Here is a 53,085-nt window from a genome sequence, read left to right on the forward strand (position 1 = left end):
CCAGAGCGGTCAGCACGGTGGGAAGCAGCCAGCGGGGCGCACGATTCACGGATCCGAGCTTATTCGCCCGGACGGGACGCTCGAACCGGCCGCCGGCTCCAGGAGCGCGCGGGCGAGCGCGCCGAGCTGACGTCGCGGCTGGACGCGGCGGCCCGCGCCGACCGCGTCGTCCCGCTGATCCGCAACCTGACCGACCGCACGCACCGCGCGAAGGCCGCGCGGGACCGCGCGGGCCTCGCCCGGTCCCGGGTCGCGGTCCTCGCCGGGCCCGGCGCGGCCGAGGACGTCCTGGCCAAGGCCGAGCGCTCGCGGCGCGACGACATCGCCGCGCTGGACGCCAGGCGCGACACGGCCCGGCGGCTCGAGCAGATCACCGGCGAGCGGCGCGAGCTGGCCGCGGAGCGCGACCGGCTGGAGCCGCGGGAGGCCGCGCTCGCCGCGGCGCTGGACGAGCTGCCCGGCGTGGTGGAGGAGCGGCGGGCGGCCGTCGAGGACGCGCGCATCGCGGCGGCGGGCCGGCCGGGTGCCGAGGCCGCCGTCGAGGACGCCCGGCGCCGCCTCGGCGACGCGGAGCGCCGCGACCGGCTGGCCGCCGGGCTGGCCGAGGCCGAGGACGGGCGGCGGCAGGCGGTCGACGCGGCGCAGGAGGCCCGCGACCGGCTGCAGGAGCTGCGGCAGGCGCGGCTGGAGGGCATGGCCGCGACGCTCGCGGCCGACCTGGCGCCGGGGGAGCCGTGCCGGGTGTGCGGGTCGGCGGACCATCCCGCGCCCGCCACCGCGCTCGGTCTCGTCCCCGGCGAGGAGGACGAGGAGCGCGCCCAGGCGGCCTACGAGCAGGCGCAGGTCCGGCGCGACGACGCGTCCGCGCGGGTCGAGTCGCTGCGCGCCCAGCGCGACGCGGCGCTGGAGAGCGTCGGCGAGACGCCGGCCGCCGACCTGGCCGCCGACCTCGACGCGGCCGGGGAGGCGCTGGCCGCCGCCGAGGCCGCGGCGGCCGAGGCCGACCGCGTGGAGGCGCTGCTGCACCAGGCCGAGCGCGAGCTGGACCAGGCCCGCGACGGGCACGCCGAGATCGTGCGGCGGCTCACCGCCGCCCGCGCGCGCGACGAGGAGCTCGCCGGGCAGCAGGAGCGGATGCGGGCCGAGCTGGACGAGGCGCGCGGCGACGACCCGTCGCTGGAGGCCCGGGTCCGGCGGCTGGCCGCCGAGGCGGACGCGCTCGGCGAGGCCGTCCGGGCCATGCAGGACGCCGACCGCGCCGCCGAGGAGCTGGCCGCGGCCCGCGCCGAGGCCAGAGCGGCCGCCACCAACGAGGGCTTCCGCACCCCCGACGAGGTCACCGCCGCCGTGCTGGCCGACGAGGAGCAGGGGCGGCTGCGCGACCGGGTGCGCTGGTTCGACGACCAGGAGGCGACGGTCCGCGCCGAGCTCGGGGACCGGGAGCTGGCCGCCGCGGCGGCCGCGCCGGAGCCCGACCTGGCCGCGCTGGCCGCCGCCGTCGAGGACGCCGAGGCGGCGCACGCCGAGGCCGCCTCCGCCGCCGCGGCCGCGCGCCGCCGCTGCGAGCGGCTGGCCGAGCTGCGCAGCGCCCTGGGCGCCGCGGTCCGCGACTGGCGCCCGGCCGCCGAACGGCACCGGGTCGCCGCGCGGCTCGCGGGCCTGACCTCCGGCAAGTCCACGGACAACGCGCGCGGCATGTCGCTGTCGGCGTACGTGCTGGCGGCCCGGCTGGAGCAGGTCGTCGCGGCGGCCAACGAGCGGCTCGACCGCATGTCGGCGGGCCGCTACGAGCTGGAGCACACCACCGACAAGGCCGCCGGCGACCGGTCCAAGAGCGGCGGCGGGCTCGGCCTGCGCGTCGTGGACGGCTGGACGGGCGTGCGCCGCGAGCCGGTCACGCTGTCGGGCGGCGAGTCGTTCATCACCTCGCTCGCGCTGGCGCTGGGCCTGGCCGACGTGGTCACCGCCGAGGCCGGCGGCACCGAGATCGGCACGCTGTTCGTCGACGAGGGCTTCGGCACCCTGGACGAGGAGACCCTCGACGAGGTCATGGACGTCCTGGACGGGCTGCGCGACGGGGGCCGCGCGGTCGGCATCGTCAGCCATGTCGCCGAGCTGCGCACCCGGATCCCGGCGCAGCTGCGCATCACCAAGCGCCGCACCGGATCGACCGCCGCGATCGCCCTCTGACCTTCCCGGTCCCGGTCCCGGTCAGAGGGCGGCGGGTTCACGGCTTGCGGCCGACGCCTCCCAGGAGCCAGCCGGTGGCGGGCTCGTGCGGCCGGTCGGGCCGCCAGTCCGGCGCGTACACCAGGCCGGGCTCGGCCAGCTCCAGTCCCTCGAAGCAGCTCGCGACGAACGCGCGCGGCCGCAGCGTGATCACCACTCCGTACCGCTCGACGAGCTCGTCCCGGATCCGCGACTCCTCAGGGGTGAGGTTCTCGTCGGTGAGGTCGCTCAGCGCCAGCAGGCTGCCGGGCGCCATCGCGTCCCGGAACGCGCGGACGGTCGCGGCGGGGTCCTCCTCGTCCGTCAGGTGGCTGAGCACCGCGCACATCAGCACCCCGACCGGACGGTCGAAGTCGATCAGGTCGAGGATTTCGGGATGTTTCAGGATGCCGTGCGGATCGCGGGCGTCGGCGCGCACGGCGGTCGCCGCGCGCACCGAGTGCAGCAGCGCCTGGTAATGCACGACGGCGACCGGGTCGTTGTCGATGTAGACGACGGGGGCGTCCGGGGCGACGCCGTGCACGACCTGGTGCACGTTGCCGTTGCCGGGCAGGCCGCAGCCGACGTCGACGAACTGCCGGACGCCCTCGTCGAGGAGGTGCCGCAGCGCCCGGCGCATGAACTTGCGGTTCTCGCGGGGGAGCAGGCGGGCGGCGGGGAGCGATTCGAACGCTCGCAGGGCGACGTCCCGATCGGGGGTGTAGTTGTCCTTGCCGCCGATCGAGAAGTCGTAGATGCGGGAGCTGGCGGGGCCGTCGAGGCCGTGGAGGTCGTTGACCACGCGCAACATCCTGGCATCGGAGCGCGACGAAATCAGTACTCTGCGCACGGCGTTTCCGGGGAATTTAACCCGGTGCGCCCGCCCCGCTCCCGGCCGCGGTCAGCGCAGCCCGCGGAAGAACGCGCGGACGTCGCCGGCCAGCAGGTCCGGCCGCTCCATCGCCAGGAAGTGGCCGCCCTCGCCCGCCTCGTTCCAGTGCACGATGGCGTGGTCGCGCTCGGCCCAGCGGCGGACGGTGACGTCGTGCGCGGAGACAAGCACGCCGGTCGGGACGGTCCCGCGCGGCGGCTCCCACCCGCTCCCGCCCGCGCCCCAGCCCTCGCCGGACCCCGCGCCGGTCTCCTCGGCCGACTCATCGCCGGACTCCGCGCCCCAGCCGGCCGCGGAGATCTCCTCGTAGTAGATCTGCGCGGCGGACCCGGCGGTCCCGGTCAGCCAGTACACCGACACCTCGGTCAGGATCCGGTCGCGGTCGATGCTCTCCTCCGGCAGCCCCTCCTCGGGCATCGTCAGCTCCTTGAACTTCTCCACCATCCAGGCGAGCTGGCCCACGGGCGAGTCGTGCAGGCCGTACGCGACGGTCTGCGGACGCTTGGAGTTGCACTGGAGGTAGCCGTCGTTGAAGTCCTGCATCCGGTCCCAGCGGGCCTGCTCGACCTCGGACAGCCCCTCGGTCTCGCCCTCGGCGCCCATCGGGAACGTGATCAGCGCGTTCAGGTGGACGCCGGTGACGCGCCCGGGGTCCAGCTCGCCGATCTTGGGCCCGACCCAGGCGCCGGTGTCGTAGCCGTGGACGCCGTACCGGCCGTACCCGAGGCGGGACATCAGCCCCGCCATGACCCCGGCCATCCGCGCGGCGCCCATCCCGGGCCCGGCCAGCGGCGTGGAGAAGCCGAAGCCCGGCAGCGACGGGATCACCAGGTGGAACGCGTCGGCCGGGTCGCCGCCGTGCGCGCGGGGGTCCGACAGCGGGCCGATGACGTCGAGGAAGTCCACCACCCCGCCGGGCCAGCCGTGCAGCAGGATCAGCGGCGCGGCGCCGGGTTCGGGCGAGCGCACGTGCAGGAAGTGGACGTTCTGCCCGTCGATCTCGGTGGTGAACTGCGGGTGGGCGTTGAGCGCCGCCTCGTGCGCCCGCCAGTCGTAGCGGGTGCGCCAGTACTCGGCCAGCTCCTTCAGGTAGCCCACGGGGACGCCGCGGCTCCAGCCGACGCCGGGCAGCTCGTCCGGCCAGCGGGTGCCGGCCAGCCGGGCGCGCAGATCGTCCAGCCGGGACTGCGGGATCTCGATGCGGAACGGGCGGATGCCCTGTGCGGTTTCGATCATGGGCGGGACGTTAGGAAGCCCTTAGGACGATCCGGGTCCTAAGCCGCTGGCATTCTCTATCCCATGCTGGAGACCTCCGCCAGGCTGCTCAGACTGCTGTCGCTGCTGCAGACCCACCGCGAGCGGTCCGGCGCCGAACTCGCCGGACGGCTGGGCGTCACGACCCGTACCGTCCGCCGGGACGTGGAGCGCCTGCGCGGGCTGGGCTACCCGGTGCACGCCGTCCAGGGGACGGCGGGGTACCGGCTGGGCGCGGGCGCCGCGCTGCCGCCGCTGCTGCTCGACGACGACGAGGCGGTCGCCGTCGCGGTGGGGCTGCGGTCGGCGGCCGGCGGCGCGGTCACCGGGATCGAGGAGACCTCGCTGCGCGCGCTGGCCAAGCTGGAGAAGGTCCTGCCGTCCCGGCTGCGGCACCGGGTGAACACGTTCCAGGCGGCGACCGTGCGGGTCGGCGCGTCCGGGCCCGCCGTCGGCCCCGACACGCTGATGACGATCGCCGACGCCTGCCGCCGGCACGAGCGGCTGCGGTTCGACTACACGGACCTGCACGGCGCGGAGAGCGTCCGTTCCGTCGAGCCGCACAGCCTGGTCAGCTTCGGCCGGTACTGGTACCTCGTCGCCTGGGACCCGGCCCGGGACGGCTGGCGGACGTTCCGGGTGGACCGGCTGCGGCCGCGCACGCCGTCCGGGCCGCGGTTCACGCCCCGGCCGCCGCCGGACGGCGACATCGCCACGTACCTGACGTACCGGCTGTCGTCGCGGAGCTGGCCGGTCCGGGCGACCGTCGCCCTGCACGAGCCCGCCGAGGCGGTGGCCGGCCGCGTGTGGCCGGGCATGGGCGTCGTCGAGGCCGTCGACGACCGCGGCTGCCTGATGCACACCGGCGCCGACACCCCGTGGGCGCTGGTCTGGATGATCACGTCGGTGGACGCCGACTTCACCCTCGTCAGCGGCCCGCCGGAGCTCTACCAGGCCCTGCGCGACCAGGCGGCGCGCTGCCTGAACGCGGTGGACGGCCGGACCGGCCCGCCGGACCGGGGTCAGCGGTCGCCGGTCTGGTAGACGTCGGGGATGCCGTCGTGGTCGAGGTCGGCGGTCTCCTCCTCGTGGATGCGGCGGTACACCCGGTCGCGCGCCCGCAGCACCACCGCGGCCAGCGCGCTCGCGGTCAGCGAGCCGGCCAGTACGGCGATCTTGACATGGTCCTCGGCCGGGGTGCCGGTGCCGAACGCCAGCTCGCCGATCAGCAGCGAGACCGTGAACCCGATGCCGGCCAGCATCGACAGTCCCAGGACGTCCACCCAGGCCAGCCCGCCGTCCAGCCGGGCGCGGCCGAACCGGCCGACCAGCCAGGTGGCGGCCATGATGCCCAGCGGCTTGCCGAGCACCAGCCCGGCGATGATGCCCAGCGCGATCGGGTCGGACAGGGCCGTGCCCAGGCCGTCCAGGCCGCCGAACGTGACGCCCGCCGAGAGCAGCGCGAACAGCGGGACCGCGACCCCGGCCGACAGCGGGCGGAAGCGGTGCTCGAAGTGCTCGGCCAGCCCGGGGCCCGCCTCGGGGCCGCCCGCCTTCTGGCTGCGGACGACGGGGACCGCGAAGCCCAGCAGCACCCCGGCCACGGTGGCGTGCACGCCCGACTCGTGGACCAGGACCCAGGTCGCGGCCGCCAGCGGCAGCAGCAGCCACCAGGACCGCACCCGGCGCTGCACCAGCAGGGTGAACAGCGCCAGCGGGACCAGCGCGGCGAGCAGGGCCGTGACCTTGAGGGCCTCGGTGTAGAAGACCGCGATGATCGAGATGGCGATGAGGTCGTCGGCGACCGCGAGCGTCAGCAGGAAGGTGCGGAGCGCGGCGGGCAGGAAGCGGCCGATGACCGCCAGCACCGCCAGCGCGAACGCGATGTCGGTCGCGGACGGGATCGCCCAGCCCTTCGCGGCGCCGTCCGTGCCCGCGGTGACCAGCAGGTAGAGCAGCGCGGGGACGAGGACGCCGCCGAACGCGGCCGCGACCGGCACCGCCGCCCGCCGCGGGTCGCGCAGGTCCCCGGCCACGAACTCGCGCTTGAGCTCCAGCCCGGCCACGAAGAAGAAGATCGCCAGCAGGCCGTCCGCGGCCCAGGTCCCGAGGGTGAGGTCCAGGTGCCAGGCGGCGGGCCCGATGGAGAACGAGCGGAGCGCGTCGTACGAGCCGGACCAGGGGGAGTTGGCCCACACCAGCGCGATGACGGCGCCGGCCAGCAGCAGCGCGCCGCCGATGGTCTCCTGCCGCAGGATCGCCGCGATCCGGCTCGCCTCCGGCCAGGACCCCCGGCCGAAGAGCACCCTCCTGCGATTGGGCGTGCCAAGTCCCGAACCCACCGGGTCCCCCCAAAAGTCGACGTAAAGGACAAACAATCGCCGACCAGACTTCCCGGCACACCAGGGACCACCTTACGTGAAGTGCCGGCCGCCGTCCGACCCCGGGGCCCGCGCCGTCCCCGCCGCCGGGTGACCCCGGCCACTCCGGCCCCTTCCCCGATCACGGCGAGAAACCCACTTCATCTGCGGTGATATGCACCGGGATATCGCTGCGCCCGCGATATCGGTCTTGGACGCGCGGCCGGGACAGTGGTGTCCTGTGGGCAGTTCGGCACGACAGGGGGGACGGCATGCGCAGACCGCACGCCATCATCGTGGCCGTCGCGGCGTTCGCCGTGCTGGCCGCGGCGGGGATCGTCTGGTTCCTGCGCTCGGGGGACGGCCCGCGGGACACCGGTGAGGAATTCCTGGCGGCCTGGCAGCGCGGCGACACCGCCGCCATGCGCGCCCTGACCGCGGGCGCGCCCGCCGACTTCGAGCAGCGCGTCACCCGGCTGCGCGACGACCTCGGGGCCGTACGGCAGCGGTTCTCGGTCGGCTCGGTCGGCGATCCGAAGGACGGCCGCGCGGGCGGATCGTTCCGCGCCGAGTACACGCTGGCGGGGAACCGCACCTGGGCGTACGACGGGACGATGCCGTTCGTGGAGCGCGACGGCGAGTGGAAGGTGTCGTGGTCGCCGCGGCTGCTCCACCCGTCCCTCGCCGAGGGGCAGCGGCTGCGCGCCAGCCGGTCCTGGCCCGACCGCGCCGCCGTCCAGGCCGCCGACGGCACCGACCTGCGCGGCTCCTCGTCCGGCTCGGTGGCGCAGCTGGCCGGCCCGACCGGCGCCGCCTCCGCCGAGGCCGCGAAGAAGCTCGGCGCGCCGTACCGGCAGGGCGACCCGGTGGGCACCGACGGGCTGCAGAAGCAGTACGAGAAGCGGCTGGCGGGCACGCCCGCGATGGCCGTGCAGATCGTCGACGCCGAGGGCAACCCGGTGAAGACGCTCCAGCGGTTCGGGGGAGCCGAGGGGCAGCCGCTGAAGACGACCCTCGACCTCAAGGTCCAGGAGGCGGCCGGGGAGGCGCTCGGCGACGTGGACAAGCCCGCCTCGATGGTCGCGGTCCGGCCGTCCACCGGCGAGATCCTCGCGGTGGCCAACAAGCCCGGCGGCTACAACCGCGCGCTGATGGGCCGCTACCCGCCCGGCTCGACGTTCAAGGTCGTCACCGCCGCCGCGCTGGTGGCGGGCGGCCTCGGCGTGACGACCCCGGTCGGCTGCCCCGCCACCACGACCATCGGCGGGCGCACGTTCAAGAACTCCGGGAACGAGGCGTTCGGGACCGTGCCGTTCCGCGAGGCGTTCGCGCACTCGTGCAACACCACGATGGCCGACCAGACCGTGCAGCGCCTCGACCAGAAGCGGCTGGCGCAGGTGGCGGGCCAGTTCGGCTTCAACGCGCCGATCATCGCCGGGCTGCCGGCGGTGCGGGCCTCGTTCCCCGACACCAGGGACGACACGGCGCTGGCGTCGGCGTCGTTCGGCCAGGGGGAGGTGCTCACCAGCCCGCTGAACATGGCGAGCGTCGCCGCCGCGGCCGCCTCCGGCACCTGGCGCTCGCCGCGCCTGGTGGACGCCGCGCTCGCGTCCCAGGCCGTGGACGCCGGCGGCCGGAGGCCGGAGGCGCCCAAGCGGCTGGAGCCGGCCGTGCACAAGGCGCTGCGGAGCCTGATGCCGGCCGTCGTCAGCGAGGGCACCGCCGCCGGCGTCGACTTCCCGTCCGGCACGGCCGGGAAGACCGGCACGGCCGAGTTCGGCACCGCCGAGCCCGGCCAGGACCCGCCCACGCACGCCTGGTTCATCGGCTACCGCGGCGACCTGGCCTTCGCCGTGATCGTCGAGGACGGCGGCACCGGCGCCGGCGCGGCCGCCCCCGTCGCGGCCCGCTTCCTGCGCTCGCTCTGACCGGCGGGCGATTACGCCGATGGCAGCCCGGCCGGGGCCGGTGATCGTGAGGGGGACCCGACCGATCCGGCGAAGGGACCGCGGCGATGCTCATCTCCTCCACGCGGGCCCGGCTCCTCCTGGCCGCCGTCCTGGCCGCCGGGGTGGTGCACGGGCCCGCCACCGGCCACGCGCGGGCGGCGGAGCCCCCGTCCGTGGCGCCCCCGTCAGTGGAGCCCCCGTCCGTGGAGGGCCCGGTCCCCGGCGCCCCGCCCGGTGACCCGTCGTCGCCGCGCCCCGAGGACACCTACCCGTGGCTGGCGACGAACGCCGATCTCGCCGCCGCCGGATACGTGGAGCAGGAGTTCTACCTGTCCGGCACGGCCGACGCCTACGGCCCCACCGGCGAGCTCCTCGGCTCGGACGTCCCGTACGAGACCCGCGTCATCGTCCGCAGGCCCGCCAAGCAGGCGAGGTTCAACGGCACGGTGATCACCGAGTGGCAGAACGTGTCCGCCGGGTACGACCTGGACGCCCTCTGGAGCACCGACCAGATCACCCGCGCCGGGTACGCCTGGGTGGGCGTCTCCGCGCAGCGCGTCGGCGTCGAGGGGCTGCGCCGCTGGAGCCCGGCCCGCTACGGCGATCTCGACGTCACCGGGGGCGGCCGGTTCACCGCCGACGAGCTGTCGTACGGCATCTTCGCCGCGGCGGCCAAGGCGCTGCGGGCCCCGAAGGGCCTGCTCGGCGGCCTGAAGGCCCGTACCGTCCTGGCCGCGGGCGCCTCGCAGTCGGCGGGCCGGATGACCGTCTACTACGACTCCGTGCTCCCCAAGACGGAGAAGGTCTTCGACGGGTACGCGTTCGTCGTCGGCCCGGCGCCCGCCCGCCGCGGCCCCGAGCCGGTGTTCCACGTGCTCTCCGAGACCGACGTCCGCTCGCCGGTCCGGCAGCCCGACACCGGGACGTACCGCCGCTGGGAGGTGGCGGGTTCGGCCCACTCCGGGTGGCACGGCCAGCAGTACCGGGCGCCGATCCTGACCCGCGACCTGGGCGCCGCGCCCACCTATGAGTGCGCGCGGCCGCCGTTCAGCCGCGTCCCCCTCCACCATGTGATCGCCGCCGCGTACGACCATCTCGTGCGCTGGACCGAGCGCGGCACCGCGCCGCCGGCCGCCCCGCCGCTGGAGTTCGCCGCGGACGGCACGAAGGCCCGCGACGAGCACGGCCTCGCCCGCGGCGGGATCCGCCTCTCCCAGGTGGCGGTGCCCACGGCCCTCAACACCGGCGACAACTCGGGCGAGACGTTCTGCGTCCTGTTCGGCACCCACGTTCCGTTCGACAAGGCGAAGCTCGACGCGCTCTACCCCTCGCGCGGCGGGTACGTCGCGAGCGTGGCCCGCGCCGACGCCCGCAACCTGCGCGCCGGCTTCCTCCTGCCCGCCGACGCCCGCCAGAACGCCCGCGACGCCCTCCACTCCGGCCCCGGTACCGGCTGAGATCCCGTACGGGGGCGGGGCCGCGCCCTCCCCGCCCCCGCGCGGACCGGATCCGAAAACACGGTGTCCGGCATGATCGAGCCATCCGATTCCCCGCCACCGGATGGCCCGCATCCGCCCGTGGTACCTGGACGCCATGACAGACCTGATCTTCACCGGCGGCCCGATCGTCACCGTCGCCCCCGGCGACCCCGAGGCCGAGGCGCTCGCGGTCACCGGCGGTGTGATCACCGCCGTCGGCCGCACCGCCGACGTCATGCCCCTGCGCACCCGCTGGACCCGGGTGGCCGACCTGGCCGGGCGCGCGCTGCTGCCGGGGTTCGTGGAGCCGCACGGCCACCCCGTCTCCGTCGCGCTGTGCCTGGCGCCGCCCTCGGTGGACGTGCGGCCGTTCACCGTCCCCACCGCCGCCGAGGTCGTGGACCGGACCCGCGCCGCGCTGGACGCCGCCGCGCCCGGCGAGCCGCTCATGTTCTACGGCATCGACGTCCTGCTCCAGAACGGCCTCGAACGGCCCACGAAGGACCGGCTGGACGCGATCGCGCCGCGCAACCCGGTGGTGGTCCTCTCCAACAGCGGCCACTCCGCCTGGGGCAACAGCGCCATGCTCGCCCTCGCCGGGATCACCCGCGACACCCCCGCCCCGCCCGGCTCGGAGATCGTCCTCGGCCCGGACGGCGAGCCGACCGGCGAGGTCCGCGAGACGCCCGCCGTGGTGCGGATGACCAGCCCGGTCGCCGAGGCCGCCCGCTCCACCATCCTGGACCGCCTCCGCTGGTCGTACGCCCGGCACGCCGCCGCCGGCCTCACCACCGTCGCCGAGCTCGGCTTCAACCCCGCCTTCGACCCCGCCCTCGCCGCGCTGGCCGCCGAGCCCGGCTGCCCAATCCGCGTCCGGGCCTACGAGGTCGGCACCCCGGAGAACGCCGCCGACCCCGCGCACCTGGCTCCGCCCCGCCCGTCCGCCGACGCCGCGTACGCGCGGATCGGGATGAAGGTGTGGGCCGACGGCACGCCCTGGCACGGCGACATCGCCACCACCTTCCCCTACCTGGACACCGACGCCACCCGCCGCCTCGGCCTGGGGCCCTGCCACCAGGGCGGCATGAACCACCCGCCCGAGCGGCTGGCCGAGCTGGCCGCCGCGTACACCCGCCAGGGCTGGCAGCTGGCCTGCCACGTGCACGGCGACGTCTCCGCCGACGCCGTCCTCGACGCGTACGAGCGCGCCCGCCCGCTCGCCCCCGCCGGATGGCGCCCCCGCATGGAGCACTGCGGCGCGCTGCGCCCCGACCAGTTCGCGCGCGCCGCGTCCCTGGGCGTCACCGCCAGCCTCTTCATCCAGCACGTCTACTACTGGGGCGACGTCCTCATGGACGACCTCTTCGGCTCCGAGCACGGCGCCCGCTGGATGTCGGCCCGCTCGGCGCTGGACGCCGGGCTGCGCGTCTCCCTCCACAACGACGGCCAGTGCTCGCCCGCCGACCCGATCGGCAACATCGCCACCGCGGTGAACCGCCGCACCCGGATCACCGGCCGCGTGCTGGCCCCCGAGCAGCGCCTCACCGTCGACGAGGCCCTGCGCGCCCAGACGATCGACGCCGCCTGGCAGCTCCACCTCGACGACGCCGTCGGCAGCCTGGAGCCGGGCAAGCGCGCCGACCTCGTCGTGGTCTCGGGCAACCCCCGCGCCGTCCCGCCGGAGGCCCTCTACGACCTGCGCGTCGAGGCCACCTACTACTCCGGCCGCGCCACGTTCGCCGCCTGAACCCGGGGCGGTGAGGACTGTCGGTGGCATGGCGTTTAATCGAGGGGTGGACGTTGCGAAGCGCATCGCGGAACTGGCCGCCGAGGTCAAGCGGCTGAACGACCTGTACTACGGCGGCGGCGACAGCCCCCTGCCCGACGCCGACTACGACGCGTTGAAGGACGAGCTGGCGGCGCTGGTCGCCGAGCATCCGGAGCTGGAGCCGGCCGACAGCCCGCTGGGGAAGGTCAACGCGCCGGCGGAGCTGACCGGCCCGACCGTGCGCCACGCGCGCCCGATGCTGTCGCTGGCCAAGGCCACCGGCGAGGAGCAGATCCGCGCGTTCTGCGAGCGGTTCGGCGGCCAGGTCTTCCGCGTGTCGGAGAAGCTCGACGGGCTCTCGCTCTCCGTCGTCTACACCGACGGCGGGCTCGACTACGTCGCCACCCGCGGCACCGGCGCGGTCGGTGAGCTGGTGACCGAGAAGGTCCGGCACGTGATCCCGGGCCTGCCGGCCCGGATCGCGGAGCCGGGGCGGGTCGAGGTGCGCGGCGAGGCGGTGATGCTGCGGTCGGTGTGGGCGGCCTACAACGAGGCGCATCCGGACCGCACGCTGACCAACCCGCGCTCGGGCGCCGCCGGGACGCTGGTGCTCAAGGACCCCGAGGCGGCGGCGAAGGCGAACCGGCTGCTGCGGTTCTTCGCGTTCGGCGCCGACCGCCACGGCGCCGCGGTGGACCTCCCGGCGGGTTTCGAGGCGGTCGCCCAGTACGTGTGCGCGAGCGCCGACGAGGTGATCGAGGCCATCCACGAGATCGGCGCCCGCCGCGACGGGCTTGACTACGACATCGACGGCGCGGTCGTGCGGCTGCACGAGCCGGCGGCGTTCGACGCGGCGGGCTTCAACAGCGCCGAGCCGCGCGGGGCGATCGCGTTCAAGTACCCGCCGGAGGAGAAGCTGACCACGCTGCTGTCGGTGGAATGGCCGGTCGGCAAGATCGGCCGCGTCCCGCCGCGCGCGAAGGTCGCGCCGGTGTTCGTCGGCGGCGTGACGGTGGAGAACATCACCCTGCACAACCCGCGGCTGATCCGCGAGCGCGACCTGCGGATCGGCGACACGGTGGCGGTCGTGCGGCGCGGCGACGTGATCCCGTTCGCCGGCCGTTCCCTTCCGGAGCGGCGCGACGGCAGCGAGGTCGAGATCGTCCCGCCGGTGCACTGCCCCTCGTGCGGCTCGGAGCTGGAGGTCCGCGGCACCGGCGAGGAGCGCTGGTGCCTGAACCTGCAATGCCCGGCGCAGGCGACCCGCCGCCTGATGCACTGGGCGTCGCGGCAGGCGGCCGACATGGAGGGCGTCGGCGACACCTGGATCGAGAAGCTCGCCGAGGACGGCGTGCTGAGGCGCCGCAGCGACTTCTACGACCTGACCGCCGACCAGCTGCTCGACTACGAGCGGATGGGCGAGGTCAGCGCCCGGAACATGGTCGAGTCGATCGCGGCGTCCAAGGACGTGGGGCTGCGGCGCGCGCTGATCGGGCTGGCGATCCCGATGGCCTCCGAGGGCACGGCCAAGCGCCTGTGCCTGGCCGGGTACGAGCGCATCGAGGACGTCGCGGCGGCCACCGCCGAGGAACTGGTGGCGATCCGCGACATCGGGCCGAAGGTCGCCGAGAGCATCGCGGGCTTCTTTGCCCGCCCGGAGGTCCAGGAGGAGATCGCGGCGCTGCGCGAGCGCGGCGTGAACCTCGACGTGCTGGACGAGGACCGGCCGGTCGACGCCGCGGCCGCGGGCGACTCGCCGCTCAAGGGCAGGTCGGTCGTGATCACCGGCGCGTTCACCGACCCCCGCTCGGGCGCCAAGATCAGCCGTCCGGACGTCACCCGCCTGGTCGAGCAGGCCGCCGCCACCACCGCCTCCTCGGTCTCGGCCGCCACCGACTACCTGCTCACCGGCGACAACGTCGGCGCCGCCAAGACCACCAAGGCCGAGAAGCTCGGCGTCACGGTCGTCGCCCAGGACGAGCTGTGGCGCTGGCTCGCCGAAGCGGGCGTCGTCTGAACCGGCGCGGCCGGCCCGGAGCCGGGCCCGGGAGCGCGGAGGGGGGCCTGGCGCAGGGCGCCCTCGCGTGACGGGCCGGGCGCCCGCGGCCGCGCGCACGGAGGGTGAGAGGTGATCAGAGGTAGAGGCCGGTGCCGTGTTCGGGGCGTTCGCTGGCGATGGCGTGCAGGTCGCGCTCGCGCATGACCAGGTAGTTCTCGCCCTGGATCTCGACCTCGTACTGGTCGTCGGGATGGAAGAGGACGCGGTCGCCGACCTTGACGGCGCGCGCGTGATGCCCGACGCCGCAGACCTCGCCCCACACCAGCCGGTTCGATTGCTCGACCGTGGCGGGGATGACGATGCCGCCGGTGCTGCGGCGCTCGCCGGCCTCCTTCTCGACCTTGATCATGACGCGGTCGTGGAGCATCTGGACTTCGAACTTGGGCTGGGACACGCTGGGATTTTAGCCGCCCGCGGAGGGCAGGGCGGCCCAGCCGTCGGCGATGATCTCCCGGAGGGCGGACCGGGCCGGGCGCCAGCCCAGGTCGCGGCGGGCGGCGCGGGCGTCGCAGACCAGCAGCGGCGGCTCCGGCCGGGGCGGGCGGCGCACGGCCGGCACGGCCCGGCCGGTCACGTCCTCGACGGCCGTGATCACTTCGAGGACGGACGCGCCGGCGCCGGTGCCGATGTTGTAGACGCGGTCGCGGCCCGGCTCGGTGGTCTCCAGGGCGCGGACGTGGGCGGCGGCGAGATCGTCGACGTGCAGGTACTCGCGGACGGCGGAGCCGTCGCCGTTGATCTCCAGATGCGGGGCATGGCCGGCGGCGACGGCGAGGGCCGCGGGGATCAGCCGGGTGCGGTCGGGGTCGGGACGGCCCGCGACCGACCCGGCGACGTTGAACGTGCGCAGCACGGTGGCGCCGGCCGCGCCGATACGGGCGTGGAAGCGGACCACCTGCTCGGCGGCCAGCTTGGACGCGCCGTACGGGCTGCTCGGGTCGGGCACCTGCGTCTCGGGGATCGGCTGCCGGTCCGGCGTGCCGTAGACGGCGGCGGTGGAGCCGTACACGATGCGGGTGGTCTCCCGTGGCAGCGCCTCCAGGAGGTTGACCGTCCCCTGCACGTTGGCGGTGAAGAAGCGCAGCGGGTCGGCGAACGACTCGCGCACGCGGGTCAGCGCGGCCAGGTGGCAGACGGCGTCGTACGGCTCGTCCATGACGGCCCGCAGGCCGGCCGGGTCGAGCAGGTCGCCGATGACGGGGCGAACGCCCGGCGGGACGTCCCGGCCGGCATGGCGGACCAGGCCGGACACCCGGTGGCCGGCGGCGAGCAGCCGGAGCCCGACGGCGTAACCGACATAGCCGGCCGCGCCGGTCACGAGTATCCGCATGCGCCCCAGCATCGCGGGGCGCGGCGGCGTAGGCAACGTCAGGCGGTGGAGCGGCGGGGGAGGGCCGAGGCCGACTGGACGGCGGCGGCCTCGGCGGCCGCGGGCCGCTCGTACCGGGGGAAGACGGCCAGCGCGATGAGCGCGAGGGTGAAGCCGGCGGCGCGCAGCGCGAACGAGCCCGACTCGCGGGGCCACTCCTCGCCGAACAGCACGACGCTGCTGAGCACCAGGTACGCGCGGCCGATGACGGTGAGCACGGTGGCGACGATGGCGACCCGGCAGCGCTGGAGGGCGATCTGCAACTGGAGCAGGGCGAGCCCGGCCATGCCGAGGGTGAGGTACGGGTACGGGGAGGCGAGGACGCTGACGACGCTGCCGGTGTCCTCGTACACGAGCGAGATGCCGCGGATGCCCGCCTCGCCCAGGCCGGCGCAGGCTCCGGCGCCGATCCCGTACGCGACGCCGGCGAGCTTGCGGGCGTGCCGGCCGCCGGCCCGGCGGTCGCCGACCAGCCACACCAGCGCGGCGACGATGAGGGCGGGCGCCATGACGGCGAGCATCAGCCAGGGGGCCTTGAGCGTGTCCAGCAGGGAGGTCTCGGCGGTGAGTGGGCCCTCGGAGCCGGCGGACAGCCCGATCAGGATCGTGGCCAGGACGAAGAGCGCGACGCTGAACCACTCGCGGGCGTTGAGCCGCTCGCCCAGGAACCACACGGCGTACACCACGAGCAGGACCAGGCTCAGCGCGAAGATCGGCTGGGCGACCGCCAGCGGCATCGCCGTGAACGCGACGACCTGGTACGCGAGCCCGAGGAACAGGATGAGGCCGCCGGAGAACCACACCGGATCGGTGATCATGTGCCAGGCGACGTGGAACGGGCGGCTGCCGCGCAGCGGCGGCATCCGGGCGGCGGCCAGCCGGAACACCAGGAAGGCGACGTAGTAGGCGCTCGTCGACAGCAGCGCCAGGGCGGCGTATCCGAGGTCGTGACCCATCGGGTGAGGGACCTTTCAGCAGCGGGAGGCAGGGTCCGATGCGCCGGCGCGCCCCCACGCCGGTGATCAGACACCCTGCCGCGTTCCACGGCGCGTGACAAGACCGTAACGTCGGATTGGCGCGACCGTAACCGAGGGTTTCTGCGCGTTCGCGGAACGTGTCCGCGGGACGGCCGCGCGCCGGGAGCGCGTCAGTCGTAGCTGCGGCCGGCCCGCGAGGAGAGCCTGCCGACCAGGTCGCGCGGCACCAGCCGGCTGAGCCCGACGATCGCCTTGTACTGGGCGCCCGGCACGCTGATCCCCACGCCTCGGCGCAGGTCGCGCAGCGCGGCGTCCACGACCTTGTCGCGGTCCAGCCACATGAACTCGGGGATCCCGGAGACGTCCATCCCGGCCCGCTCGTGGAACTCGGTCCGCACGAACCCCGGGCACAGCGCCATCACGCGCACCCGGCCGCCCGCCCGGCCGGCGATGTCCTGCGCCACGCCCTGGCTGAACGACACCACCCACGCCTTGGAGGCGCCGTACGTGCCGCGCGTCGCGAACGCCGACACCGACGACACGTTGACGATCCCGCCCCGGCCGCGTTCGAGCATCCCCGGCAGCACCGCGTGGGTCAGCCGCAGCACGGCCTCGCAGTGCACCTTCAGCATGGTCACCTCGTCGGCGACCGGGACGTCGAGGAACGTGCCCTTGTTGCCGAACCCGGCGTTGTTGACGAGCAGGTCCACGTCGGCGGGGCCCTTGCGGCAGCGTTCCTCGACCGCGGCGAGCCCCTCCTCCGCGGAGAGGTCCGCGGGCAGGGTCTCGGCGCTGATCCCGTACGCGCCGCGCAGGTCGCGGGCGGTGTCCTCGAGCCGCGCGGCGTCGCGGGCGACGAGCACGAGGTCGAATCCGTCGGAGGCCAGGCGGCGGGCGAAGGCGGCGCCGATGCCCGCCGTGGCCCCGGTGATGAGAGCGGTCGGCATGGGACGAGCCTAGGTCGGCGCGCTACCAGGTGGTAGTGCCGGAAGCGGCCGCGGCGCGCCGCGCGACGAAGTGCCGCGGGTCGGGGCGGCGGGTGGCGCGGCGGTAGGCGAAGGTGAACCCGGGCCAGTTGTTGACCACCTTGCCGTCGGCGTTCATGTACCAGCTGTCGCAGCCGGACGCCCAGACGGTGCCGCGCAGCCGCTCCTGCATCTCGCGGCCGAACGCGTCCTGGACGTCGGGCCGCACGTCGATCCAGTCGAGCCCGGCCTCCAGCATCGCGCGCAGGCAGCCCAGCACGTACCGGAACTGCGACTCCAGCATGTAGATGATCGAGTTGTGGCCGAGGTTGGTGTACGGCCCGTACAACAGGAACAGGTTCGGGAAGCCGCTGACGGTGATGCCGAGATGGGCCTCGGCGCCGCCGCGCCACGCCTCGTCCAGGTCCCGGCCGCCGCGTCCGGTGACCTTCATCGGGGCCAGGAAGCCCGAGGTCGCGAAGCCGGTGGCGTACACGAGCACGTCCGCCTGGAACTCCCGCCCGTCCCGGGTCCGCACGCCGGCCGGGACGATCTCCTCGATCGGGTCGGTGACCAGCTCCACGTGCGGCTCGGCGAGCGCGGGGTAGTAGTCGCTGGAGATCAGGATGCGCTTGCAGCCCATCGGGTAGTCGGGCGTCAGCTTGCGGCGCATCTCGGGGTCGGGGACCTGCTCCTCCAGTTGCTGCCGGAAGCGGCGGCTCAGCATCTCCATGAGGCGCGGGTACTTGATGAAGCCGAGCGCCCGCGACTCGTACAGCGAGTAGATCCGGGCGCGGCTCAGCTCCCAGGTGCCCGGGACGCTCCTGAGCAGCGCCTTCTCCCAGCCCCTGTACGCCCGGTCGGGCTTGTCGATCACGTACGGCGCGGACCGCTGGAACACGGTCAGCCGGCCCGCCTCCCGCGCGATCTCCGGGATGATCTGGATCGCGCTGGCGCCCGTGCCGATCACCGCGACGCGCTTTCCGGCGAGGTCGGCGCCGTGGTCCCAGCGGGCGGAGTGGAACGCGGTGCCCTGGAACGATCCGCGCCCGGGGATCGGCGGCGGCACCGGCCGGTTGAGCTGCCCGCACGCCGAGACCACCACCCGCGCGGCCAGCTCGCCCCGGGTGGTGGAGATCCGCCAGAGTCCCGCGTCCTCGTCGAAGCGGGCCTCGGTCACCTCCGTGCCGAACCGGATCCATGGCAGCACGCCGTGCTCGCGGGCGGTGTCGCGCAGGTAGTCGAGGATCTCGTTCTGCGGCGGGAAGCGGCGGGTCCAGTCGGTCTTGCGGTCGAAGGAGAAGGAGTAGAGGTGCGAGGGCACGTCGCAGGCCGCGCCCGGGTAGGTGTTGTCGCGCCAGGTGCCGCCCAGCCCGCCGGCCTTCTCCAGGACGACCACGTCCCGGTACCCGTTCTGCCGGAGCCGGATCGCCATGCCGATCCCGCCGAACCCGCTTCCGATGATCACGACGTCGTGCGGAGAGCCCATGCTGCCGTCCTGCCGTCTCGGATCCGAACTTCGTTCTGTTTTGCTCCGTCGAGCGTAGGTGACCCCTGGGTCAGTTGAACAGGAGGCAACTTCGGAAACGCCGTGGAGTAAGGGGAAACGGGCGGGTTCTGTCCGACCTGCGTGCCAAGATCCACGCATGCCGAACGACAACGCCCCCCAGGACGGCGCCGCCTTGGACGAGGCGCCTCCCCTGGCCGACACGCTGCCCCCGGCCGACGCGAAGGCCCTCGACGCGCACCTGATCCGGCTCCAGGCCCCGCGGCCCGGCCGCAGATGGCGCGACCGCACGCTGGAGCTGCTGCAGATCCCGGGGACGCGCGACCACGTTCGGCGGAAGGTGGGCCACTGGGCGGCCGCGCCGGTCGCCCCTTCGGAGCGCGGCCACGCCCACGACGGCGACGTCCTCCTGGGGGACGACCACGCGGCGGGCCGCGGGCACCTGTGGGCGGCCGCCCTGGCCGGCGGCGAGGACACGCTCGGCGATCTGGTGGCGGTCGTCCGGCGCCTCGGGTACGCCTCCGGCGAGAGGATCTGGGACGCCGCGCTGGCCAACGCGGGCATCAACGCGCTCGGCGCCTTCCCCGGCCCCGCCGCCCTGGACGCGCTGCGCGGCCTGGAGAAGGAACTGCGCTACCCGGGTGCGCGCAAGCAGGTGCAGAACGCGATCGAGGCCGCGGCCGGGCGGCAGGGCATCACGCCCGGCCAGCTGCTCGAACGCGCCGTACCCGACCACGGGCTGGGGGCGTCCGGGTCGCTGGCGCGCGAGTTCGGCGAGCACCAGGCGGTGCTGGAGATCGCGGACCCGGCGACCGTGCGGCTGGTCTACGTCGGCGCCGAGGGCCGCGCGCTGCGCACCGTGCCCGCCGCCCTCAAGGCCGGCCACGCGGCGGCGGTCGGGGAGCTGAAGGCGCTGGCCAAGGCGGTGCGCGGCACGCTGGCCGCCGAGCGCGCCCGCGTCGAGGGGCTGATGTCGGCCGACCGCTCCTGGCCGTACGCGGAGTGGTGCCGCTACTACCGCGACCATCCGGTCACCGGCGCGATCACGCGCAACCTGATCTGGGAGTTCGAGGGCGCCGACGGGGTGTGGCGGGCGGCCACCCCGGGCGACGGCGTCCTGGTGACGGTCGGCGGCGACGCCCTGTCGGTCCCGGCCGGCGGCGCGCGGGTCCGGCTGTGGCATCCGCTGCGGGCGACGGCGCCGCAGGTGCGGGCCTGGCGGGCGTTCGTGACCGACAACGAGATGCGCCAGCCGTTCAAGCAGGCGTTCCGCGAGATCTACCTGCTCACCCCGGCGGAGGAGGCGACCGCGGCGTACTCCAACCGGTTCGCCGCCCACGTCGTGCGCTACCCGCAGCTGTACGCGCTGTTCAAGGCGCGCGGCTGGCGGTCCAACTTCCTCGGCGGCCACAGCGACGGCTTCGAGGGCCGCGCCAAGGGCACCTTCGCCGAGGGCGCCTGGCAGGCGGTGTTCTTCCATGAGAACGCCGACGAGGAGGCACGGTACCGGCCCGCGTACGCCACCACCGACCAGGTGCGGTTCGAGCGGCGCGACGGGAACCGCTGGAGCGAGACCCCGGTCGCGGAGGTGCCGCAGGTCGTGTTCAGCGAGGCGATGCGGGACGTGGACCTGTTCGTCGGCGTCACGTCGATCGCCGCCGATCCGGAGTGGGCCGACCGGGGCGAGGACCGCTATGCGGACTACTGGCGGCAGGCGAGTCTCGGCGACCTCACGGCGAACGCCGAGGTGCGGCGGGACGCGCTGGCCCGGATCCTGCCGCGCACGAAGATCGCCGGACGGTGCTCGATCGAGGGCCGCTACCTGGTGGTTCGGGGCGACCTGCGCACGTACAAGATCCACTTGGGCAGCGCCAACATCCTGATGGAACCGGACGACGCGTACCTGTGCGTCGTCCCGTCCGCCCGCCGCACCCCGGGCAAGGTGTTCCTGCCGTTCGAGGACGAGCGCCTGTCGCTGATCCTCAGCAAGGCGCTGCTGCTGGCCGCCGACAGCACCATCACCGACGAGACGATCATCAGGCAGATCAAGGGGGACCGGTGAGCGGCACCGCCGACGGCCTCGGCGACGAGGAGCTCGCGGCACGGCTCGCCGAGGCGTACACCGGCGGCCTGTACCAGCGGACGGCGCTCACGAACGATCTCGCCGCGCGCCCGTTCACGGTCGGGCCGCGCACGTGCGAGCGCCTGTACGAGATCCTCGTGTCGCACGCCGAGGAGGACGATCGCGACCCCGACCTCCGCTTCGGGCTGAGCGCGCTGCTGCGCTGCGACGGCCCGTGGCCGGACGGGACTCCCGGGCGGGCCCGCCGGCTCGTCCGGTACGTCCTGGACCGGCGCGACCCCACGTCCGCCCCGTACGCGCTGCTCGGCACCGCCGCCCTCGCCGGCCCGGACGCCTACCGCGAGGTCGTCGAACGGCTCACGTCCGGCGACGGCCCCATCCGGGCGGACGAGCTGGCCTGGCTGGAGGAGTGGGGCACGGGGAACGCGGGGAACGCGGGGAACGCGGGGAACGCGGGCAATGTGGAGGGCTTCGCCTTGCTGGCGGAAGTGGGCGAGAAGGTGTGGAACTACGGCGACTGGTTCCCTCCGCTCCAGGACGCGTGGAAGCGGCTGTTGGGGCGCGGCTACCTGGCGTTCTCGCGGCGCGCGCTGGAGGCGGCCGAGGCCCGGGTCGCGGCGATCCAGGCCGGGGAGATCCCGTTCAAGGCCGACAAGGCGTTCACCTCCCGGGAGGTGGCGATCCTCGGGCGCGCGGCGCGGCTGGCGCTGGAACGCGACGAGCCCTGGCTGCCGGACCTGCTCGTCCGGCTGCTGCGCGGGGTCGCGGTCGCGCCGTCCGCCGCTGTGAAGAACCTGCCGTCCCAGGCGCTGCTGTTCGAGCTGGCCCGCGCCGCCGAGGAGGTGCCCACCCCCGAGCTGGTCACCGCGCTGCGCGAGGCCCGCGGGATCGTCCGGCACGCGGGCGTCCGCAAGCAGCTCGACCGGAAGTGGAAGAAGATCGACGCGGCGCTCGCCGAGCGCGCCGACGTCGCGCTGCGGCTGCCGGACCTGGGCTTCGCCCCCGACGGCACGCGCACGACGCGGCTGGGCGAGTACGAGGCGGTGATCACCGTCGGCGCGGCCGGCGCCGAGCTTGCCTGGCGCGGGCCCGGCGGCAGGCCGCTGAAGTCCGTGCCGGCCGCCGTGCGGCGCGACCACGGCCCCGCGGTCAAGGAGCTGCGCGAGCTGGTCAAGCGCACCGGCGTGCACCTCACCACGCTGGCCCGCGTCCTGGAGGGCGGGCTGCCGGGCGAGGTCGCGATGCCGTACGGCGAGTGGCGCGACCGGCTGGGCGCCCACCCGGTCGCCGCGGCGGTCGCCCGGCGCCTGATCTGGGAGGCCGAGACCGCCCCCGGCGAATGGCGCGCCTGGCTCCCGGCCGAGGAGGAGCCGGTGTGCGAGGACGAGGCGGTGGCCGTCCGGCTCTGGCATCCGATCCGCGCCACCGTGGACGAGGTCCGCGCCTGGCGCGACCTGATCACCGAGCGGCGGGTGCGGCAGCCGTTCAAGCAGGCGTTCCGGGAGATCTACCTGCTGACCCCGGCGGAGGTGGAGACCGGCGTCTACTCCAACCGGTACGCCGCCCACATCCTGCGTTACAAGCAGCTGTTCGCGCTGCTCAGGGCGCGGGGCTGGGCGAGCGGCATGCTCGGCCCCTGGGACGGCGGGCAGGACGCCGTCGCGCACCGCGTGCTCGCCTCGGGGGAGTGGCGGGCCGCGTTCCACCACGAGTACGTGGAGCCGCTGTACGACTTCGAGCTGTGCACCACCGACCAGGTGCGGCTGTCGCGGCGCGCGGGCGACGGCTGGCGCGGGGTGCCGCTGTCCGAGGCGCCCGCCGTGGTGTTCAGCGAGGTCATGCGGGACGTGGACCTGTTCGTCGGGGTGACGTCCGTGGCCGCCGACCCGGAGTGGGCCGACCGGGGCGAGGACCGGTACGCGGACTACTGGCACCGCGCGAGCTTCGGCGACCTGACCGCGTCCGCCGAGGTGCGGCGGGACGCGCTGGCCCGGATCCTGCCGCGTACGAAGATCGCCGACCGCTGCTCGATCGAGGGCCGCTACCTGGTGGTGCGGGGCGACCTGCGCACGTACAAGATCCACTTGGGCAGCGCCAACATCCTGATGGAGCCGGACGGCGCCTACCTGTGCATCGTCCGCTCCGCGTCCGGCGGCCCCGGCAAGGTCTTCCTGCCGTTCGAGGAGGACCGGCTCGCGCTGATCCTCAGCAAGGCGTTCCTGCTGGCCGCCGACACCGCGATCGAGGACCCGTCCACCATGGGCCAGATCAAGCGAGGTGCCTGATGCCCGCCGTGACCTTCCGCGACGAGACCGCGACCGGCACCGAGCTGGCCGCGTTCCAGGTGGCGGACCTGCCCGCCGTGATGACCGCCCGCGAGCTGATCAGGCTGCGGGTCCGCGAGGAGGTCGCCCGCTTCAACGCGCGGCCCGCCGACCGCTTCAACGGCCTGGTCCGGCCGGACGACGCCGAGGTCGAGCTGAACGGCTACCGGCTGCGCGAGGCGCGCAGGCTGGACTGGGAGCGGCAGGCCGCGGTCGCCGAGAAGGCGTTCCTGTCCAACGGCTTCTTCATGCTGGCCGGCGACCGCCAGGTGGAGGACCTGGACGAGGAGATCGACCTGACCGGCGACCCGGAACTGGTGTTCATCAAGCTCGTCCCGCTCGCCGGCGGCTGACCCGGCCGCCGGCCGGGGGTCAGTTCAGCAGGCCCAGCTCGTGCGCGCGGCGGCCCGCCTGGAAGCGGGAGTCGGCGTCCAGCAGCGTGAGGATCTCCGCGACCCGGCGGCGGTAGGTGCGCAGCGACAGCCCGAGCCGGCGGGCGGCCGTCTCGTCCTTGTACCCGCCGCCCAGCAGCCGCAGGATCTCCAGGCTCTCCTCGCCGAGCGCGGGCGGCCGGCCCCGCCGGAAGCCGGCCAGCTCGACCGACGACTCCCAGGTCGCCCAGTAGAGCGTGCGCATGCTCGCGATCACGTCCGGCGACCGGACGATCGTGTACGTCCGCACGCCCCGCACCGGCGGGCCCGCCAGCACCGCCACCCGGCGGTCGATGATGATCGTCTCCTGCCGCAGCCGGGCGGTGGAGATCCGCACCTCGACCCCGCTCGCCGCCATCGCCAGCAGGTGCCGCTCGGACTCCTCGTCGGCCAGCGCCGCCGGGTTGTAGATCTTGCAGACGCGCAGCCCGGGCCGGCTCTCCCAGTGCGCCTTGATGATCTCCTCCCGGACCTCGGGCAACACCCACGTATTGAGGTCCGTCGCGGCGCAGACGAACTCCTCGCGGGCGTGGACGAACAGGTGGCCGGCGCGCTCGGCCAGCTCCACCTCGCCGCGCAGCGTGACGTTCAGGTCCTGATCGGCGCTCATCGCCCTCCAGTCTGCCCAAGCGCCGGGGTCCCGGCAATCTGGCAGCAAGCTGCCAACGCCGCGGGATCGGGCGGCCGGCCCGGCACAGTGAACGGCATGAGCGAACGACTGGACGGCAACTGGGAACTGGGCGGCGACCTGCGGATCGCCCGCATGGGGTTCGGCGCGATGCGGCTGGCGGCGAGCTCGATCGACGGCCCCGCCAACGACCGCGGGAACGGGATCGCGGTGGCGCGCCGCGCGGTGGAGCTGGGCGTGGACCACATCGACACCGCCGCCTTCTACGAGCGCGACGGGCTGGGGGCCAACGACATGCTCCGCGAGGCGCTGTCGCCGTACCCGGACGGCCTGGTGATCGCCACCAAGGTGGGTCCGTACAAGGGCCCGGACGACCCGGTCCCGACCGGCGAGGTGGCGGCCGGGGAGCTGCGCGGCGAGGTCGAGCGGAACCTGCGCGAGCTGGGCCTCGACCGGCTGGACCTGGTCAACCTGCGGGTCGGCGGGATGGCGCCGCCGCCCGACGACTCGATCGCCGAGCGGTTCGAGGTGCTGGCCGGGCTGCGCGAGGAGGGGCTGATCCGCCATCTCGGGGTCAGCCACGTGAGCCTGGCGCAGCTGGAGGAGGCCCGCCGGATCGCGCCGGTCGCGGCCGTGCAGAACTGGTTCGACGTGACCAGGCCGCAGGACGCGGCGATGCTGGGGCTGTGCGAGCGCGAGGGCATCGCGTACGTGCCGTACTTCCCGCTGGGCGGCTTCGGGATCCCGGACGCGCCGGAGCTGAAGGAGATCGCCGGGCGGCACGGCGCCACGGTGGCGCAGGTCCTGCTGGCCGGGCTGCTCGCGCTGTCCCCGGCGATGCTGGCGATCCCCGGCACGTCCTCCATCGCCCACCTGGAGGAGAACGTCGCCGCCGCCGGCCTCCGCCTCACCCCCGAGGACCTGGCCGAGATCGACCGGCTCGGCACCGCCTGACCCGGCCCCCTACCCTGTCCCGTACGGATCGGTACGGGACAGGGGAGCGATGTCGGCGACGCGGCTGCTGGTGCTGGGTGGGGTGCGCGGCGCGGGCCGGGCGAACGGCTACGAGATCCGCCGGGAGCTGCTGTCGTGGGGCTCCGACGAATGGGCCAACGTCAACCCGGGGTCGATCTACCACGCGCTCCGGCAGCTCACCAAGGAGGGGCTGCTGCGCTCGTACGAGGTCCCCGACAACGACGCCGGGCCGCCCCGCGTCGACTACGAGATCACCGAGGCGGGCACGGCGGAGTTCCTCCGCCTGCTGCGGAGCGCGATCACCGAGGTGGACACCCGGCGCCCCGAGCTGTTCTCGGCGGCGCTGGGCTTCCTCACCGAACTGCCGCGGGACGAGGCGATCGCGCTGTTCGAGCGGCGGCTGGAGGGCCTCGCGGAATGGCGGGCCACGGTCGCGCCGCACATCGGCGACGAGAGCGGGGCGGGGCCGCTCGACCACCTGAACGAGCTGCTCGGCTGGTGGGTCCACTCGGCGGACACCGGCGCCGAGTGGACCCGCGGGCTCATCGGGCGGCTGCGGGACGGCGCGTACGTCATGGCGGGGGAGCGGCCCCCGTCCCCGGCCTGAGCGCGCGGGCTCAGGCGAGGGCGACCAGCGCGCCGCGCAGCTCCGGGTCCAGGGTGTGGCCGGAGTCGAGGCGGGCGGTGGTGGCGTCCACGAAGTCGGCCGCCGACAGCTCCGCCGCGCGGCCGTCCAGCTCCACCCGGTAGCCGCCGGCGATCTCCTCCACCCGGACGGGGGAGTCCTTCTCCTCCAGCGCGAAGATCCCGACCTTGGCCCGCCAGGCCGTCCGCTCCGGCTCCTCGCCCGGCTCGACCGGGACGTCCACGTCGTCGGCGTGCGTGGCGTACTCCGAGGAGTAGTGCAGGGTCTGGAGGGCCACCGGGTACGGGCCCGCCATCGTGGCGAGGGTCGCGTTGCCGCCCAGCTCGCGCATCCGGTGGCGGGTGTCGCCGTTCTCGCGGCGCCATTCCGCCAGGACCTCCTCGACGGGCAGGCCGCGCCGCTGCCGCACGCACCACTCGTTGAACGCGCCGAGATCCTGGACGCCCTCCTTCTCCAGCCGGGCGAACAGGCCGTCGAGATCGTCGTCCAGGCAGGCGTGGTTGTACATCTCCTCGCCGGCCAGGTGGGCCAGCACGTCGCGGACCGACCAGCCCGCGCAGCGCGAGTCGTGGTCCCAGTCGGGCCCGGTCAGGCCGCCGAAGTAGGCGTCCAGCCGGGCCGCCTCGGCATCGAAGATCGCGAAGGGGTCCAGCCCCGAGAGAGTCGTCGGCTTCATGCCGGTATGCCTGCCCCCGTTCCGGGCGGGCGAACCGGCCGCGCGGAACGGCCCGGACGCCCGCTCAGGCGGCGGCCCGGGCGGCGGCTCGGGCGGGGCTCAGGTGTCGACGAACCCCTGCGGGACGATCACCCGCAGCGCGTTGCCGAGCAGCCGCACCGAGATCGGCGTACGGCCCCTGATCTCGCCGTCCACGTCCACCGACAGCGGCGGATCGGTGGTGATGTGCACCTGGTCGGTGGTGAGGAACTCCTCCTCGGCCAGCGTGCGCCGCGGCCCGGTCAGCACGTGCCGCGCCGTCGCCGACGCCAGCCGCAGCCGCCGGTGGTCGCCCAGCCGGTACACCGCCAGCAGCCGGTCGTCGGGGCTGGCGTCGCGGGCGATGCGGGTGCCGCTGTGGTGGGCGCCGTTGGCCACGTTCAGCTGGTGGGTGGCCATCTCGTACGTCTCGTCGCCGATCCGGATCGTGGCCTTGAACGCCTCGTGCCGGGGCAGCAGCCGGGCCGCCGTGACCGCGTACGCGGCGCGCCCGATCACCCGCTTCAGCTCGTGCGGCACCTGCTCGGCCACGTTCACCGACAGCCCGAGGCTCACCATGTTGGCGAAGATGTGCCTGGTCCCGGGCTCGCCGTCCGGGTCCGCCGCGTGCGCGCCGCCGGCCGGGGTGCCCTCGAACCAGCCGACGTCGACGTCGGCGACCTTGCCGTCGCGCAGCTCCCGGACCGCCCCCGCCAGGTCGAGCGGCAGCTCCAGGCTGCGCGCGAAGTTGTTGGTGGTGCCCAGCGGCAGCACCCCGAGCGCGATGTCGCGGTGCGCCAGATGGCCCACCGCCTCGGCGATCGTGCCGTCGCCGCCGCCCACGACCACCAGGTCGGGGTCCCTGGCCAGCACCTTCTCGAACAGCTCGCCCAGCCGGTCCGGCTCGCCGACCGGGTGCACCTCCGCGAACTCCAGCCCGGCCTCGTCCAGCAGGGCGCGGGCGGTGTCGTACAGCCGGCGGCCGCGCCGCGACCGGACGTTGACCATCAGGACCGCCCGGCCCGCCCCGCGGATCGCCGCTTCCAGCTCCGCCTTGCTCCGCATCTCGACCGGTCGTCTCCCTCCAGCGATTCCGGGGCACACCCTACCGGGCGCCCGGAATCCGCCCGTGACAGGTATTTTATATTCCGTTACCGTGCGTTGGTCCGCCGCCGATCCTGGGGATATTTCGGTTAATCCGGCGAGCGAAAGCGCGGGGCGAAAATATGTGGCGAACAGGTCTGCTCGGAGTGGGATTCATTGCGGGGGCGGCGGGCCTGCTGGCCTCCATCGCGCCCGGCGGGCCCGCGCCCGCGGCCACCCCGGCGGCCGACGACGGCGCCACCGTCGTCGGCGAGCGGTCGCCCGGCCCACGGCTGCTCGACCTCACCGTACGCTCGCCGGTCCTGGCCGGAATCGCGCACGTCCGGTTGCTGCTCCCGCCCGGCTGGTCCCGCGACGCGGCCCGTACCTGGCCGGTGCTGTGGCTCCTGCACGGCAGCGGCGCCGCCGCCGACCACACCTCCTGGAGCGTCCACACCGACCTCGAACGGATCGCCGGCGACCACGATGTGATCGTCGTCATGCCGGACGCCGGCCATTGCGGCAGCTATTCGGACTGGTGGAGTCGCGGGGCCGGCGGGCCGCCCAAGTGGGAGACGTTCCATCTGGCCGAACTGCGCCAGATTCTGGAACGCGGATATCGCGCCGGACCCGAACGCGCCGTCGCGGGCGCCGGAATGGGCGGGATGGGCGCGCTGGCGTACGCGGCGCGGCACCGCGGGCTGTTCCGGGCGGCCGCCTCGTTCAGCGGGGCCCTCAACACCCTACACCGCGACCCGGCCCGGCTCGACCTGCCCGACCTGGTGCAGCTGTCGGTCGAGATCGGCGGCGGGCCCGCGGACTGGACCGACCTGTGGGGCGACCCGGACGCGCAGCGCATGGTGTGGCGGCACCACAACCCGTACGACCTGGCCGACCGGCTGGCCGGCGTCCGGCTGTACGTCTCCTCCGGCGACGGCACCGCCGGCCCGTACGACCCGCGCCCCGGCACGGGCCCGGACCGCGTCGAGGCCCTGGCCCACCAGGTCGGGCAGGACTTCGCCGGCAAGCTCAAGAAGCTCGGCATCCCGGTCTCGACGCACTTCTACCCGGGCACCCACCGGTGGTCGTACTGGGGCCGCGAGCTGCACGCCGCGCTCCCCGTCCTGCTGGCCGAGATCCTCTGAGGCGCCGGGCGTCCAGGCGCCCCGGCTGCGGGCGGGCAGGTCCCGCTCAACGGACCGAGTCCCGTTCAGTGGGTGCCCGGATCCCGTTCAGCGGGCGCCGTCCCGGTGAGCGGACGCGGCCGCGGGGCGGAATCGGCCAGGCACTACTGTCAAAACGTGGCTGAATCTCGTTCTGCTCGCGGTCCGGGTTCATTTCCAGCGTACGACGCCGACGTGCCCGACTTCTGGCGGTCGCTGGGGCTGCCGGGCGTCATCGACGTCCACGTCCACTTCATGCCGCCGCGGCTGATGTCGCGGGTCTGGGAGTACTTCGACTCGGCCGGGCCGCTGATCGGGCACGAGTGGCCGATCCACTACAAGGTCCCCGAGGAGGAGCGGATCACGCTGCTGCGGGCGCTCGGCGTCCGCGCGTTCACCTCGCTGGCCTACCCGCACAAGCCCGGCATGGCCGAGACCCTGAACGAGTGGACGGCCGCGTTCGCCGCCCGGGTCCCCGAATGCGTCCCGACCGGAACGTTCTACCCCGAGCCCGAGGCCCTGTCGTACGTGCGCCGCGCCATCGACGCCGGCACCCGGATCTTCAAGGTGCACCTCCAGGTCGGCGGCTTCGACCCCCGCGTCCCCGAGCTGGACGAGGTCTGGGGCCTGCTCGCCGACGCCGGCGTGCCGGTCGTCGTGCACGCCGGCTCGGGCCCGGTCGCCAACGGCTTCACCGGGCCCGGCCCGTTCGGCGGCGTGCTCGCCCGGCACCCCCGGCTCGCCGCGATCATCGCCCATCTCGGCGCCCCCGAGTTCGAGGGCTTCTTCGACCTCGCCGACCGGTACGAGCGCGTCACCTTCGACACCACGATGGCGTTCACCGACTTCTTCGGCGGCCTCGGCCACTTCCCGGCCGAGCTGATGCCCCGCCTGCGCGACCTCGGCCTGGCCGGGCGGATCCTGCTCGGCACCGACTTCCCGAACATCCCGTACGAGTACGCCCACCAGCTGGAGGCCCTCGCCCGCCTCGACCTCGGCGACGACTGGCTCCGCACCGTCTGCTGGGACGCCTCCGCCAAGCTCCTCGACCTCAGCCCCGCGCTCAGCTAGCCCCGTGCTCGGCTAGCTCCGTGCTCAGCTGGCCCTGTGCTCGGCTGGCCCCGCCGGCTAGTGGCCGCAGCGGCTCTCGCCGGCGTGCTCGTGCGGCTCGGCGCCGGACACGTGCCGGGGGCCGTGCGGGTCCTCGCAGTGGAACTCCTCGTCCACGTGGTCGACCTCCAGCGTGGTGTGCGTGATCCCGTACGAGTCGCGCAGCAGCTCCTGCAGGTCGCGCCGGACCGCGTGGCAGTCGCCCTTCGGCTCCACCAGCACGTGCGCCGACAGCGCCGGGTAGCCGGAGCTGACCTCCCACACGTGCAAATCGTGGACCTCCTCCACGCAGGGCCGCTCGGCCAGCCGGGTGCCCAGCTCGCCCGGGTCCAGGCCCGCCGGCGCCGCCTCCATGAGCACCCGCCCCGCGTCGCGCAGCAGGCCGTACCCCGCCTTGAGCATCAGCGCCGCGACCACCAGCGAGGCGATCGCGTCGGCCCGCGCGAAGCCCGCCGTCCAGACCAGCAGGCCGGCGACGGCGGTGGAGATGAACGCGTACAGGTCGTTCAGGATGTGCTGGAACGCGCCCTCGACGTTCAGGCTGCGCCGGTCGGCCCGGCTGATCAGCCAGGTCGCGCCGAGATTGACCGCGACCCCGGCCAGCGACGTCCAGAACACCAGCGGCCCGTTCACGTCGGGCGGGTGGATCAGCCGCTCGACGCCCTCGTACACGAAGAACGCCGCCAGCAGGATCAGCGTGAGGCCGTTCAGCTGCGCCGACAGGATCTCCGTGCGGCGCAGCCCGTAGGTGTAGCCGCCGCGCGGCGGGCGGGCCGCGATTCGCATCGCGATCAGGGCCAGCGCGATCGCGAACGCGTCGGTCATCATGTGCGCCGCGTCGGTGATCAGCGCCAGCGACCGCGCCGCCACGCCGATGACCACCTCGACGCTCATGTAGCCGAGGATCAGCGCCAGCGCCGCCGACAGGTACCGCCGGTCGGCCTGCGGGGAGACCCCGTGCCCGTGCCCGTGGCCGTGCCCGCTCACTCGTCCGCCTCCTCGTGGCCGATGTGCGCGAGCGCCACGTCCAGGAGCATCCGCACGTGCGAGTCGTCCAGCCGGTAGTACGCGCGCCGCCCGGACCGCCGTACGCGGACGACCCGGTTGGCGCGCAGCAGCCGCAGCGAATGCGACACCCCGGACTCGCTGTGCCCGCAGGCCGCCGCGATGTCGCACACGCACATCTCGCCGCCCTCGAGCAGCGCGGTGATCACCCGCAGCCGGCCCGGATCGGCCAGCAGCCCGAAGATCTGCGCCAGCTCCGAGATCTTGTCCGGCTCCGGCATGGCCGCGGTGACCATGGACACCTTGGCCGGGTCCACGACGCGGACGGCGCACGCGTCGGCGGTCCTGATGTCTGAAGCACTGCTCATATGAGCAGACTAGCATCCCCGATCAGGTCGGGCCGACCTGCCCCGTCGGGGTGTTCTCCGGGACCTGCTCGCCCTCGGGGGTCGGCGGGACCTCCCCGCCGCCGGACGGCTGGGGGGTGACCGGAGGCTGCGTACCCGGTCCATCGGTCGGGATGCCCGGAGTGCCGGAATCGGTCGGCGGGGCGCTCGGGTCCGCGCTGCCCGAGTCCGACGGGTCCGGCGACGGCGACAGCTCCTCGGGGAGCGCCTGCGGCGGGCCGTCGGCCCCGCCGGTCGTCGCGACCGGCCGCTCGAACCCCATGGTCGCGTCCGGGTCCACCAGAACGAACGACCGCACGGTCGCCTTCACCTGGATCTTGGTCACCCCGCGCTTGTCGAATCCCGGCCATGAAGATCCTTTGTACTTCGCCTTCCCCGTGGAGATCTTTTTGTCCGGCTGCGTCAGTGGATTGCCGCAATTGCACTTCACCACCGGGACGCCGTATTCGTTCACCAGGACGCCTATTCCGGCCTGCAGCACGGCCGGGAGCCGGGTCGGCTTGCCCGCCTTGAACCCGTGGTTGGTCACCAGCGTGTCGGTGCGCAGCAGCACCGGCGTGAGCCGCCCCACGAACCCCGGGATGTCCCCGGCGCCGATCCGGTGCACCTTGGCCCAGGCCTTCGCCTTGGCCGGGTTGGCCCGCAGGAACGCGATCAGCTTGGCCGGGTCGCAGCTCGCCGCCTGCCGGGTGCCCCCGTACAGGCCCGGCGTGCTCCCGTCCTTCGTGCCGCCCCTGGCCGGGCTCCGCTCGATCCGCTGCCGGTCGGTGTTCGACATCAGCGTGTACGGATCGGGCCCCGCCGATCCCACCGTCAGGCGCGTGATCGTCTCACCCGCGCCGCCGCAGCCTCCCAGAAGCGAGGCCCCCAGGACCACCACGGGGACGAGTCCGCCCCCGAGAATTCGAGAATTGATCTCCGGCATGTGTCTCTCCCGCCCGTGGCCGGTCGAACCTATACTCTTTGATGCCACGGCGGCGGGTTTTGTGCCTGGTCAATTGTTCGTATTTTCGTAACGGGGACCCGATGACACAGCCACTCAGCCCCGCCGACCCCGCCCGGCTGGGCGCGTACGAGATCCTCGCCCGGCTCGGCACCGGCGGCCAGGGCGTGGTGTACCTGGGCCGGGCCCGCGACGGCGAGGTCGCGATCAAGCTCCTGCACGCCCGCACGATCGCCGACGCCGGGGCCCGCGCCCGCTTCGTCCGCGAGCTGTCCCTGCTCCAGCGCGTCGCCGGCTTCTGCACGGCCCAGATGCTGGAGGCCGACATGGCCGGCGACCGCCCCTACATCGTCAGCGAGTACATCCCCGGCCCGTCCTTGCGGCGGCTCGTGCAGGACCGCGGCCCCCGTACCGGCGCCGACCTCGACCGCCTCGCCATCAGGTCGGTCACCGCGCTCACCGCCATCCACCGCGCGGGCATCGTGCACCGCGACTTCAAGCCGCAGAACGTCCTGATGGGCCCGGACGGCCCCCGCGTCATCGACTTCGGCATCGCCCGCGCGCTGGACTCCGAGGCCACCCTCACCAGCCAGCTCATCGGGACCCCCTCCTACATGGCCCCCGAGCAGTTCGCCGGGGCCGACATCGGCCCGGCCGCCGACATGTTCGCCTGGGCGCTCACCCTCCTCTTCGCCGCCACCGGCCGCGACGCGTTCACCGGGCCGTCCGTCCCCGTCGTGATGTACCGGATCATGAACGAGACCCCCGACGTCTCCGTCCTTCCCGACGAGATCGCCGATGTCGCCCTCGCCTGCCTGCGCAAGAACCCCGCCGCCCGCCCCACCGCGGAGGAGGTCCTCCTCCGCCTGCTGGGCGAGAACAACCCGCCGCCACCCTCGCTCTCGGAGACCGCCGGCGGCGCCCGGCGCGCCGACCCGCCCCCCGCCCGCGAACGGTGGAGCCCTCCGCCGCGAGAAGCCCCGCCCACCGGCGCCGACCCGCACATGAACGCGCCGCCCGCGTACCCGGAACCGGCCGATCCGGCCCGGCCCTTACCGCGGGACGAGGCGCCTCCGCCCGCACGACCCGGCGCCCCCGCCCACAGAACGGGCGCGGCAGGGCCCCCGCCCGCGCCCCCGGCGGCGGGCCCCGGCGGGCACATGCCCTACCAGGGCCCGCCCGCGGAAACCCACCCCGGGCGAGGCGGTCCTCAGCCCGACGGGCGGCAGGACGGCCCCGGCACGCGCGACGGCGGCGCCTACCCCAGGCGCCTGCCGCGGAACGTGCCGGTCGTCGCGGGGCTCGTCCTGGCGGGGCTGCTGGCCGCGCTGGACGTGGCGTCGCTCGCCATCCTCGTCGCGCAGCCCGAGCTGAGCGAGGGACCCGGCGGGCGGTGGCTGCCGGTGGTGGCGGGATCGTTCGTGCTGCTGGCGGTGGTCACGCTGGTGGGCGTGGTGCTGGCCTGGCGCGGGAGCCGGGCGGCGGCCTGGACGGTCCTGGCCGTGCGCGTCCTGCGGGTCGCCATGTGGGGCGCCTGGAGCGCGCTGGTGGCGGTGCAGGTGTCGGCGCTGGCCCTGCACGCCGGAGTGACCGCCCTCGTCGTCGTGCTGCTGGCCGCCGGCCTGCGGTCACGCTGACGGCAGGTGGCGCTCGGACCACTCCTTCAGGTCGCGGCGCTCCACGGCGGCGGCCATGAGGCCGGGGAAGGCGTCGGGCGTGCACGCGAACGCGGGGACGCCCAGGGCGGCGAGGGCGGCGGCGTTCTCGTGGTCGTGGGCGGGGGCGCCCTCGTCCGACAGGGCCAGCAGGACGATCACCTGGACGCCGGCGGCGGTGAGCGCGGCGACGCGGCGCAGCATGTCGTCGCGGGCCCCGCCCTCGAAGAGGTCGCTGATCAGGACCAGGATCGTGTCGTTCGGGCGGGTGACGAGGCCCTGGCAGTACGCGAGCGCGCGGTTGATGTCGGTGCCGCCGCCGAGCTGCGTGCCGAACAGCACCTCCACCGGGTCGTGCAGCTGGTCGGTGAGGTCCACGACCGCGGTGTCGAAGACGACCAGGGACGTGCGCAGCGAGCGCATCGACGCCAGCACGGCGGCGAACACGCCGGCGTGGACGACCGAGGCCGCCATCGACCCGCTCTGGTCCACGCACAGGACCACGTCGCGCTCGACGGCCTGCCGCCGGCGGCCGTACCCGATCATGCGTTCCGGCACGAGGGTGCCGTGGTCGGGGAGGTAGTGCCGCAGGTTGGCGCGGATCGTGCGGCCCCAGTCGACGTCGGCGAGGCGGCGGGGGCGCCGGACGCGGGCCGAGCGGTCGAGCGCGCCGCCGACGGCCGAGCGGGTGCGCTGCGCGAGCCGGCTCTCCAGATCCTGGACGACCTTGCGGACGACGGCGCGGGCCGACTCGCGGGCCCGGTCGGGCAGCACCTGGTTGAGCGAGAGCAGCGTGCCGACCAGGTGCACGTCCGGCTCGACGGCCTCCAGCATCTCCGGCTCCATGAGGAGGCGGGTCAGGTCGAGCCGCTCGATCGCGTCCTTCTGCATCACCTGGACGACGGTGGACGGGAAGTACGAGCGGATGTCGCCGAGCCAGCGGGCCACCGCCGGCGCCGAGTCGCCGAGGCCCGCGCCGCGCCGCCCGGACCGGGACCGGCCGTCGTCACCGCCGCCGTACAGCTTCTCCAGGGCGCCGTCCATCCGGGCCTCCTCCCCGGACAGCCGCGCGCCGGTGCCCTCGGCACCGCCCTCGCCGCCGAGGACCAGCCGCCAGCGCTTGAGGCGTTCGTCGGTGTTCACGGCACTCTCCAGCCGAGGATGTCCAGGGCGGTCGCCGCCGCCGCGGCGGCGCGTCCGGGATCGTGGTCGGGGTCGCCGGTACGGCCGGGGCCGCGCGGCGCGTCCAGGTGCCGGACCCGCTCGCCGATCGTGCGGCGCTCGGCGGCGCCGTACCCGCCGAAGGTGCGGCGCAGCAGCGGCAGCACGTCGGTGAACGAGTCGCCGGGCAGCCCGGCGATCCAGGCGTCGACCAGGCGGAGCAGGTCCTCGTCGTGGACGAGGATCAGCCCGCCGCCGGACAGGAAGCCCTCCACCCAGGCGGCGGCGCGCTCGGGCGCGGCGCCGGCCGAGACCGAACGGGCCATCCGGCCGGCCGCGTCCGGCAGCAGGCCGGCGTCCAGCAGCAGCCGCGCCAGCCGCCCCTCCAGGAGCCCGTGCAGGTCGCGGCGGTCGATGACGGCGGCCAGGGTGCGCCGCCAGCGGTCGAGGTGGCCGCCGTCGCCGAGCAGCGCGAGGGCGCCGTGGACGGCGTCGATCCGGGCGAGCGTCTCGCGGGCCGCGTCGTCGTCGAGCGCGGTGACGGCGGGCGGCAGGCCGACGCAGATCCGCACCACCAGCCCGTCGACGACCGTGCGCAGCGGGCCGGTCGCGGTGCCGCGCACGTCGCCGTACCGCAGCGCCCGGACGAGCGCGGGCAGCGCCGCCATCAGGTGCGCGACGTCGGCGTCGACGGCGGCCCGGTCGGCGAGCGCGCGCATCACCGCGGGCAGCGCGCCGCCCAGGTCGGCGAGCAGGCACCGCTCGGCGAGCGCGGTGAGGTCGGCGAGCGCCCCGGCGTGCCCGGCCATCGCCTCCGCCCGCGCGGTCGCGGCGCCGAGGACGGTGGTGCCCCACGCGCTCGCCTCGATCAGCTCCACCTCGAACTCCGGCCGCCACATCAGCGTCCAGGTCTCCCGGAACGTCCCCTTCGAACGGCCGGCGCCCTCCTCGGGGACGCCCCAGTCGATCTCCAGCAGCCGGAGCCGGTGCAGCAGCCGGCTGCGGTCCAGGTCGACGGGCCGCCGCAGGTCGAGGACCTGCTCCTTGTCGAGCGGGGACCGGGTGAGCCGCAGCCGCCGCACCTGCGCCTCGAGATCGCGCGCGAGCGGCACCATCGGCGTCGTCTCCGGTACGGCGCCGAGCCGCTCGCCGACCACCATGCGCCGCTGGATCAGCTCCACCGGCAGCTCGTTGCCCTCGCACAGCACCGCCCGGGTCGCCTCGGTGATCTCGTCGAGCCCGGCCAGCGGCCGGCCGCGCAGCGCGGCCAGCGCCTCCGCCAGCCGGACGCCCTCGATCACGTGCGCGGACGAGACGTGCAGGTCCTCCTCCCGCAGCACCCGGGCGGCGGCGGTCAGCCACCGCTCGACCGGCCGGTCGGGGGCCGTGAACAGGTGGTGGTACCAGCCCGGCGAGCGGACCCCCGCCCCGTATCCCGACCTGCTGGCCAGCCGCCCGTGCGTCCACGGCACCCAGGTCATCGCGACCTTCACCTTGGGCAGCCCGCGCAGCGTCCGGTCGTCGCGCGCCGCCGGGACCTCCTGGAGGAGGGCGGGCACGTGCCAGGCGCCGCACACTACTGCGACGCTCTCGTGGCCCTCCTTGAGCGTGCGCCGCAGCATCCGCCGCATGTACGCCTCGCGCTGCTCCTCCCGCTCCAGGTAGGCGTCCGGAAGCGCGCCGGACCCGCTCGCGGGCAGCCGCTCGCGCAGCTCGGCCATCGCCTCGGCGATCGCGGGGAACGGCGAGGGCCCGTCGTGGCGGTGCTCGACGACGTCGTCCCACCACCGCTCGGCGTCGTCGTACCCGGCCGCCTTGGCCAGCCAGCCGAGCGGGTCCATCCGGATCTCCCGCTCCTCCGCCGCCTCCGGCCCGCCCGGCGCCTCCGGCCCGCCCGGCATCTCCGGCCCGCTCGGCGCCTCCGGCCCGCTCGGCGCCTCCGGCCCGCCCGGCATCTCCGGCCCGCTCGGCACCTGCGGCCCGCCCGGCACCTGCGGCCCGCCCGGAACCGCCGCGGGATCGGTCGGCTCCTCCGGTACGGCGGTGTCGTCGGACTCGGCGGGGTCGGCCAGCTGGTGGGCGGCGGGAAGGTCGCAGAAGCGGACCGGGACGCCCGCGGCCAGCGCGTACCGGACGGCCTGCCATTCGGGGCTGAACTCGGCGAACGGCCAGAACGCGGCCTGCCGGTCGGCCTCGCCGGCCGGGGCGGTGGCGGGGCGGCCCGGGGCGTACGCCAGCAGCGCCACCGGCGGGACCATCCCGGTCTCGCCGGCCAGGTGGACGATGGCGTCGGCCTCGGGCGGGCCCTCGATCAGGACCGCGCCGGGCCGGAACTCCTCCAGGGCCCGCCGCACGGCCCGGGCCGAGCCGGGGCCGTGGTGGCGGATGCCGTAGACCTCGACCCGGGCCCTCGCGCCGCGGTCGGCCGTCAAGACACCTCCCGGCAGGCGCGGTAGAAGTCATGCCATTCGGGGCGGTCGCGGACGACGGTCTCCAGGTACTCCTGCCAGACGACCCGGTCGGAGACCGGATCCTGGACGACGGCGCCGACGATGCCGCCGGCCACGTCGGCGGCGCGCAGCACGCCGTCGCCGAAGTGCGCCGCCAGCGCCAGCCCGCTGGTGATCACGGAGATGGCCTCGGCGGTGCTGAGCGTGCCGCTGGGCGACTTGAGCCGGGTGCGGCCGTCGCTGCTGAGCCCGCCGCGCAGCTCCCGGAACACCGTGACGACGCGGCGGATCTCCTCCAGCCCGGCGGGCGCCTCGGGGAGTTCGAGGGCGGTGCCGATCTGGTCGACGCGGCGGGCCACGATGTCGACCTCGTCCTCGACGGAGTCGGGCAGCGGCAGCACGACCGTGTTGAAGCGCCGGCGCAGGGCGCTGGACAGCTCGTTCACTCCCCGGTCGCGGTCGTTGGCGGTGGCGATCACCGTGAAGCCCTTGGCGGCCTGGACCTCGGTGCCGAGCTCGGGGACCGGGAGCGTCTTCTCGGACAGGACCGTGATCAGCGAGTCCTGGACGTCGCCCGGCATCCGGGTCAGCTCCTCGATCCGGGCCACCGACCCGGTCCGCATGGCCCGCATGAGGGGGCTCTCGACCAGCGCCTTCTCCGAGGGGCCCTCCGCGAGCAGGCGGGCGTAGTTCCAGCCGTACCGGATCGCCTCCTCCGGGGTGCCCGCGGTGCCCTGGACGAGCAGCGTCGAGTCGCCGCTGACGGCGGCGGCCAGATGCTCGGAGACCCACGTCTTGGCGGTGCCGGGGACGCCGAGCAGGAGCAGGGCGCGGTCGGTGGCCAGCGTCGCGACCGCGACCTCCATCAGCCGCCGGGCGCCGACGTACTTGGGCGTGACCTCGGTGCCGTCGGGCAGCTCGCCGCCGAGGAGGTACGTCGTCACCGCCCACGGGGACAGCCTCCAGCCGGGCGGGCGGGGCCGGTCGTCGTGCTCGGCCAGCCGGGCCAGCTCGTCGGCGTACTGCTGCTCGGCGTGCGGCCGGAGAACCGTCTCGGTCACGGGGTGAGCTCCTTCAGCATGTCGCGGCGGAAGCGCAGCGTCTCGGTCAGGTCGGTGAGGGCGGCGGCCCCGTGCCGGGCGGCCAGGGCCTCCAGCCGCGGCGCCGTCTCGGGCGCTAGCCGCTGGTCGGCCAGCCGGCACAGCTGGGTGAGGGCGTGCTCGTGGCGGTACGAGGACCGCTCGGCGGCCATCCCGATGCTGGCCACGACCGCCTCGGCGAGCGCGCCCGCCCAGGGGCCGGGGATCCGTTCCAGGACGCGCAGCAGCTCGGGCCGGCCCTCGGCCCAGCGGATCAGGTCGGCGGCGGCGCCGGCGCGCTCGTCCGCGGGGAGGACGGTGAGCAGGTCGGCGAGGGCCTCGGGCTCGTCGACGGCCACGCCGCCCCGCAGCAGCGCGCGGGCCCAGCCGACGTCGCGCTGGCGCAGCGCGGCGCGGGCCCAGCCGATGTGCACCGAGCCCGCCATGGCGCCCGCACCCGCCTCGGCGGGCCGGTCGGCCGCGGCGGCGGGGGCGACCGGCAGGCCGACGATCTCCCGCGGCGGGCGGCCGAACAGGTCCGTCCAGGTCGCCAGGGGAGTGCGGGCGAGGATCTCGCGGAGCCAGGCCGCGCGGGTGCCGACCGGCCCGCCGGCGCGGCGGCCCGGCGCGAACGACCCGGTCGGATGGAACGGGACGCCGTCGCGCGCCAGGTCCTCGCCGTGGCCGCGCGGCGGCTCGACCAGGATCCAGGTCTGCTCGCGCTCCCGCACGGTCCGCACCTCGGGCCGCAGGCACTCGCGCGCCCGCACGGCCATCCGCCGCCCGTACGCGGAGCCGGGCAGCCGGGCCAGCAGGTCGGAGGCCAGCTGCCGGACGTCCTTGCCGCGGTCCTCCAGGGCCTTCTCCAGGAAGTCCTCGTCGTCGGCGGACAGGCCGGTCTCGAACGTGGCCAGGAACGCGGCGCGGTCGGGGGCGGGCTCGCGGGCCCAGGTGCCGCCGAGCGCGTCCCGCGCGGCGGCCGGGTCGGTGCCGCGCAGCCGTGTCAGGTGGGCGACGCGCTGCTGCCGGGTGCCGGTCTCCCACACCTCGGCGTCGCCGCCCGGGTCGTCGCCGGAGCCGACCAGGTAGGCCCAGTCAGTGTTCTGCAGCGCCAGCCAGACGCCGCGCCGCCCCGCGGCGCGGGCGATGGCCGGGCGCAGCACCCGGTCGCTGCGGCCCTTCTCCAGCAGCTCGGGCAGCAGCCGCGACGGTACGCGGCGGCCGTGCGCGGCGGCGGCGTCCAGCCATTCGGGGAGCACCCGGATCTGCTCGCCGGCCAGGATGCGGGCCAGCCGCCCGGCGGCCGCGGCGGGCACGACCGGGGCGTCCTCCTGCGGCGCCGGGGCGACCGGCTCGGCGCCGGTCAGCGGCCGGCGGCCCGCCCGCCGGCGCAGCGCCAGAACGGCCGCCTGGTCCAGCAGCCGCCCCGCCGGATCACCGTCGCCCGGCGGGGCGCCGGGCAGTTCGGGCGGCGGCCGCCGCTCCGTGCCCAGCAGTGCCGCGCTGACATGCTCGCTCCATCCGCTCACAGGATCACCACCCCCTCATCCCCGTCGTCCCCCTCGGCCCTTTTGCCCTTCTCGCCCGCGGTCCCGCCGCCGGCCCAGGCCGCCAGGGGGAGCAGGCCCCGCGGCGACCACTCGCCGGCGAACGTCACCGGCGCGCCGCCCGAGACCGCCAGCAGCCGCCACGGCTCGGCCGACAGCAGCGGCAGCGCGTCCCCGTGCGCGTCGACGACCCGCGGCCCCCCGTTCCGCGCGAGCCGTACGCCGCCCAGCAGCGCCGGCCAGCGGTCCAGCCACGGGTCGCGGCCCAGCGCCGCCGCGTACTCGTCCAGGAACGCCCCGACCGTCAGCCCTTCCGGCGCGCCCCCGGCCTCCGTGGCCAGCCGGTCGGCGACCAGCGCCCGCAGCGGCTGCGCCCCCGGGTAGAACGCCAGCTCGGCCTCGACCCGGGTGCCCACGACGAGCGACGCGTCCAGGTGCCGTCCCGGCGCGGCGAACGACAGGACCAGCGCGGGCCGCCCGCTCTCGCGGCCGCGCAGCCACACCCGCCGCGTCGTGAGCTGGTCCTGCACCACGTCCCGCGACCCGATCACATGCCAGGAGTCGCGTACCCGCTCGCCGTCGCGCAGCACCTCTTCCTGCTGCACCGTGAACCCGATCCGCGACCGGACGGTCTCGCGCAGTCCCGGCGGCAGCCCGGCGCGCCGCTGGTAGGCCCTGACGAGCAGCCTGAGCAGCGCGTACTCCTCCAGGAGCCGGTCCGGCCAGCCCTCCTGCCGGGGGATCGCCGCCAGCCCCTTCACCTGCCCGGCCAGCGCCCCGGCCTGGGCGTCGACCAGCCGCCGCGCGGCCTCGTCCCACAGCCGGTACGGCGCCTTGTCCGCCTGCGCGAGCCCGTGCGCGACCTGGTCGCGGAGCCACTGGTCGAGGTCGGCGATCCCGCCGTCGACGCGCTGCTCGCGGCGCTCGGCCGTCCGGGGGTCCCTGGTCTTGGCGGCCGCGGCCCGCCGGCGCTCCCGGGCCTTCTCGGCCCGCGCCCGGCGCTGCCCGATCCACTCGGCGACCCAGTCCGGACGCGGTCCGCCCTCGACGGCGCCCTCACTCCAGAGCAGCAGCAGCCCGAGGACGTGCTTGCACGGGAACTTGCGGCTCGGGCAGGAGCACCGGTACGCCGGTTCGTCCAGGTCGGCGGCGGCGCGGTAGGCGCTCTTGCCGCCGCCGGCGCACTCGCCCCACACGGCGGCGGTGTCGCAGCCCGTCCCGGACCACCCGGCGGACCTGGCGACACCCGCCGCGGCCTTGGCCGCGGCGGCGTCGGGCGCCACGGCCAGCACCCGCTCCCGATCCCATCGACCGCTCACACCCTCGAAACTATCGGCAGGGTCGGACAGTGAGCGGCCCTTCACGGGATCGGCGCGCGAACCGGCCGGGAACGCTCAGCGGCCGCGGCCCTTGCCCACCGTGGGACGGCTGCGGTGGCGGGTCTTGCGCAGGCGTGCCTTGCGCTTGCGGTGGTACTTGGCGCGATCGAGCCTCTTCTTCGGTGCCATGAGCCATCGTGGGCCCGTCCCGTACGGAACGGCAGGCCCATGACCGCATCCGGCCCGCGCTATTGATCGGGCGCGGCGGGCAGGGCCGGCAGGTCGGGAACGGACCCGGAGTCGGGCACCAGCAGCAGGCCGCCGGTCAGCAGCGCGCCCAGCGCGACGGCGGCGAACAGCGTCACCCAGGCCAGGCCGGGGACGCCGGTGAGGTGGGCCAGCTGGTCCGCGTCGGAGCTGGGGGCCATGTGCCGGGACCGCATCCGCTGCAGCTCGACGACGGGCCGCGCGGCGGCGAACAGCAGGAACAGCGCGGCCAGGTAGGCGAAGCCCGCCTGGATCTTGGCGCCGCCCAGCCAGGAGACGCCGAAGATGATCGCTCCGGTGGCGACGATGGACAGCACGCCGTACGCGTTCCGGATCATGACGAGCATGGCGGCCAGCAGCGCCAGCGAGAACCACAGCATCAGCGTGATCCGGCCGCCCGCCAGCAGCGCGGCGAACAGCAGCCCGAGCAGCGGCGGCGTCATGTACCCGGCCATCGCGGTGAAGACCATGCCGGGGCCGTGCGGCTTGCCGCGCGAGACCGTGACGCCCGAAGTGTCGGAGTGCAGCTTGATGCCGTCCAGCTTGCGCCCGGTGACCAGCGCGATCAGCGCGTGCCCGCCCTCGTGCGCGATCGTGACCACGTTGCGGGCCACCCGCCAGGTCGGGCCGTGCAGGACCGCGCCGAGCGCGATCAGCCCGACCAGGATGACCAGCCACCACGGCGGGTCGGGCTGCGTTCCCGTCACCCGGTCCCACAGGTCGGCGATGCTTACCGTGTCCACGTCCACCTCGAAGTCGTCCTCGTCCGCGCTGCCCCAGGTTAGGACGTCGGGCATAAGCCTCGCGTTCAGTTCTTTTCGGTACGGGCCCGCGGCGTGACCCTAGTCACTCCGCGACGGCGGTGCCGGGCCCGGAGTGCGGCGAATCAAGGGGCGAACCGGGGGTGCCGCCGTTATGTTGTGGTCTCTGTACGCACTAGGGTGCCCTTCGCACATGCCAGGAATGGGCGTTTCGGGCGGTGCGGCGAGAGGGTGACGGGGATTGGGCGGGGAACGATCCTCCGGTCGGCCGGCGGGCCCGCGGGGGCTCTTCCGGCGCGACCGGTTGACGGGGCAGATCGCGATCGGCCTGGTCGGCGTGCTGGGCGTGGCCGCCATCGTGTACGGGGTGGGCGTCGCGAGCGCCACGTACAGGCTGTCGGACGTCGGGGCCTGGCTGAGCGCGACCGCCAAGGGCATGGTCGTGCACGCCAACGGCCCGGCCGGGAAGGTGGACGGGAAGGCGTCCGTCATCCCGCGGATGCGCGGCCACCGGATCAAGGTCGTCCAGGACGGCACCACGGTCCTGCTCGTGGACGAGGCCACCGGCGTCGTGAGCCGGATCGACCCCTCGCAGCTGAAGGTGCAGCGGAGCGCGGCGCTCGGCGGCGTCGGCCTCCAGGTCGTGATCGGCGGCGGTGCCGGGTACACCGTGGACCCGGCGAAGGGCACCGTCCAGGGGCTCGACCCGGTGCGGCTCGCCGCGACCGGGCCGCCGGTGGCGCTCCCGCCGCCGCTGGGCCAGGCCGGGATGGACGCCGCCGGGACCCTGTGGGTGCCCGTACCGCAGTCCGGGCGGCTGGCCTCGTTCCGGAACGGGGCCCAAGGGGCGCCGGTGCAGGTCGGCGGCGCCGGTGACCGGCTGAGCCTCACGATCGCGGCGGGCACGCCCGTCGTCGTGAACAGCACCGCCGCCACGGCGTCGATCGTGCGTCCCGGGGGCGTCCAGAAGGTCGCGCTGCCGCCGACGGTCGCCCGCGCGGCGAAGGCGGGCGGCGTCAAGGCGCCCGCGGCGACCGACGGCCAGATCGTCCCGATGCTGGGGACCGGCGGCACGCTGTTCCTGCTGAACACCGGCGTCGGCCAGGTCAGCCCCATCTCGCTGCGCCTCCCGGACCACCGCTTCGAGGCCCCGAACATCCTGGGCGCCCGCGTCTACCTGCCCGACCGCTCCACCGGCCGGCTGCTGGTCTTCAACACCGCCACCGGCGACTGGGAACGCCCCATGCAGGTCACCCGCCCCGGCGGCGGCCTGGAGATCATCGTGCGCGACCGGTTCCTGTGGGCGAACGACCCGGCCGGCGCGATGGCCCTCGCCATCGACCCGAACGGCACCGCCAGGCGGATCCGCAAGTACGACGACCGCGTGCCCGGCGGGCAGCGCCGCCCCATCCCGACCCAGGCCCGCGGCGGCGGCACCGGCGACGGCGCCGGCCAGGGCGCCGGCCAGGGCGGGAACGAGGGCACCCCGGCCCGGCCGCCCGGCGACGGCACCCCGTCAGAACCGCAGAACATCCGCGTCGACCCGATGAACGGCGGCATGAGGGTCACCTTCCGCCCCTCGGCGGGCGGCCGGCCGTACGGATACGTGCTCAAGGGCGACACGGCCGGGCTGGCGGTGAAACCCTCCCGCGTCGCGGCGAACGGCCCGTACCAGTTCGTCGTCACGGGCGGCAGCTGCGAGAAGTCCTACAGCTTCTCGGTCGCGGTCCGATACAAGGACCCGAACGGCAGGACCGCCGAAAAGGCGTCCATGCCGAGCGCCCCCGTAAGGCCCTGCACCCTCCCCGGCACGCCGACGGGTTTCACGGCCCAGCCCAAGAACAAGGGCGCCACGCTCACCTGGAATGGAAGCGGCTCGGGCGTCACGTACCTGCTGAGCGTCGACGGCGGCGCGCCGACCCCCGTGACCAGCCCGCACTCGGTCACCGGCCTGCGCAACGACCAGAGGCACCGCTTCGAGCTCACCGCCCGGAACGCCGCCGGAACCGCCCCCGCGAAGGCCACCGCGGAAGCCGACCTCGCCTATCCGAAGCGCGGCTACCGGAACATCAACAACGACGAGACCGACACCCTCGTCCGGCCGGGACCGCGCAGGCAGGGCGAGATCGGCAGGATTCCCAAGGGGGACTACGGCACCTACACGGTGATCTGCCAGGTCGTCGGCGACGAGTGGACCGAGACGCAGTCGGGCCACAGGAGCAGCGTCTGGAACCGGATCGAGTTCAACGGCCGGATCGGCTACCTGCACGAAGGGCTGATCGGCACGCCGCGCACCGGGGTCTTCCCCAACGCGCCCTTGTACGAATGCGAAATGTGAGCTGATGGCCGTCCCACGGGGGAGTGAGCGATGACCGAGAATCAGGCGATGGTGGACGCGGACGCCGTGGCGGGCCGGTTCGCGCAGCTGTTCGGCGCCCTGGCCGGGGCGATCGAGCAGGTCGTGCGGGGCAAGCGGGACAAGATCGAGCTGGCGCTGGTGTGCCTGCTCAGCGAGGGGCACCTGCTGGTGGAGGACGTCCCCGGCGTGGGCAAGACGACGCTCGCCCGCGCGATCTCGGCGACGGTGGACGCGAAGTGGACCCGCATCCAGTTCACCCCCGACCTGCTGCCCAGCGACATCACCGGCGTGTCGATCTTCAACCAGGGGGCGAACGCGTTCGAGTTCCACCCCGGCCCGATCTTCGCGAACCTGGTGGTCGCGGACGAGATCAACCGGGGCTCGCCCAAGACGCAGTCGGCGCTGCTGGAGGTCATGGAGGAGCGCCGGGTCACGGTCGAGGGGACGCCGCACCCGGTGCCGCGCCCGTTCATGGTGATCGCGACGCAGAACCCGGTGGACATGGACGGCACGTACCCGCTGCCGGAGGCGCAGCTCGACCGGTTCCTGATGCGGATCTCGATGGGGTACCCCGACCACCGCTCCGAGGTGGCGGTGCTGGCGGGGGCTCCGACGGGGGCGGCGATCGACGAGATGCGGCCGGTGGCGGGCCGCGAGGACGTGTCGCGCATGGTGGAGTTCGCCGGGCGCCTGCACGTCGCGCCGCCGCTGTACGACTACGTGGTGCGCCTGGTCGCCGCGACGCGCGACCATCCGGAGCTCCGGCTGGGCGCGAGCCCGCGCGCCAGCCTGGCGCTGCTGCGCGCCGCCCGGGTCCGGGCCGCCGCGGCGGGCCGGTCGTTCCTGGTGCCCGAGGACATCAAGGCGCTGGCCGTGCCGGTGATCGCGCACCGCCTGATCGTCACGCCGGAGGCGGAGCTGCGCGGCCGTACGGGCGCGGACGTCGTCGGCGAGGTCCTGGCGAACGTGCCGACGCCGCAAGCCGCCGGGGTCTGAGCCGTGCCGGGGGCGTTCGGCCGCCTCGGGGAACCGCTTCCGGCGCGGCGGCGTCGTGTGGTGGTGGAGTGGTCGAGGGTGGCGCCGTGCTGACGCCGTTGGGCTGGGGGACGGGCATCGGGGCGGTCCTGCTGTACGGCGCGGGCTGGTGGCTGGGATATCCGGAGCCCGCGGTACTCGGGCTCGCGGGCCTGGCGGCCGTGCTCGGCGCCGTGCTGTGGACGCTGCCGAGGCCGCGGCTGGAGGTGTCCCGGGAGATCGCGCCGCTGAAGGTGGCGAGGGGCGAGCCGGCCGTCGGTGTGCTGCACGTGACCAACGCGGGCCGCACCGGGGTGCGGGGCCTGACCGCCCATGACTCCGCCGGGTCCACCGAGGTCGCGGTGGATATCCCGAGGCTGCGGCCGCGCGGGCGGCGGACGGTGACGTACCGGCTGCCCACCGCCCGCCGCGGCGAGATCCCGGTCGGGCCGCTGCGCCTCGTCCGCGCCGATCCGCTGCACCTGGCGCGCCGCGTGCGCGAGTACGGCACGCCGCGGACGCTGCTCGTCCGGCCCAGGACGGTCGCGCTGGCGCTCCTGCCTTCCGGGCGGGCGTACCACCTGGAGGGGCCGACGAGCGACCGGTCCCCGGCGGGCACGACGACGTTCCACGCGCTGCGCGAGTACGTGGTCGGCGACGAGATGCGGCACATCCACTGGAAGTCGTCCGCCCGCACCGGGACGCTGATGGTGCGCCAGCTCGTCGACGCGAGTCTGCCGACCACGACCGTCGTCCTGGAGGCGCGGCCGGACGCGTGGGCCGATCCGGACGACTTCGAGCTGGCCGTGGACGCGGCCGCGTCGGTCGCGGCCGGCGCGGCGGCGGCGAACTTCCCCGTGCGGGTGCTGACCGGGAACGGGCCGGTCGCCGAGACGCGCGGCGGCCCCGACGACACCGAGGTGCTGCTGGACCGGCTGACGGCGGTCGCGCCGGCGGAGGGGCCGCGGTCGCTGCTCGACGCCGTGCGGCGGGTGCGCGCGGGCGGCTCGCTGGTCGTCGTCGCCTCCGGCGGCGCCGACCTCGGCCGGATCGCCGCGGTGCGGGGCCGGTTCGATCGGGTCGTGGTGCTGCGGGTGCGGCCCCGCGAGCCGGCGTCGGCGCCGCCCGGCGTCCATCTCGTCGACTTCGGCGATCTGGACGCGCTGGCGGCGGCGTGGCGGCGGCTGGGGCGGTCCCGGTGATCCGCCGCTACCTGTCCCTGCCGGTCACCGCGGCGCTGGCGGCGGTGGCGGGGCTGGCGTTCCACCGGGTGTTCGGGTTCGGGCCGGTGCTGCCGGTCGTGGCGGCCGCCGCGCTGGTCCCGACGCTGCTGTCGGCGGCGCTGTCGGGCCCGCGCCGGGAGGGCCGCTGCTGGCCGCTGTGGATCTCGCTGGTCCTCACGGTCGCGGCGTGGGCCGGCACGGCCGCGGTCACCGTGCTGCGGCCCGCGCTCGCCGACGGCACGTTCCCGCACGCGCTCCGCGAGGGCGTGCTGGGCTCGTGGAAGTCGATCCTCACCACGCTGCTGCCCGCGCCCGCCGAGCCGCGCCTGCTGGTGCTGGTCCACGTGCTGGTGTGGCTGGCCGCGTTCGGCTCGGCCGAGCTGGCGCTGCGGACGTCGCTGCGCGCCGCGCCGTGCCTGCCCGCGCTGGCGGTCTTCGGCATCGCGCTGCTGCTGGGCGTGGACGGCCCGGGCTCCAACCTGCCCCCGGCCGCGGCCGCCGTCGTGCTGATCGCCGTGCTCGTCCTCGTCCGCTCGCCGTCGCCCGGGAGCGCGGCCTGGCGGCCCCTCCTGCTCGGCGTCCCGGCCGCCGCCGTCCTGGGCGCGCTGGCCCTGCTGGCCGGGCCGTACGTGCCGGTCGGCGCCGACCCGTACGACCCGCGCGAGCAGGTGCAGGCGCCCCCGCCGCAGCAGCGGGACGGGGTCAGCCCGCTCGACCGCGTCGGCGGCTGGCTGCTGACGCCCGACCAGGTGCTGTTCACGGTGAAGGCGTCCCGGCGGGAGAACATGCGGCTGGCGGTGCTCGACCGCTTCGACGGCGTGACGTGGTCGTCGACCGCCCGGTTCGTCCCGACCGGGAGCCGGGTGCCGAGGCCGCCGGAAGGGGACGGCGCCGGTGCCGCGAAGCGCCGCACGGCCGTCCAGGAGATCACCGTGCGCGACCTGCCGGGCGTGTGGGCGCCGGCCGCCGACCGGCCCCGCCGGGTGGACGGGCTGGGCGTCGTCGTCGACCCGGCCAGCGGCACCCTCGCCGTGGCGCGGGAGCTGCGGAAGGGCCAGACCTACCGCGTCACCTCCGAGATCAGGGAGCTGACGGCCGGCGACCTCGCCGCCGCGCGCGTCGCCACCGACGCCGAGGCCCGCGCCGCGACGCGGCTGCCGTGGGGGCCGGGGGCCACGCGGGCGCCCGTGCAGCTGGCGGAGTTCCGGCGCTTCGCCGAGGGCGCGACGGACGGGGCGTCCTCGCCGGTGCAGCGGGCCGCGATGCTGGCCGTGCACCTGAAGTCGTACGCCCGGTACGACGTGACCGCCCCGCCCGGGCACAGCTACCGGCAGCTCGACTACTTCCTGTCCGAGGGGCGCCGCGGGACGCCCGAGCACTTCGCCGCCTCCTACGCCGTGCTGGCGCGCTCCCTCGGCCTCCCCACCCGGGTCATGGTGGGGTTCAGCGGCGGCCGGGCCGCCGGCGACGTGCGGGACATGCGCGCCGGGGACGTGATGGTCTGGCCGGAGGTGAAGTTCGAGGGGCTCGGGTGGGTCCCGTTCAACCCGACCCCGCAGCAGGCGAGCAGGTCCAAGCAGTCGGACTCGGTCGCGGCGGGGGAGACCCAGCAGAAGCTGGAGCAGCTGCAGAAGAACGCCGCGTCCCAGCAGCGCGGCACGGGCGCGGGCAAGACGCCGCAGGCGCCCGCCGCGACGCCCGCGCGGGAGGAGTCCCCGCTGCCCTGGTGGGTGTACGCGGCGTCCGCCGCCGGGCTCCTGGCCGCCGCGTACGTGGCGGCCGTGCTGCTCGCCCCGGCCCTGCGCAGGCGCCGCCGGCGCCGCGCGGGCACGCCCGCCGCGCGCATCGCGGGCGCCTGGCGGCAGACGCTGGACCATCTCGGCGATCTGGGCCTGGCGACGGCGCGCACGCTGACCGCCCACGAGGTGGCCCGCTTCGGCACGGGCCGGCTGGGGGAGCGCGCCATGCGGCACCTCGGCCCGCTCGCCGACCTGGTCAACCACACCCGCTACGCCCCCGGGCCGCCGCATCCGAACGCGGCGGAGCGGGCGTGGGAGCACACCGACGAGCTGGGCCGCCTGGTCACCGCCGAGGCGGGCCGGCTGCGGCGGCTGCGCCGCCGCCTGCACCCGCGCTCGCTGCGCCGCGACCGCCCCTAGGCGGGCGGCACCCGGACGGAGACCTCCCCGCCGAGGCGGGCGCCCGCCTCCAGCTCCAGGTCGTCGCCGCTCCAGAAGCGGCCCGGATCGAACCAGTTGGGGCGGCGCCCGCGCGGCAGCAGCCCCATCGACTGGTACGTGACGGCGACGATCTCGGCGCAGAACGCCGTCTCCAGGTTCACGTCCCGCTCGGCCGGGCGGCGGAACGGGACGCGGCCGCGCAGCCAGCGCCCGGCGAGCCGGGACGTGGACGGGAACGGCGTGCCGTCCAGCCGCGCCACGGCCTTGAGCGCCGCGTTCTCCATCTCCCGGCCCGCCGGCGGGTCCAGCTGCCGCAGCCAGGCGCGCTGCCCGTACCGCGTGCCCCACGCCACCACGGCCTCGCGCAGGTCGTGCAGCTGGGCGCCGCGGTGGTGGCTGCCGGACCACATGTCGCGCAGCGACCGGCCCAGCTCCGCGTGCCACATCAGCGGCGGCAGGTCCTCGATCACGATCGACATGCCCACGTGGTTGACCGGGCTGTTGGTGGTCATCTGGATCGCCCGGTCGGCCACGGTGCGGCCGCGGAACAGCCACACGTCGCCGGTACGGGTCAGGTCGGCGGCCTCGTCGAGGCCGATGCTCGTGCCGGACATGATCGGTACCCTAGGCGGATGCGGTGGTGGAAGGTGCTGGGAGCGGCCGGATTCGTGGGCGTGGCGGCGACCGGGGTGGTGATCGCCCGGGCGGAGCGGCGCCGCCGCTCGTACACCCCCGACGAGATCCGCGAACGGCTCCACCGGCGCGCCGCCGAGGCTCCCGGGAACGGCGGCGACGGCGGGAACGGCGCGGGGAGCGCCGCGGGCTGACCCGCCCCCGTCCGGATCCGGCCACACCGGTCCATTTCCCGTCATGGTGCGTCTCACTCCGGGCGGTGCTCGTTACCTTGGCCGCCACGTCGGCGGCGGGGAGGGTGACGGGCGTGGGACGTGCGGCGGGGCACGCGGGGCAGGGGGGCGTACGCGGGACGGTGCGCGCGCTCTTCCGCCGCGACCGGGTGACGGGCCAGATCGCGATCGGCCTGGTCGGCGTCCTCGGCGTCACGGCCCTGGTGTACGGGGTCGGCGTCGCGAGCGCCCGCTACGACCTGGCCGACGTCGGGGCCTGGCTGGCCGCGCCGGCCAAGGGCCTGGTCGTGCACGCCAACGGACCGGCCGCCAAGGTCGACGGCAAGGCGGCGCTGCCCGCCGCGATGCGCGGCCACCGGATCCAGGTCGTCCAGGACGGCTCCACCGTGCTGATCGTCGACCTCGACACCGGCGTGGTCAGCCGCATCGACCCGTCCCAGCTGAAGGTCGAGCAGAACCGCAGGCTCGGCGCGGCCGGCCTCCAGGTGCTCGCCGGCGCGGGCCGCGCGTACACCGTCGACTCCGTCAAGGGCACGATCCAGCAGCTCGACCCGTACACGCTGGCCGCGTGGGGGAGCCCGGCCCAGGTCACGCCGCCGCTCGGGCAGGCCGGGATCGACGCCCGCGGGACGCTGTGGGTCCCGGCGCCGCAGCACGGGCAGCTGGCCGCGTTCCGGGACGGCGCCGCGCGGCCGCCGGTCGCGGTGGGCAGGCCGGGCGCCCGGCTCGCGCTGGCCATCGCCGCCGGGGAGGCGGTCGCCGTCGACTCCACGGCCGCCACCGCCACGGTGATCAAGGAGTCCGGCGCGCACCTCACGGTGACGCTGCCGTCGACCGTGCGGGCGGCGGGCCGCGGCGGCGTGCTCGTCCCGGCGCGCACCGAGGGCAGGACGGTGCCGCTGTTCGTACCGGAACGCGCCTCCCTCATGCTGCTCGACACCGCCACCGGCCGGGTCTCCAGCTCCAGCGGGGCGACGTCGATGGCCCGGCACCGCTTCCGCGCCCCGCAGATCCTCGGCTCGAAGGTCTACCTCCCGGACGAGACGGCCGGCGCGCTCTGGGTCTACGACACGGTGGCGCAGCGGTTCGAGCGGACCATCTCCGTCACGGGCCGCCCCTCGACGCTGGAGGTGTTCGTCAAGGACGGGCTGCTCTGGGCGCACGACCCGCGCGACCACCGCGCGATCGTGCTGGACGGGCGGGGCGCCGTCAAGCGCGTCGAGAAGTACGACGACCGGGTCCCCGGCGGCCCGAACCGGCGCCCGCTGCCGCGTCCCGGCGGCGGTGCCGGGGGCGGCGGCGCGGACCAGGGCGGCGGCCGCGGTGGCTCGGAGTCGGACCCGCGGCCGCGGCCGCCGGTGCGCACGCCGGCGCCGCAGGAGCCGCCGCTCGCGCCCGGCGGCCTCACGGTCACGCCCGGCGCGGGCACGATGCGGGTGGACTTCCAGCCCTCCGTGGGCGGCACGCCCACCGGGTACGTGCTCAAGGACGTCCCGGCCGGGCCGGCGGTGTCGCCGCCGAGCGTCGGGCCGGGCGCGGGCGCGTACACGTTCACGGTCACCGGCGGGGAGTGCTCGCGGGAGTACCGGTTCCGCGTCGCCGTCCGGTACCGGGACGCGCAGGGCCGTACGGCCGAGCGGGTGTCCGCGCCCAGCGATCCCGTCCGGCCGTGCGTGCCGCCGGGCGCGCCGAGCGGCGTGCGGGGGACCGCCACGGCCTCCGGCGCGCGGGTGGCGTGGAGCCCGGCCGCGGGCGCCGAGCCGGGGACGACGTACCGGGTGGCCTGGAGCGGGCCGGTGAGCGGCAGCCGCACCGGGGTGGCGGGGACGTCGGTGACGCTCGGCCAGATCGGGATCAACGGGCGGTACACGTTCACCGTCACCGCCGCCAACGAGGCGGGCGCGGGCAACGCCGCGTCGGCCGCCGAGCAGCTCACCGGCCCGAACCGGAGCTACAAGGTCGAGCGGAACGGCAACTCCAACGCCTACATCCACAAGACCGCGAACTCCAACGCCGACGACCGCGTCGCGACCATGCACGACAACAACGGCGAGTCGGTCACGGTCCACTGCCAGACCAAGGGCGTCCCCTACACCCACCCCAGAGACAAGAACCTGAGCGGGGACATGTACGTGAAGATGACCTACGGCGGCGCGACCGGCTACATCATCGGCTACCTGATCAACACCCCGGGCGACTGGAAGGCGTACGCCGGGCTGCCGCTGTGGCGCTGCAAGTAGCGGCCGAGCAGCGCCGGCGGGCGGTCAGTTCTGCACGCGGGCGCCGCGGACGCAGGCCGCGGGCTTGGACCACGACATGGTGGCCGGCTTGTTCTGGTTGAGCCGCAGCAGCGCGCCGACGCGGAAGCAGTAGCCCTTCCGCGCGTCCAGCCCGGTGACCGTCGCCGACCGCGCGCCCTTGCCCGCCGACACCGCCGGGGCGCTCCCGGCCGGGAGCACCTGCACGATCATCGGCAGCTCGCGGGCGGCGGGCGGCACCTGCCACACCAGGACGGCCCGGGCGCCGACCGCCTTCACCTTGACGCCGCGGGGCCGCGTCGCCCGGTACTGCGCGGCCGGGATCGGCTCCTGGTCCGCCGCGCCGGGCTGCTGCGCGCCGCCGGACGGCTGCGCGGCCTGGGCGCCCGCCGACCGGCCGTTCCGCGGCTCCTCGGGCGGGCCGCCGCGCAGCGCGAGCGCGCCGATGCCCAGGGCCAGGCCGCCGACGACCACGACGGTCGCGGCGACGATCAGTCCCCGCCGGGGCCCGTCCCCGCTCCGGGCCGCTCCGTCCGGGCCGCCCGTCGCGTGCTCCGGCGGCGGCCAGCTGGGCGCGGCGTCCTGCCGTGCGGCGGGTGCGGGCCGCGCGGCGAGTGCGGGCGCGGGCGGCGAGGCCGGTGCCGTCGGGTGCGCGCCGGACCGCCGCG

The 53,085-nt window shown here is 75.2% G+C and carries 42 protein-coding genes; 20 read left to right on the forward strand and 22 right to left on the reverse strand.

The features are described from left to right. Positions 1-2,190: SbcC/MukB-like Walker B domain-containing protein (locus tag AB0881_RS31395; RefSeq protein WP_366622736.1), on the forward strand; the 2,190-nt coding region annotated here is incomplete at its 5' end. Between the two features lie 37 nt (positions 2,191-2,227). On the opposite strand, the gene AB0881_RS31400 is transcribed toward AB0881_RS31395, so the two are convergent. Next, positions 2,228-3,010, reverse strand: a complete 783-nt coding sequence (locus AB0881_RS31400; RefSeq protein WP_366622738.1) for an SAM-dependent methyltransferase — start codon at positions 3,008-3,010, stop codon at positions 2,228-2,230. Between the two features lie 99 nt (positions 3,011-3,109). Next, positions 3,110-4,336, reverse strand: coding sequence for an epoxide hydrolase family protein (locus AB0881_RS31405; RefSeq protein ID WP_366622740.1), 1,227 nt, complete (start codon positions 4,334-4,336; stop codon positions 3,110-3,112). Between the two features lie 63 nt (positions 4,337-4,399). Between AB0881_RS31405 and AB0881_RS31410 the strand changes: the two genes are divergently transcribed. Then, positions 4,400-5,398 carry a YafY family protein gene (locus AB0881_RS31410; protein ID WP_366622742.1) on the forward strand — a complete coding sequence of 333 codons (999 nt, stop codon included), beginning with the start codon at positions 4,400-4,402 and terminating at the stop codon, positions 5,396-5,398. Here the strand turns inward: AB0881_RS31410 and nhaA are convergent. Further along, positions 5,377-6,660, reverse strand: a complete 1,284-nt coding sequence (nhaA, locus tag AB0881_RS31415) for a Na+/H+ antiporter NhaA (RefSeq protein WP_366622744.1) — start codon at positions 6,658-6,660, stop codon at positions 5,377-5,379. The two genes, AB0881_RS31410 and nhaA, sit on opposite strands and share 22 nt — an antisense overlap. 326 nt (positions 6,661-6,986) lie before the next feature. Between nhaA and AB0881_RS31420 the strand changes: the two genes are divergently transcribed. The 4 genes from AB0881_RS31420 to ligA all read left to right on the forward strand — a co-directional run bounded on the left by AB0881_RS31420 (position 6,987) and on the right by ligA (position 13,926). After that, positions 6,987-8,642, forward strand: a complete 1,656-nt coding sequence (locus tag AB0881_RS31420) for a penicillin-binding transpeptidase domain-containing protein (protein WP_366622746.1) — start codon at positions 6,987-6,989, stop codon at positions 8,640-8,642. An 86-nt stretch (positions 8,643-8,728) separates the two neighbouring features. Then, positions 8,729-10,120, forward strand: a complete 1,392-nt coding sequence (locus AB0881_RS31425; protein WP_366622748.1) for an alpha/beta hydrolase domain-containing protein — start codon at positions 8,729-8,731, stop codon at positions 10,118-10,120. A 136-nt stretch (positions 10,121-10,256) separates the two neighbouring features. After that, entirely contained in the window at positions 10,257-11,888 is a 1,632-nt protein-coding gene (locus AB0881_RS31430) for an amidohydrolase (protein ID WP_366622750.1), read from the forward strand. 46 nt (positions 11,889-11,934) lie between these two features. Next, a complete protein-coding gene (gene ligA / locus AB0881_RS31435) occupies positions 11,935-13,926 on the forward strand; it encodes an NAD-dependent DNA ligase LigA (protein ID WP_366622752.1) in 1,992 nt (663 codons plus the stop codon). A gap of 115 nt (positions 13,927-14,041) precedes the next feature. On the opposite strand, the gene AB0881_RS31440 is transcribed toward ligA, so the two are convergent. The 5 genes from AB0881_RS31440 to AB0881_RS31460 form a co-directional block, all read right to left on the reverse strand. Further along, positions 14,042-14,362: a co-chaperone GroES gene (locus AB0881_RS31440; RefSeq protein ID WP_366622754.1), complete on the reverse strand. Its 321-nt coding sequence runs from the start codon at positions 14,360-14,362 to the stop codon at positions 14,042-14,044. Positions 14,363-14,371: 9 nt separating this feature from the next. Then, the gene (locus tag AB0881_RS31445; RefSeq protein WP_366622756.1) at positions 14,372-15,298 is read right to left on the reverse strand and encodes an NAD-dependent epimerase/dehydratase family protein; all 927 of its coding nucleotides are present in this window, start codon (positions 15,296-15,298) and stop codon (positions 14,372-14,374) included. Between the two features lie 38 nt (positions 15,299-15,336). After that, positions 15,337-16,293 carry a DMT family transporter gene (locus AB0881_RS31450; RefSeq protein WP_366622758.1) on the reverse strand — a complete coding sequence of 319 codons (957 nt, stop codon included), beginning with the start codon at positions 16,291-16,293 and terminating at the stop codon, positions 15,337-15,339. Positions 16,294-16,484: 191 nt separating this feature from the next. Beyond that, the gene (locus AB0881_RS31455; RefSeq protein ID WP_366622761.1) at positions 16,485-17,261 is read right to left on the reverse strand and encodes an SDR family oxidoreductase; all 777 of its coding nucleotides are present in this window, start codon (positions 17,259-17,261) and stop codon (positions 16,485-16,487) included. Between the two features lie 22 nt (positions 17,262-17,283). Then, entirely contained in the window at positions 17,284-18,768 is a 1,485-nt protein-coding gene (locus AB0881_RS31460; RefSeq protein WP_366622763.1) for an NAD(P)/FAD-dependent oxidoreductase, read from the reverse strand. 157 nt (positions 18,769-18,925) lie between these two features. On the opposite strand from AB0881_RS31460, the gene AB0881_RS31465 reads away from it, so the two are divergent. From AB0881_RS31465 to AB0881_RS31475, 3 genes are read left to right on the forward strand one after another with little or no spacing between them, the layout of a single operon-like run. Then, entirely contained in the window at positions 18,926-20,848 is a 1,923-nt protein-coding gene (locus AB0881_RS31465; protein ID WP_366622765.1) for a DUF4132 domain-containing protein, read from the forward strand. Further along, positions 20,845-23,154, forward strand: a complete 2,310-nt coding sequence (locus tag AB0881_RS31470) for a DUF4132 domain-containing protein (protein ID WP_366622766.1) — start codon at positions 20,845-20,847, stop codon at positions 23,152-23,154. The genes AB0881_RS31465 and AB0881_RS31470 overlap by 4 nt, the downstream gene beginning before the upstream one ends. Beyond that, positions 23,154-23,546 (forward strand): hypothetical protein, encoded by a 393-nt coding sequence (locus AB0881_RS31475; RefSeq protein WP_366622768.1) that lies wholly within the window; start codon positions 23,154-23,156, stop codon positions 23,544-23,546. Before AB0881_RS31470 ends, AB0881_RS31475 begins: the two co-directional genes overlap by 1 nt. A gap of 19 nt (positions 23,547-23,565) precedes the next feature. On the opposite strand, the gene AB0881_RS31480 is transcribed toward AB0881_RS31475, so the two are convergent. Further along, entirely contained in the window at positions 23,566-24,234 is a 669-nt protein-coding gene (locus tag AB0881_RS31480) for a DNA-binding response regulator (RefSeq protein WP_366622770.1), read from the reverse strand. 96 nt (positions 24,235-24,330) lie between these two features. Here AB0881_RS31480 and AB0881_RS31485 point away from each other — a divergent pair, with 96 nt between their 5' ends. Continuing rightward, positions 24,331-25,206 carry an oxidoreductase gene (locus AB0881_RS31485; RefSeq protein WP_366622772.1) on the forward strand — a complete coding sequence of 292 codons (876 nt, stop codon included), beginning with the start codon at positions 24,331-24,333 and terminating at the stop codon, positions 25,204-25,206. A gap of 49 nt (positions 25,207-25,255) precedes the next feature. Beyond that, positions 25,256-25,834 carry a PadR family transcriptional regulator gene (locus tag AB0881_RS31490; RefSeq protein ID WP_366622774.1) on the forward strand — a complete coding sequence of 193 codons (579 nt, stop codon included), beginning with the start codon at positions 25,256-25,258 and terminating at the stop codon, positions 25,832-25,834. Between the two features lie 10 nt (positions 25,835-25,844). Here the strand turns inward: AB0881_RS31490 and AB0881_RS31495 are convergent, their stop codons facing one another. Together AB0881_RS31495 and AB0881_RS31500 are read right to left on the reverse strand one after the other, a co-directional pair. Further along, complete coding sequence (locus tag AB0881_RS31495) at positions 25,845-26,549, reverse strand: maleylpyruvate isomerase family mycothiol-dependent enzyme (protein WP_366622775.1); 705 nt, start codon at positions 26,547-26,549, stop codon at positions 25,845-25,847. Between the two features lie 99 nt (positions 26,550-26,648). Next, positions 26,649-27,632, reverse strand: coding sequence for a diacylglycerol kinase family protein (locus tag AB0881_RS31500; protein WP_366622776.1), 984 nt, complete (start codon positions 27,630-27,632; stop codon positions 26,649-26,651). Positions 27,633-27,817: 185 nt separating this feature from the next. On the opposite strand from AB0881_RS31500, the gene AB0881_RS31505 reads away from it, so the two are divergent. Together AB0881_RS31505 and AB0881_RS31510 are read left to right on the forward strand one after the other, a co-directional pair. Next, complete coding sequence (locus AB0881_RS31505) at positions 27,818-28,795, forward strand: alpha/beta hydrolase-fold protein (protein ID WP_366622778.1); 978 nt, start codon at positions 27,818-27,820, stop codon at positions 28,793-28,795. A 213-nt stretch (positions 28,796-29,008) separates the two neighbouring features. Next, positions 29,009-29,884, forward strand: a complete 876-nt coding sequence (locus AB0881_RS31510; RefSeq protein WP_366622780.1) for an amidohydrolase family protein — start codon at positions 29,009-29,011, stop codon at positions 29,882-29,884. 57 nt (positions 29,885-29,941) lie between these two features. Here the strand turns inward: AB0881_RS31510 and AB0881_RS31515 are convergent, their stop codons facing one another. Genes AB0881_RS31515 through AB0881_RS31525 form a run of 3 tightly spaced genes read right to left on the reverse strand, consistent with a single transcriptional unit; the run spans position 29,942 to position 32,260 of the window. Next, entirely contained in the window at positions 29,942-30,910 is a 969-nt protein-coding gene (locus AB0881_RS31515) for a cation diffusion facilitator family transporter (RefSeq protein WP_366622782.1), read from the reverse strand. Further along, the gene (locus tag AB0881_RS31520) at positions 30,907-31,296 is read right to left on the reverse strand and encodes a metalloregulator ArsR/SmtB family transcription factor (RefSeq protein WP_366622783.1); all 390 of its coding nucleotides are present in this window, start codon (positions 31,294-31,296) and stop codon (positions 30,907-30,909) included. The genes AB0881_RS31515 and AB0881_RS31520 overlap by 4 nt, the downstream gene beginning before the upstream one ends. A gap of 22 nt (positions 31,297-31,318) precedes the next feature. Beyond that, entirely contained in the window at positions 31,319-32,260 is a 942-nt protein-coding gene (locus AB0881_RS31525) for a DUF6777 domain-containing protein (protein ID WP_366622784.1), read from the reverse strand. A 101-nt stretch (positions 32,261-32,361) separates the two neighbouring features. Between AB0881_RS31525 and AB0881_RS31530 the strand changes: the two genes are divergently transcribed. After that, positions 32,362-33,915, forward strand: coding sequence for a protein kinase (locus AB0881_RS31530; RefSeq protein WP_366622786.1), 1,554 nt, complete (start codon positions 32,362-32,364; stop codon positions 33,913-33,915). Here the strand turns inward: AB0881_RS31530 and AB0881_RS31535 are convergent. The 6 genes from AB0881_RS31535 to AB0881_RS31560 all read right to left on the reverse strand — a co-directional run bounded on the left by AB0881_RS31535 (position 33,907) and on the right by AB0881_RS31560 (position 42,553). Then, on the reverse strand, positions 33,907-35,076 hold the full coding sequence (locus AB0881_RS31535) for a VWA domain-containing protein (protein WP_366622788.1): 1,170 nt from the start codon (positions 35,074-35,076) through the stop codon (positions 33,907-33,909). The two genes, AB0881_RS31530 and AB0881_RS31535, sit on opposite strands and share 9 nt — an antisense overlap. Further along, on the reverse strand, positions 35,073-37,526 hold the full coding sequence (locus AB0881_RS31540; RefSeq protein WP_366622790.1) for a DUF5682 family protein: 2,454 nt from the start codon (positions 37,524-37,526) through the stop codon (positions 35,073-35,075). The genes AB0881_RS31535 and AB0881_RS31540 overlap by 4 nt, the downstream gene beginning before the upstream one ends. Then, positions 37,523-38,605 (reverse strand): AAA family ATPase, encoded by a 1,083-nt coding sequence (locus AB0881_RS31545; RefSeq protein WP_366622791.1) that lies wholly within the window; start codon positions 38,603-38,605, stop codon positions 37,523-37,525. Before AB0881_RS31545 ends, AB0881_RS31540 begins: the two co-directional genes overlap by 4 nt. Continuing rightward, on the reverse strand, positions 38,602-40,152 hold the full coding sequence (locus AB0881_RS31550) for a DUF5691 domain-containing protein (RefSeq protein WP_366622792.1): 1,551 nt from the start codon (positions 40,150-40,152) through the stop codon (positions 38,602-38,604). The genes AB0881_RS31545 and AB0881_RS31550 overlap by 4 nt, the downstream gene beginning before the upstream one ends. Further along, positions 40,149-41,489: an SWIM zinc finger family protein gene (locus AB0881_RS31555; RefSeq protein WP_366622794.1), complete on the reverse strand. Its 1,341-nt coding sequence runs from the start codon at positions 41,487-41,489 to the stop codon at positions 40,149-40,151. The genes AB0881_RS31550 and AB0881_RS31555 overlap by 4 nt, the downstream gene beginning before the upstream one ends. Before the next feature lie 248 nt (positions 41,490-41,737). Beyond that, entirely contained in the window at positions 41,738-42,553 is an 816-nt protein-coding gene (locus AB0881_RS31560) for a M50 family metallopeptidase (RefSeq protein ID WP_366622795.1), read from the reverse strand. Positions 42,554-42,821: 268 nt separating this feature from the next. Here AB0881_RS31560 and AB0881_RS31565 point away from each other — a divergent pair, with 268 nt between their 5' ends. From AB0881_RS31565 to AB0881_RS31580, 4 genes are all read left to right on the forward strand, one after another. Beyond that, positions 42,822-44,855 (forward strand): hypothetical protein, encoded by a 2,034-nt coding sequence (locus tag AB0881_RS31565; RefSeq protein WP_366622797.1) that lies wholly within the window; start codon positions 42,822-42,824, stop codon positions 44,853-44,855. A 30-nt stretch (positions 44,856-44,885) separates the two neighbouring features. Then, positions 44,886-45,872, forward strand: a complete 987-nt coding sequence (locus tag AB0881_RS31570; RefSeq protein WP_366622798.1) for a MoxR family ATPase — start codon at positions 44,886-44,888, stop codon at positions 45,870-45,872. Positions 45,873-45,958: 86 nt separating this feature from the next. Then, positions 45,959-47,092, forward strand: a complete 1,134-nt coding sequence (locus AB0881_RS31575) for a DUF58 domain-containing protein (protein WP_366622800.1) — start codon at positions 45,959-45,961, stop codon at positions 47,090-47,092. Continuing rightward, a complete protein-coding gene (locus AB0881_RS31580; RefSeq protein WP_366622802.1) occupies positions 47,065-49,272 on the forward strand; it encodes a transglutaminaseTgpA domain-containing protein in 2,208 nt (735 codons plus the stop codon). Before AB0881_RS31575 ends, AB0881_RS31580 begins: the two co-directional genes overlap by 28 nt. On the opposite strand, the gene AB0881_RS31585 is transcribed toward AB0881_RS31580, so the two are convergent. Continuing rightward, entirely contained in the window at positions 49,269-49,907 is a 639-nt protein-coding gene (locus AB0881_RS31585; protein WP_366622804.1) for a hypothetical protein, read from the reverse strand. The two genes, AB0881_RS31580 and AB0881_RS31585, sit on opposite strands and share 4 nt — an antisense overlap. An 18-nt stretch (positions 49,908-49,925) precedes the next feature. Here AB0881_RS31585 and AB0881_RS31590 point away from each other — a divergent pair, with 18 nt between their 5' ends. After that, complete coding sequence (locus tag AB0881_RS31590; protein ID WP_366622809.1) at positions 49,926-50,120, forward strand: hypothetical protein; 195 nt, start codon at positions 49,926-49,928, stop codon at positions 50,118-50,120. A gap of 113 nt (positions 50,121-50,233) precedes the next feature. Beyond that, positions 50,234-52,399 carry a hypothetical protein gene (locus tag AB0881_RS31595; RefSeq protein WP_366622805.1) on the forward strand — a complete coding sequence of 722 codons (2,166 nt, stop codon included), beginning with the start codon at positions 50,234-50,236 and terminating at the stop codon, positions 52,397-52,399. A gap of 24 nt (positions 52,400-52,423) precedes the next feature. Here AB0881_RS31595 and AB0881_RS31600 read toward each other — a convergent pair. Then, on the reverse strand, positions 52,424-53,085 hold a 662-nt coding region (locus AB0881_RS31600; protein WP_366622807.1), incomplete at its 5' end, for a fibronectin type III domain-containing protein.

The sequence above is a fragment of the Spirillospora sp. NPDC029432 genome, from assembly GCF_040703975.1.
In the GTDB taxonomy this organism is placed as follows: domain Bacteria; phylum Actinomycetota; class Actinomycetes; order Streptosporangiales; family Streptosporangiaceae; genus Spirillospora.

Coding starts and splice junctions, on each gene's coding strand:
- AB0881_RS31405 (WP_366622740.1), bottom strand. CDS start 4,336: ATGATCGAAACCGCACAGGGCATCCGCCCGTTCCGCATCGAGATCCCG.
- AB0881_RS31410 (WP_366622742.1), top strand. CDS start 4,400: ATGCTGGAGACCTCCGCCAGGCTGCTCAGACTGCTGTCGCTGCTGCAG.
- AB0881_RS31420 (WP_366622746.1), top strand. CDS start 6,987: ATGCGCAGACCGCACGCCATCATCGTGGCCGTCGCGGCGTTCGCCGTG.
- AB0881_RS31425 (WP_366622748.1), top strand. CDS start 8,729: ATGCTCATCTCCTCCACGCGGGCCCGGCTCCTCCTGGCCGCCGTCCTG.
- AB0881_RS31430 (WP_366622750.1), top strand. CDS start 10,257: ATGACAGACCTGATCTTCACCGGCGGCCCGATCGTCACCGTCGCCCCC.
- AB0881_RS31445 (WP_366622756.1), bottom strand. CDS start 15,298: ATGCGGATACTCGTGACCGGCGCGGCCGGCTATGTCGGTTACGCCGTC.
- AB0881_RS31450 (WP_366622758.1), bottom strand. CDS start 16,293: ATGGGTCACGACCTCGGATACGCCGCCCTGGCGCTGCTGTCGACGAGC.
- AB0881_RS31455 (WP_366622761.1), bottom strand. CDS start 17,261: ATGCCGACCGCTCTCATCACCGGGGCCACGGCGGGCATCGGCGCCGCC.
- AB0881_RS31460 (WP_366622763.1), bottom strand. CDS start 18,768: ATGGGCTCTCCGCACGACGTCGTGATCATCGGAAGCGGGTTCGGCGGG.
- AB0881_RS31465 (WP_366622765.1), top strand. CDS start 18,926: ATGCCGAACGACAACGCCCCCCAGGACGGCGCCGCCTTGGACGAGGCG.
- AB0881_RS31475 (WP_366622768.1), top strand. CDS start 23,154: ATGCCCGCCGTGACCTTCCGCGACGAGACCGCGACCGGCACCGAGCTG.
- AB0881_RS31480 (WP_366622770.1), bottom strand. CDS start 24,234: ATGAGCGCCGATCAGGACCTGAACGTCACGCTGCGCGGCGAGGTGGAG.
- AB0881_RS31485 (WP_366622772.1), top strand. CDS start 24,331: ATGAGCGAACGACTGGACGGCAACTGGGAACTGGGCGGCGACCTGCGG.
- AB0881_RS31490 (WP_366622774.1), top strand. CDS start 25,256: ATGTCGGCGACGCGGCTGCTGGTGCTGGGTGGGGTGCGCGGCGCGGGC.
- AB0881_RS31495 (WP_366622775.1), bottom strand. CDS start 26,549: ATGAAGCCGACGACTCTCTCGGGGCTGGACCCCTTCGCGATCTTCGAT.
- AB0881_RS31500 (WP_366622776.1), bottom strand. CDS start 27,632: ATGCGGAGCAAGGCGGAGCTGGAAGCGGCGATCCGCGGGGCGGGCCGG.
- AB0881_RS31520 (WP_366622783.1), bottom strand. CDS start 31,296: ATGAGCAGTGCTTCAGACATCAGGACCGCCGACGCGTGCGCCGTCCGC.
- AB0881_RS31525 (WP_366622784.1), bottom strand. CDS start 32,260: ATGCCGGAGATCAATTCTCGAATTCTCGGGGGCGGACTCGTCCCCGTG.
- AB0881_RS31530 (WP_366622786.1), top strand. CDS start 32,362: ATGACACAGCCACTCAGCCCCGCCGACCCCGCCCGGCTGGGCGCGTAC.
- AB0881_RS31560 (WP_366622795.1), bottom strand. CDS start 42,553: ATGCCCGACGTCCTAACCTGGGGCAGCGCGGACGAGGACGACTTCGAG.
- AB0881_RS31570 (WP_366622798.1), top strand. CDS start 44,886: ATGACCGAGAATCAGGCGATGGTGGACGCGGACGCCGTGGCGGGCCGG.
- AB0881_RS31585 (WP_366622804.1), bottom strand. CDS start 49,907: ATGTCCGGCACGAGCATCGGCCTCGACGAGGCCGCCGACCTGACCCGT.
- AB0881_RS31590 (WP_366622809.1), top strand. CDS start 49,926: ATGCGGTGGTGGAAGGTGCTGGGAGCGGCCGGATTCGTGGGCGTGGCG.